Below are 44937 nucleotides of genomic sequence, written 5' to 3'. Positions count from 1 at the left end.
CCCCAGCCCAACGCAGGCCAGCACCATCGCGGCTACTCGCCCGAGGCGGCCGGAGCCCCGGACCGGCGACGGCGACGGCGGCGACGCGGTGCATCCCCCTCTGCCAGCACCTCGCTATTCATTTCATCAAGCGAAGACTCGAGCTGCCGCCCGGACTGCTGTTGCGCTTCGCGCCAGAACGCGATGTCTTCAGCATGCTCGGTCGAGGCGACGCCACGCAACATCAGGAAATCAAATGCCGCACGGAAGCGCGGATGGGTCAGCGTACGGAACACCCGCTTGCGCTGACGCGAGCTGAAGCGCGATTGCAGCAGCCAGATTTCCTGCATCGGCAGCGAGAACCGGCGCGGCAACGCGATGGTGGTGAGCTGGTGCAGCGTCACCCGGTCTGCCGCGCGGCGCTGCGCCTCCTCCATCGCCACACCCTGCTTCTGCAGCGCCATCAAGGAACGGCAGAACGCGGGCCACAGCAGCAACGCGAACAGGAATGCCGGCGACACAGGCTCGTCATTGGCCACCCGCTCGTCGGTATTGCGCAGCCCTTCGATCAGGATGCTGCGCAAGGCGCCGGTGCGGTTGCTCTTGAGCGCTGCGGCGCTTTCCGGGAACAGCACCGCCAGCAGGCCGTAGCGCTCCAGCCCCTCGAAACCGGCAACGCCATGCCCGGAAAGGAACAGTTTGAGCACTTCCTCGAACAGCCGCGCCGGTGCCGCCTCACCCAGCAGGTTGGCCAGACGCGGAATCGGCTCGGCCGTGGCCTCGTCGATCGTAAAATCCAGCTTGGCCGCCAGCCGTACCGCGCGCAGCATGCGCACCGGATCCTCGCGATAGCGCTGCTCCGGATCGCCGATCAGCTTCATCGTGCGCGCCTGCACATCCTCGAACCCGCCGGTGTAATCGCGCACCGAGAAATCCTCGATCGCGTAATACAGCGCATTGCAGGTGAAATCGCGGCGCAACGCATCGTCTTCGATCGTGCCGTAGACGTTGTCGCGCACCAGCATGCCGTTCTCGACCTCGCGATCACCACTGCCATCGTCGGTGTTGGCGCGAAACGTGGCCACCTCGATGATTTCGCGCCCGAACACCACATGGGCCAAGCGGAAACGGCGGCCGATCAGGCGGCAATTGCGGAAGAGCTGCTTGATCTGCTCGGGCGTGGCGTCGGTGGCCACGTCGAAATCCTTGGGACGACCGTCCACCAGAAGATCTCGGACCGCACCACCGACCAGATAGGCGGCGAAACCGGCCTCGCGCAGACGGTAGAGCACACGCAATGCATTGGGACTGATGTCCTTGCGCGAGATGGTGTGCTGGTCGCGGGGAATGGTGCGCAGCGTGAACGGCTTTGTAACTGTGGAATTGATGTTGGCGCTTCCAGTTGGGTTTGCGGGATTGCCGAGCGGCAACCAGATGCATATACTAGCGCGCTCGCCGGACGCGACCAATACGCTCCCTTCGTCTAGTGGTTAGGACGTGGCCCTCTCAAGGCTAAAACAGGGGTTCGAGTCCCCTAGGGAGCGCCACGCGCCCGGCAGATCCACGCAAAACCCCGCTTATGCGGGGTTTTGCGTTTACAGGCCCGACGATCACATCGCCGGTGATGGAGTGCCGCACCGGCATGGGCGATGCGGAGCGGAGAAGCACGCGCCCTCAGCGCACATCCGCGCGCCTCACCGTCCGACCGGCCATACGACACCCTCGCCTCTTCATCCCTTGGCGGACAGCCCCATCACACCGGGGCGCCGGCTGCCGGCGCGCGCCCGGCGGCGAATCGCAGACCACCACGTCGGCGGCCACGCGCATAAAAGAAAGCGCTCAAACGCTCCGAGAGTCCCCGCCCCAAATGAGAACAAGTGCGCCCCAGCACAGCATCGTGCACTAGAATATGGCGGCTAATCGCCGGACCCTGCCATGCCCTTCGTCGTTACTGAAAACTGCATCAAGTGCAAACACACAGACTGCGTTGAAGTCTGCCCCGTGGACTGTTTCCACGAGGGCCCGAACTTCCTGGTCATCGACCCGGATGAGTGCATCGACTGCACGCTGTGCGAACCCGAATGCCCGGTCAACGCCATTTTCCCGGAAGACGACGTGCCAGCCGGTCAGGAAGGCTTTGTCGCCCTGAACGCCGAACTGGCCAAGGCGTGGCCGGTGCTGACCGTGCGCAAGGATCCGCCGGCTGATGCCGCCGAATGGGATGGCAAGCCCGACAAACTCAAGCTGCTGGAACGCTGAGCATCGCCAGCGGCAGCACAATGAAAACGGGCGCCGATGGCGCCCGTTTTGCTTTCAACTTGGCAATACGGGTTCAACCGCCCAGCTGCGCCTTCAAGGTGGCGATCAACTTCAGCGCGGCCGCATCGGTGGCCGGCAAGCCACGCGGATCCACCGCCGAAACGTAGACGCCCGCATCGACGGCCACCACGCGCACCAGGAAGTTGCTGCCTTCGTAGGCCACGTCGTAGGAACCCAGCAGCTGCGCACGGCTGGCGATAGTCACGCCCTCGATCGCCGCAAGGGCATCGCCCACCTTGCCGAAAACGTCGTCGCGACCACCACTGACAGTGAAACCGCTCTGCGAGGCGGCCACCGTTGCCGCCGAAGCCGCGGCCGGCTTGGCTGCCGACGCCAATGCCGGAACTGGCGCCGCACCGGCGGTGTTGGGCAGGGTCAGATCGGGCGGCACTTCCAGCGGACGGGCTTCCGGCGCCAGGGCGTAGTCACCTCGCGCCCCGCGCTTGAAGCAGCCGGTGGCGGCAACGGTGGTGACAACGGCAAGCAGCGCCAAAGAAAGCACGCGGAAGGTGGAGGTTTGACGCATGGTGTATCTCCTGGTTCAGGCCACTGCAGTTCAGTGGCTGGATAGTTCTTCCAACGCACCGATATCGGCGGCCAGATGATCGGCGGCAGCGTGGTACGCGGCGGAAAGCGGCAACAGTGGCAGACGCAGGCCGTGGCCGATACCGGCGCGCTGCAACAGCGCCTTCACCGGAATCGGATTGGATTCGACACCACAGAAGTCATGGTACGGCTGCAAGCGGGCATCCCACGCCTCGGCGGCAGCGGCATCGCCGGCACGGGCCAGATCACACAGGACCGGTATGCGCCCGGCAACGCATTTGAGCCGACCGAAATCAGACCATCGGCGCCGGCGAGCATGGAACGCGCTGCGGTGGCGTCATCGCCACTGAGCAGGGTGAAGCTGTCGCTGCGAAGCTCCAGCAACGCCTTCAGGCGCGACACGTCACTGACGGCCTCCTTGATCGCGACGACATTGGGGTGCGCCGCCAGCTCCGCCACGGTTTCGGGCAATAGATCGCAGCCCGTGCGGCCGGGCACGTTGTACAGTACGACCGGCAATCCGCCCTGCTCAGCCACGGCCAGATAGTGCTGGCGCAGCCCTTCCTGGGTGGGGCGCACATAAGGCGGCGTCACCACCAGTGCGTGGGTAGCGCCGGCACGCGCGGCACGCCGGGTGATATCGATGGTCTTCGCGGTACCAGAAACCCCGGTCCCGGCCAGCACCGGCATCCTCCCACCGACAGCGGCCACGGCCGAGCGCAGCAGGGTTTCATACTCTTCGTCGGAGAGCGTGGATGCCTCACCGGTGGAGCCGGCCACCACCACACCGTGAACACCTGCCTGCAGCTGCATCGCCAGCAGGCGCTGCCAGCCTTCCGGGTCGAGTGCGCCGTCAGCCCGGAACGGGGTGGCAAGCGCGGTGATAAGTCCTGAAATTGACAAGGGAACCGGTGCTCTTTGTGGGGGTAAAGAGGCCTGCCGGCGGGCAGGTTCGTGACCGAAAGCATGTTACTTGCCGGTCGAAAGGGGGGGCAAGTATGCTGGAGGCCAGTAAACGGACCGCCGCCGGCACCGTTCAGCCTCTCACGCATTACCGGAACCACCTTGACCGACACCACTCCGCGGCCGTTGCCGACCGAAAACCACCTCCTGATCAACGCCTATACGACGCATCCGGAGTCTCCCCTGCTGTCCGTTACCCGGCGCATCGCCGACAGTGGCTGCAACCTGGTCGATGCCCGCCTGTCCACGGTCGGGCGTGATGTCTCGGTGACCACGCTGGCGACCGGCTCCTGGGACGCGGTCGCCAAACTCGAAGCCATGCTGACCCGGCTTGAGCGCGAAGAAAGCATGAAGCTGGTCTGGTACCGCACCGAGGCCAAGCAGGTCCAGTCCAATCTGCTGCCGTATATCGTCGAGGTCATCGCCGCCGACAAGCCGGGCATCCTGTTCCAGCTGGCCGATTTCTTCGACCGCCAGGGCATCACCATCGAGAACCTGCAGAGCACACGCTACCAGGCCATGCAGACCGGTGCGGAGATGTTCTCCGCGCAGATCACCATCGGCGTGCCGGCGAACATGCATATCGCCGCGCTGCGCGATGACTTCCTTGAGTTCTGCGACCACCTCAACCTGGACGCGATCATGGATCCGATGAAGTTCTGACCCATTCGCGCGCCCGTCACAGGTGCGCGGCGTTTCATGCAATTGCAATCGAATCACCCCAGGCTCCGGAAAGGATCTGATGAACATCGGCGATACCCTGGACAGCATCACCCTCGATCTTCCGCTGGCACTGTCCGGCGGCACGACCACCACTCTGCGCGAGCAGTGCGGCCACTGGCTGGTGCTGTACTTCTACCCGAAGGACAGTACCCCGGGCTGCACTACCGAAGGCCTTGATTTCAACGCCCTGCTGCCCCAGTTCAAGCAGGCCGGCGCCCGTGTATTCGGCGTCTCGCGCGACTCGGTGAAGTCACACGACAACTTCTGCGCCAAGCAGGGATTCGATTTCCCGCTGATCAGCGACAGCGATGAAGCGCTGTGCAGCGCCTTCGACGTGATCAGGATGAAGAACATGTACGGCAAGCAGGTGCGCGGGATCGAACGCAGCACCTTCCTGATCTCGCCCGACAGCACGCTGGTGCAGGAATGGCGCAAGGTCAAGGTCGCCGGCCATGCCGATGCCGTACTTGAAGCCCTGAAGGCCGCCCCGAGCAAGTGAGCCACCTGCCGTCCCCACCCGCCCCATCGCCCTGCCCCGCAGGTGCGATGGTGTGACCCTGCCCGCCACCAGGAATCGATGATGACCCGAGGCAAGCGCATCTACGTGCTGGACACCAACGTGCTGATGCACGATCCGACCGCGCTGTTCAAATTCGAGGAACATGATGTCTACCTGCCGATGCAGGTGATCGAGGAACTGGACAACAGCAAGAAGGGTACCACCGAGGCCAGCCGCAACGCCCGCCAGGTGAGCCGTTTCCTGGACGAGCTGATCGAGGCCGCCGGCATCGGCAGCGTGCAGGACGGGGTGCCACTGGACCGCCCAAAGAGCCTGCAGCTGCGCGGTGCGCAAAGTGCCGGCCGCCTGTACTTCCAGACCAGCCATTTCGACGCCGGCAAGAGCTTTGGCAAGGTCATCCCGGACAACGCCATCCTCGGCGCGATCCTCGTCTTGAGAGAGCAGCACCCGGATACGCCGGTGGTGTTCATCTCCAAGGACATCAACCTGCGCATCAAGGCCGCCATCGCCGGCATCGATTCGGAGGATTACGAGAACGACCGCGCGCTGGACGATTTCAGCCTGCTCTATACCGGCGCCACCCAGCTGCCGGAAGATTTCTGGAAGAAGCACAGCGACAACCTGCGCAGCTGGAGCGACAAGGGCCGTACCAGCTACGAGATCCTGGCCGCCGACGACGAGGACTGGCACCCCAACCAGTACGCCTACCTTCCGGGCGAGGATGAGGTCGAACTCAAGGTCACCCGGGTTGAAGGCGACGGTCGCATCATCCTCTCGCTGGTCAGTGATTTCCGCCACAGCGCGCATTCGGTATGGGGCATCAGCGCGCGCAACCGTGAGCAGAATTTCGCGCTCAACGCGTTGATGGACCCGGAGATCGATTTCGTGACCCTGCTCGGCACCGCCGGTACCGGCAAGACCCTGCTGGCGCTGGCGGCCGGCCTGGCGCAGACGCTGGACCAGCAACGCTACCGCGAGATCATCATGACCCGCGCCACGGTCAGCGTCGGCGAGGACATCGGCTTCCTGCCGGGCACCGAGGAAGAAAAGATGACGCCCTGGATGGGGGCGCTCACCGACAATCTGGAAGTGCTCACCCACAACCAGGACGGCGGCTCATGGGGCCGTGCGGCCACCAACGACCTGCTCGCCAGCCGCATCAAGATCCGCTCGTTGAACTTCATGCGCGGCCGCACTTTCCTGTCGCGCTACCTGATCTTGGACGAGGCGCAGAACCTCACGCCCAAACAGATGAAGACGCTGATCACCCGTGCCGGCCCCGGCACCAAGATCGTCTGCCTGGGCAATGTCGAACAGATCGATACACCGTATCTGACCGAAACCACCTCCGGCCTCACCTATGCGGTGGACCGCTTCAAGAACTGGCCGCACAGTGCGCACATCACCCTGCGTCGGGGCGAGCGTTCGCGCCTGGCCGATTATGCCTCGGAGGTCCTGTGAAACACCTGCACGTCCTGCTGTCGGCCTGCGCCGCTCTCGCACTGGCCGCATGTACTCCTTCCAACGTGAAACCGGGCGCTGTCGTGCCCACAGCGATCAAGGCCGGACAGTCCTGGGTGGTGACCCGGCCGGTGATCGCCGCGGAGGTGCTGGACACCTGCTCGCGTGACAGCCCCGCCAAACATGCCGGCGCCATTAGCGGTTACTGGGCCCCCAGCCGCGCCGATATCGAGACCCTGGAAAGCCAGCTCTCACGCCTGCAGCCGGAGGTTGCCGAACCGGCCCTGTCCAGCCGGCAATACGTGGGCTTCGAATCCGGCGGCAAGCGCCTGATCTACATCAACGCGTTCACCCTGCCGGACCACAGCAAGAGGGATCCGGCGCGCGAGGCCATACGCGCCTGCGATGGCGGCGACAGTTTCTGGGGCGCCGTCTACGATCCGCAGAGCGGCACCTTCTCCAGCGTCGAGCGCAACGGCCCGCCGCCGTCACCCTGAGGCGGCCACATGGGAATCCGCCTGCCGGTGTGGGTCTGGATCGGCGCTGTCGCGCTGTCCTGTGTGGCCGGCATGGTCAACGTGGCCGGCTTTCTGGGCTTTGAACACCAGGCTGTCAGCCACCTTACCGGCAGCACCAGCCAGCTGGGCATTGCGCTGGCACAAGGTCACTGGCGCCAGGTCGGGCACCTGTGGGGATTGCTGATCGCGTTCTCGCTGGGCGCCATGCTCAGTGGATTGATCATCCAGGACAGCACCCTGCAGATCGGGCGGCGCTACGGGGTTGCACTGGCACTTGAATCGGCACTGCTGCTGCTGGCCATTCCACTGTTCAAGCACCAACAGGTCTGGGGCGCCTGGGCAGCGGCAATGGCTTGCGGACTGCAAAATGCCATGGCCACCACGTTCAGCGGCGCGGTGGTACGCACCACCCATCTGAGCGGCATGTTCACCGATCTCGGCATCGGCCTGGGCCACCTGCTACGCGGACTGCCCCTGCCCATACGGCGCCTCACCCTGAGCGGCCTGATCATCAGCGGCTTCCTGAGTGGTGGCGTGATAGGTGCGTGGCTATTTGCGCGCTGGAAGTACGACGCCCTGCTTGCACCGGCCCTTCTGACCGGCGCTACCGGTATTGGCTATGTGCTGTATCGCCAATGGACGACACGCCAACGCGGCTGAGACATGTTTTCCGCAAACATTGCACAATCGTGCGCATGAGCCCTTCAACGCCGTTCTCCGCCCTGACCATCGCCGGCTCCGACTCCGGCGGCGGCGCAGGCATCCAGGCCGACCTCAAGGCCTTCGCCGCGCATCGCGTACACGGCCTCTCCGCCATCGCCGCACTCACCGCACAGAACACCCGCGGCGTTACCGCCGTGCATGTCCCGCCACTGGATTTCCTGCAGGCACAGATCGATGCCTGTTTCGACGACTTCGACATCCATGCAGTCAAACTGGGCATGCTGGCCAACGCCGAGGTCATCCATCTCGTTGCCGGCATACTGGAACAACGTCGCCCGCCACAGGTCGTGCTCGATCCGGTCATGATCGCCACCAGTGGTGCCAGGCTGCTGCAAGACAGCGCCTTGCAAGCCCTGCGCGAACGCCTGTTGCCATTGGCGACACTGATCACCCCCAATACGCCCGAAGCCGAGCTGCTGCTTGGCCGGCGCATCAACAACGCCGCCGACGCCGATGATGCGGCTGATGCACTGATCGGCATGGGCGCCAGCGCGGTCCTGCTCAAAGGTGGGCACCTGTTTGAAGGCAACCGCGTCATCGATCGCTACTTCGATGGCGTCACCCGCGAAGAATTCAGCCATGCGCGACTGCCGGTCGATGCCCATGGCACCGGCTGCACACTGGCCTCGTCCATCGCCGCGCAACTGTGCTGCGGCCTGTCGATGCCCAACGCCTGCGAAGCGGCAATCGACTACATCGCGCGCGGCCTGCAGGGCGGCTATCGGCCCGGCCACAGCGAAGTCATGGTGCTCGATCACTTCGGCGCCGCGCGCACGGCATGAACGCTACAGCGCGAGTGTCCATCACCAGCGCCGACGGACACCAGTTCGAGCTGCTGAGCCATGTACCCGAGCAGGCAACGGCCAGCCTGCTGTGGTTGCCTGCCCTCGGCATCGCCGCACGCCACTACCAGCCTTCGCCGACGCCCTGGCTGCCAAGGGCATTGCCGTATTTCTGCACGAATGGCGCGGCAATGGCAGCAGCAGCCTTCGCCCGAATCGCCATCATGACTGGGGCTATAAAGAACTGTTGCAGTACGATCTGCCGGCGGCCGAGGCCGCCATTTACGCCACAATCCCCGGCCGCCCATTCCGCCTGGGTGGACACAGCCTCGGCGGCCAACTGGGCTGCTGTTACGCCGGGCTGCGCACCGGAGATCTGGATGCACTGTGCTCATCGCCAGCGGCACACCGTGGTGGCGCAGCTTTCCCGCACCGCGCCGCTACCTGCTGCCATTGGCCTATCGGTTCCTGCCATGGTTGGCGCAGCGCCTGGGCGCACTGCCCGGCCGCCGGGTCGGCTTCGGCGGCACCGAGGCACGCGGTCTGATCCATGACTGGGCGCGCGTCGGCCTGAGCAACCACTACGCCGCGCGCGATCTGGCCAACGACCTGGAAGCGGGCATGCGCACCGTCTCGACCCCGGTCTCGGCGATCGTCTTCAATCGTGACTGGCTGGCTCCTGCCGGTTCGATGCAGCAGCTGCTGGCGAAGATGCCCGCATCCAAGCCCATGCTGCATGTGCTGTCATCACAGCAACTGGGCACCAGGGCAGATCACTTCCACTGGATGAAAACACCGCAACAGGTCGCCGCCACCCTGCTCCGTCACAATGATTAAGAAAATTTCACAAAAGCATTGACGCACACGCAGCATATCCGCATAATCTCGCTCCTGACGACGGGCCCGTAGCTCAGTTGGATAGAGTACCTGGCTACGAACCAGGCGGTCGGGAGTTCGAATCTCTCCGGGCCCACCACGTCAGAAATCGGAACCAGCTTCCGCAGCTTCAAACCAGAATAATGTAAAGCGCGCCCGTAGCTCAGTTGGATAGAGTACCTGGCTACGAACCAGGCGGTCGGGAGTTCGAATCTCTCCGGGCGCACCATTACATTATGAAAACAGCAGGCATAGCCTGCTGTTTTTGCATGCGCGCTATCCACCATTGCACAAGCGCAGATCAAACTGCTGCACGGAAGCCGCAGGATAATGCCCCGATCGCCTCTATGCAACCCAAGACAACGCGCGCATGACACGCCCCACAATCCCGCCCCACCGCAGACAGCACGGCGCGATGAATTCTTGCCGCACCCAGCAACCGTCTTCCGGCCCGGCGTAGTGACAGTGACCAGAACCCCACACCATTGTCCAAGCACAACAGGAAGCGGATCGGCATCCGACGCAGCGTGCCGAGCCGAGTGGACAGCGCTCTCTCCAAGGCCGCGCCGGCAGCAATGACTGTCACCCAAAAACGACTGCGCGCGGAACCTCCATAGTTATTGTGCAGGAGCTGCGTGAACTCGCCCTGATCGACACCAGCTCAAAGGGCGGCAGCACCGTGACTACCGACGCAATGGTCGAACGAGCGCAGATGGCGCTCACTGGACGCGATAGGCTCGGGCCAGAATATGCCAACGACGCTAAGCGCACGACGCATGAAGAGCGCAGAGACATGCTGGCAGCACTCAGTGCCGCCATGCAGGCCACCAGCACTGAAGTGGGGGGGCGTGAGCCGCTGGCAGCCCAACTCCACAACCCCTATCGATGTCGAGGTGGAGACGAAGATTGACGACGACAAGGGTGAGCGCAGTATGCAGACCCTGAAAGCCTAGCCGCACACACCAGAAGCCCGGGTTCTGTGGCCCGTTCCAGACGAGTCAGTGCACATCGACTACACGCAGACTCACTGGCACCACAAGCACCCCACCAGCCACGGCGCGGGAGTGTCCGATGCGCAACTGCAACTCCTACCAGCGCCCGCGACCAGAGCAGGCAACCCCAAGGCCGGCAGCCGTGGCCGCGACTCGATCTGCACTGTGTGCGTGAACGACCGGCGCCGGCTCCGCGCTCCCTGCCCGCCCTGCCACCTGACCCCGAGAAGGTCCAGATCAACAACGCTGCCGCGCTTTGGTTCGGGCCCGTGCGGCCGCAGCCGAGGCATGCGGCATGAGTGCAGACCAAGCAAAGCCCACCGCCCGTGCGTTCCTCGCCGACTGCCTTGCACGCCGGCATGGCCATGGCTTCTGGTTCTCGTTCCGCCATGCACAGAGCGCTCGCCGCCGGGCCGCGCAGTCGTCGGCAGCTCTGGCGCCCGAGGCGGGACAGCCGCCGCAGATGGAGCTGTTCCCATGAACCGGCAGCTCTTCACCAAGCCAGCCAAGCGCATGAAGCAGCCGCCCAAGGACCCACTGCGCGAGCAGCTGGCCACCGCGGCCAACGAGATCATCCGGCTGCGCGCCGAGAACGAACACATGAATCAACGAATGGAGAGCCCCCCGGGAGGCGCTGGAAGGAGAGAGTCATGGCTGAGGAAATCGCGCTACTGCCGCTGAAAGAGGTGAAGCTCTGCGCCGGCCTGAGCACCGCAACGGTCTATCGCATGATGGCGAAGGATGCATTCCCGAAGCCGCGCAAGATCGGCGCTAAGTAGCTCTGGTTCTCGCCGGAAATTGATGCCTCCATCCTGGCGATTGCCGCAGGCAATGCATGGTCCCCAAACATGGGGCAAAACATGGGGCAGGACCTTGCGGCATGAAAAAAGCCGCTGTAATCAGCGGCTTAGTTCAACACTTGGCGGAGTGAGAGGGATTCGAACCCTCGATAGAGCTTTTGACCCTATACTCCCTTAGCAGGGGAGCCCCTTCGGCCTCTCGGGCATCACTCCGTTCTTATTGCCCGGTTACTTATTCAGTAGCGGGGCGCGAAGAATAACGTTTATCGGGGTGAAAGGTAAACCCTTATTCCGAAGTTTCTTCACTTCCGGAAGCAGCGGGCTCGTCACCGCGCTGGATACGCTGGAAAATCTCCTCACGGTGCACCGCCACATCCTTCGGAGCGGTGATACCGATACGTACCTGGTTGCCCTTGACGCCGAGCACGGTCACGCTGACCGAGTCGCCGATCATCAAGGTTTCGCCTACACGGCGAGTCAGGATCAACATTTTTGCGAATCTCCATGGAACCGGATGGATTCCCACCGGCATTGGCGCGCTGCAGCGTGCGCCCCACGACAAAGGGAAAAGACTGCCCAATGTTAACTGCAGGGCGCGCGTACCTTCAAGGCAGAAAGCTTTTCACATTCAGGCCAAATGCGGCTTGGCCCAGGCCAACACACCATCAAGTGCTGCAACAAGCTGGGGACCATCCTCACCCCCGCCTTGAGCCATATCCGGGCGACCGCCGCCCTTACCTCCGATCTGACCCGCAACGTAGGACACCAGTTCACCGGCCTTGACCCTGCCCATTGCAGATCCGTTCACACCCGCGACCAGAGCGGCCTTCCCATCCTGCACGCCCGCCAGCAGGATCACCGCATCGCCCAGCTGCTGCTTGAGGCGGTCAACGGCTTCACGCAACGCCTTGGCGTCAAACCCCTCCAGCCGCGCCACCAGCACCTTCACACCGCCGACATCGACCGCTGCCGAACCCAGGTCAGCAGTCGCACCGGATGCCACCTTGGCCTTGAGCGATTCCAGCTCACGCTCCAGCTTCTTCTGGCGCTCGCCGAGCTGGCGGATTTTCTCGACAACATCCGCCTCGCTACCGCCGAGCAACTGCGCCGCCTGCTGCAATCGCGACTCTTCCTCGGCCACATAGTCCAGCGCACCCTGCCCGGTAACCGCCTCGATACGACGAACGCCAGAGGAAACACCGCCCTCGGAGGTGATCTTGAACAAGCCGATATCACCGGTGCGTGAAACATGGGTGCCACCGCAGAGCTCGGTGGAGTACTCACCCATCTTCAGCACCCGCACGTTTTCGCCGTATTTCTCGCCGAACAGCGCCATGGCACCGAAATCCAGCGCCTCCTGCATGCCCATGTGATGCACTTCAGCCGCGTTGTTGGCACGCACCTGCTCATTGACCTTGCGCTCAATCAGCGCAACGTCCTCAGCGCTGATCGGCTGGAAGTGCGAGAAGTCAAAACGCAGACGATCCGGCGCCACCAGCGAGCCCTTCTGCTGCACATGGGTGCCCAGCACCTCGCGCAGCGCGGCATGCAGCAGATGGGTGGCCGAGTGGTTGAGGATCGTGGCACTGCGACGCTGGCCATCGACCTGACCCGACAGCACCTGACCCACGCGCAGCGCGCCCTCGCCGATCTTGCCGACATGGCCGTGGAACTGGCCGGCGAACTTCTGCGTATCCGCTACCTCGACACGCACGCCGTCAGCGGACAGCAGACCGGTATCACCGACCTGGCCACCGGATTCGGCGTAGAACGGTGTCTGCGCCGTGAACACGATGACCTCGTCGCCCACCTGCGCGGACTGGACCGGAACGCCGTCCTTGAGGATGGCGACCACGCTCAAGCCATCGGCCTGCAAGCGCTCGTAACCGAGGAAGGCCGTCGGCTCAAGGCTGGCCACCAGCTCTGCCGACAGGGTTACGCCACCGCCGAACTTGCCGGCAGCCCGCGCGGTTTCGCGCTGGTGCTCCATCGAGCTTCGAAGCCCTCCATATCCACCGTCATACCGCGCTCGCGCGCGATGTCGGCGGTCAGGTCGACCGGAAAACCGTAGGTGTCATACAGACGGAAGGCATCCACGCCGGGGATCACGCCGTCGGTCACCTTGGCGGCCAAGTCGTCGAAAATCTTCATGCCCGAGTCCAGCGTCTCGGCGAAGCGCTCTTCCTCGGCCTGCAATGCACGCACAACCGTATCGGCCTGCGCCGGCAACTCGGGATAGGCCTCGCCCATCTGCTCGACCAGCGTCGGCACCAGCTTGCTGAAGAACGGCTGGCGTACCCCCAGCATCCAGCCATGGCGCAGCGCACGGCGGATGATCCGGCGCAGGACATAACCACGACCCTCGTTCGACGGCAGTACGCCATCGACGATCAGGAACGAACAGGCACGGATGTGATCGGCGATAACGCGCAGCGACTTGTTCTCCAGATCAGCCATACCGGTCAGCTCACTGGCCTTGCGGATCAGCGCCTGGAACAGGTCGATCTCGTAATTGGTATGCACGTGCTGCAGGATCGCCGCCAGGCGCTCAAGACCCATACCGGTGTCCACGCATGGCGCCGGCAGTGGCACCAGGGTGCCGTCCGGCTGGCGATCGAACTGCATGAAGACGTTGTTCCAGATCTCGATATAGCGGTCACCATCTTCATCTGGCGAGCCTGGCGGGCCACCGGCAATGTGCTCGCCGTGATCGTAGAAGATTTCGGTACAGGGGCCACACGGACCGGTATCGGCCATCTGCCAGAAATTGTCCGACGCGTACGGCGCTCCCTTGTTGTCGCCGATGCGCACGATGCGCTCCGGCGGCAGGCCGATCATCTTGTTCCACAGCTCGTACGACTCGTCGTCGGTGTGGTAGACGGTAACCAGCAGGCGTTCCGGCGCCAGCCCCCATACCTTGGTCAGCAACTCCCACGACCAGGCGATGGCCTCCTTCTTGAAGTAATCGCCGAAGGACCAGTTGCCGAGCATTTCAAAGAACGTGTGATGGCGGGCGGTATAGCCGACCGAATCAAGATCGTTGTGCTTGCCGCCAGCACGCAGGCACCGCTGGACGTCGGCTGCGCGCACATAGCTGCGCTTTTCAGCCCCCAGGAACACGTCCTTGAACTGCACCATGCCGGAGTTGGTGAACAGCAGGGTCGGGTCGTTGCCCGGCACCAGGGGTGCGGAGGGCACGATCGTGTGCCCCTTGGACTTGAAGAATTCCAGGAAGTCGGCGCGGATCTGGGAAGTGGTGAATTTGGCAGGATTATTCATTGGGGACTGGCAATAAGCGGGCTAGCGGGTCCCGATCGCCCCAAGGGCGCGGGAATTCGGGACAACCGAAACCCTGAAAGGGTATCAGGCCCAGCGCGCTCAGTCCTCAGCGTCGTATCGGGTCGCACTGCGGATGCAGCTGCCGTCAAACCCACGCCGCGCCAGCAGGTCCGCCGCCTTGCGTCGCTGAGCAAGCTCCTGCGGCCCATCCGGCCCGAACCGGCGGCACACCAGCTCACGCGCTCTCTCGGCCCAATCACCCTCGAATGTTGCCAGCGCAGCCTCGATCGCATCTGCATCCAAGCCATGCGTTCCCAGCTCCGCGCGGATATGCAGCGGTCCATAGCCGCCGTTTGAGCGATTGCGCACGACCGATTCGGCAAATCGCGCGTCATTCTGCCAACCTTCATCGGCCAGCCGCGACACCGCAACGTCCACAGCCTCGGCATCAAGCCCGCGCGCCTTCAGCTTGCGCGCAAGTTCTTTGCGCGAGTGCTCCCGCCGCACCAGCAAACCCAGTGCCCGCTGCAGCGGGGTCTGCTCCCGCCGCCTGCCCGGCTTGGCCGGGCCGTCATCCCTATCACTCATCTGATCTGCTGCCTTTCAGGGTGGCGCCATCCATGGCATCCCTGCTGGATTCAATACCGCAAGGGCGGGACGACGTCACTGACGATGCGCCGCCCGCCCTGCGGAAAATCAATCCTCGCCGTCGCTGTCACCTTCCTCGCGTGCAGCTTCCGCCGGCTGGAACTTCTCGCGCAGCTCTGCCTCAAGACGAGCCGCCACCTGCGGATTGTCACGCAGATAGCCGCGGGCGTTGTCCTTGCCCTGACCAATGCGTTCGTCGCCATAGCTGTACCAGGCGCCCGCCTTGTCCACCAGCTTGGCCTCCACGCCCATGTCGATCAGCTCGCCTTCACGGCTGATGCCTTCGCCATACAGGATCTCCGTGATGACTTGCTTGAAGGGGGGCGCCAGCTTGTTCTTCACAACCTTGATCTTGGTCTGGTTGCCGATGATCTCATCGCCCTTCTTGATCGCACCGATACGGCGGATATCCAGCCGCACCGAGGCATAGAATTTCAGCGCGTTGCCGCCGGTGGTCACCTCGGGACTCTGGCCCGGCATCATCACACCGATTTTCATGCGCAACTGGTTGATGAAGACCACCAGCGTGTTGGAGCGCTTGATGTTGCCGGTCAGCTTGCGCAGCGCCTGGCTCATCAGGCGGGCCTGCAGACCCGGCAGCTGGTCACCCATCTCGCCTTCGATTTCCGCCTTGGGGGTCAGCGCAGCCACCGAATCGATCACCACGATATCGACCGAACCCGAGCGCACCAGCATGTCGGCGATTTCCAGCGCCTGTTCACCCGTATCCGGCTGCGACAGCAGCAGATCGTCAACATTCACCCCCAGCTTGGCTGCATAGATCGGGTCCAGCGCATGCTCGGCGTCAATGAAGGCGGCCGTGCCGCCCAGCTTCTGGCATTCGGCAATTGCCTGCAGCGTCAGGGTGGTCTTGCCGGAGGATTCCGGACCATAGATCTCGACCACACGCCCCTTGGGCAAGCCACCGATCCCCAGTGCGATATCCAGCATCAACGAACCGGTCGGGATCGCCTCGACGGGCTCGACCACGCGATCCCCCATGCGCATCACCGAGCCCTTGCCGAACTGCTTCTCGATCTGGCTCAGTGCGGCGGAGAGCGCGCGCTTCTTGTTCTCGTCCATCGGGTTCGTCCTCGTCGTTGATTTCGTTGATTTAGCTGATTTCGTCATGGGTCCACTTTAGCGCTGCCACATCGCACAGGCTGAGATTGCGTGCGACAGGGCAAATTATCTGGCCGGCCAGCATACCGGCAGCAGCGGATACCGCCTTAGCCCGTAGGAAAAACACACCTTCATGGCGGCGAAAAACATCCGGCTTACCGGTTGGGCCGCAGCAGGCCGCAGTAAAGCCCCTCGATCGCGAAGTCCTGGTCAGGCTGCACTTCGATGGGCGCATAGTCCGGGTTGCGCGGCAGCAGCCGGATCCGGTCCTTGCCGATCTTGAGCAGCTTGACGGTGATCTCGTCATCGATCCGCGCCACCACGATCTGACCGGTTCGGGCGTCGCGGGTACGGTGTACGCCGATCAGGTCGCCATTGAAGATGCCTTCATCGACCATCGAATCGCCCTGCACTTTCAGCAGGTAATCCGGCGCAGGCGAGAAGAACACCCTGTCCAGCACCACAAAATCGTCCGAGCCGATGTCGGCGCCAATCGGGAGCCCCGCCGCGACCCGGCCAAGCACCGGCAGACGCAGCACCTGTTCCTGGGCCGCGCTCACCAGAGGCAACGCCGGATCTTCTGCAGCCGGGCGCACCAGCCGGATCCCCCGCGCCCGTCCCGGCACACGCTCGATGGCACCGGCAGCTTCCAGCGCCTCCAGGTGGTACTGCGCCGAGCGCACGCCCTTGAAGCCGAACGCCCGGGCGATCTCGGTCTGTGACGGCGGTACGCCCTCCGCCTCGATCCGCTGTGCGATCAAATCGAGGATGGCCTGCTGGGTATCGGTCAGATTCATGGTTAGTAGTATTGCTACTAACAAACACGCCCGTCAATACCCCCGGTCACCAACGGCTACCCCATGAAGCTACAGCGTCTCCAGCCCGATCAGCGCCGCGGCAACGGTCTGCCGGCGCACCGCGTCGCGGTCCCCATCGAAATGGAACAGCTCGGCGCGGGTATAGCCGCCACGGCGCTTCCAGCCGATCCAGACCGTTCCGACCGGTTTGTCCTCACTGCCGCCGCCGGGCCCGGCAATGCCGGTGACCGCGACCGCAATGCTGGCACCGGACCGCACCAGCGCGCCCGAGACCATTTCAATCACCGTTTCGCGACTGACCGCACCATGGACCTCCAATGTCTGCGGACTGACTCCCAGCAACGCCTGCTTGGCCTCGTAGCTGTAAGCCACCATCCGCTGTCGAACCAGTCCGAGGAGCCGGAGACGCCGGTCATCGCCTTGGCGATCCAGCCTCCGGTACAGCTTTCAGCAGTGACGACGTGATCGCGCACAGCACGCAGCCGCTCGCCCAGCCGGGCAGCGAGTTGATCGAGTTCGTGGTCGGTAAGAGCGGCCATGGAAATTCCTGGAGGGAGGCCGCTGCGTTGTAGCGCATTTCCACGCCACATGCATTGCTGATGGGTGGTAACGCCGGATAAGACAAAGGGTCGCTGAGCGACCCTTTGCCATTCATCTATCCCGTGGAAAGCGACTCACCATTCCGGCTCGGCCTCGGGCAACAACGCCCGGATCACCGCACCATCACGGCCACCGGCCAGCTTCTCGGCCTCGGCGATGGGGATATCCACCTCGACCAGCCACCCTTCTTCGTCGGCCTGCTCGCTGCGGACGACTTCCAGCTCATGCAGACGCGAACGCAAGCGTCCAGCGCTGGGCGGAATACGCACGGTGCCAGTCACATGCTGCAGACCCAGGCGTTTGCCGAGCACCGATTGCAGCAGCTCCAGGCCTCGCCCGTCACGCGCTGAAATCCACACCCGCTCGCGCCGCGACTCGTCCGGAACGCCGTCCTGTGCGTCATGACGCACCTCGGCCCCTTCGATGCGATCGATCTTGTTGAAGACCAGCAGCTGCGGCAGATCCCCGGCCCCTACCGCCTCAAGCACTTCATCGACCTGCGCGATCCGATCTTCCCGCAGTGGATCAGCCGCATCCACCAGATGCAGCAGGAAGTCGGCCTCACGTGCCTCGGACAACGTGGAGCGGAACGCGGCCACCAGATCATGCGGCAGGTCGCGGACGAAGCCCACGGTGTCGGCCAGCATCGCGCTGCCACCCGGGAGCGCGATGCGCCGCACCGTGGGATCCAGCGTGGCGAACAGCTGATCGGCGGCGTAGGCTTCGGCACCGGTCAAGGCATTGAACAAGGTCGACTTGCCGGCGTTGGTGTAGCCCACCAGTGCGATGCGTGGCAACTCGCTGCGCACGCGCGCACGACGCATCTGGGTGCGCTGCACTTCGACTTTTTCCAGGCGCTTCTGCAGCTGTTCCACGCGTTTTTGCAGCAGACGGCGGTCGGTTTCCAGCTGCGTTTCGCCCGGGCCGCGCAGGCCGATGGAACCACCACGCTGTCGCTCCAGGTGGGTCCAGCCGCGCACCAGACGCGTGGCCAGATGACGCAACTGGGCCAGCTCGACCTGCAGTTTGCCTTCATGGCTGTGCGCACGCTGGGCGAAGATATCCAGGATCAGGCCAGTACGGTCGATCACCCGGCGCTCCAGGAAGCGCTCCAGGTTGCGCTCCTGCACCGGGCTGAGCTGATGGTTGACCAGCACCAGATCCGCACCGGTGGCATCGGCCGCGGCCTTGACCTCATCCAGCTTGCCGCTGCCGATCAAGGTGGAGGGATTGGGGCGATCCATACGCGCGGTGATGGTCGCGGCGATACTGGCACCCGCCGAACGGGCCAGATCGGTGAACTCTTCCAGCACATCCTCTTCCAGCCGCCCACTGTGCGGTTGGATCAACAGTGCGTGCTCGCCCTTCTTGGAACGGTCAAACACGCGCCACGTCCTTCTTACTCGCTGTCGTTGTCGTCATCGCCTGCCTGACTGCCCTCACCGGATTGCACATAACCACCGCCCGGCCCCACACGCACGTTGCGCGCTGGAACCACGGTGGAAATGGCGTGCTTGTAGACCATCTGGCTGACGGTATTGCGCAGCAGCACCACGAACTGGTCAAACGATTCGATCGTGCCCTGCAGTTTGATGCCATTGACCAGGTACACCGACACCGGCACGCGCTCGCGGCGCAGTGCATTCAGAAACGGGTCCTGCAAAGACTGTCCTTTGGACATCGTCCACTCCTCGTTATTGTTTTTATGGTCCGGACCGAAAGCGCCCCCTGCCTGTCCGGAACGGTGATGGTACACCGGCCGGCGCCTTCTCACCTTCCCAGAAACAGTGAGACCGCGTTCCGCAAACCGGGCATATCGCTCGCCGGGTCATACCAGCGCGCATCCAGCTCACCACGCAACCAGGTCAGCTGGCGCTTGGCCAGCTGGCGCGTGGCGAAAATGGCCTTGTCGCGGAATTCCATCGCACTGCCCTGCCCCTCCAGGAACTGCCAGGCCTGCCGGTAACCCACCGCCCGTATTGCAGGAAGATCCAGGGGCGCGGCTACCCGCGCCATCTGCGGCAAGGCCCGCAAGCGCCGCACCTCGTCCAGAAAGCCCTGCTCCAGCATCAGGTCGAAGCGCCTTTCGATGCACTGGTGCAACACCGCGCGGTCGGCCGGAGCGAGTACCAGCTTGAGCACGCGCGCCGGCAGGCGGGCGATACCTGGCAGCGCCTGCCAATGACTGATCGGCTTGCCGGTGAGGCGGAACACCTCCAGCGCCCGCTGAATGCGCTGCGGGTCGGTCGCATGGATGCGCTTGGCGGCTAGCGGATCGACCTTCGCCAGTTGCGTATGCAGGGCCGGCCAGCCGACCACCGCCGCCTCGGCTGTGATCTGCGCGCGGATCGCCGGATCGGCCTGCGGCATCGGCGACAGGCCCTGCAGCAACGCACGGAAATACAGCCCGGTGCCGCCAGCCAGGATCGGCAAGCGGCCGCGGGCCGCGATAGCGCGCACCGCCGCCGCTGCGTCGCTGGCGAACTCCGCCGCCGAATAGGTTTCCCATGGATCGCGCAGATCCAGCAGGTGATGCGCAATGCCCGCGCGCTCCTCCAGGTCCGGCTTGGCCGCACCGATTTCCAGCCCGCGATACACCAGCGCCGAGTCGACGCTGACGATCTCTCCGTCGTAGGCCTTGGCCAGCGCGATCGCCGCAGCGGTCTTGCCCGACGCGGTCGGCCCCATCAGCGCGATCGCCAACGGTCGTTGATCGCTGCCCATCAATCCTCGTCCGGCCAGCGCGGCAGTGACGGCGTGTCGGCGCGCGGCGCCGGTATAGCATCGACCGCCGCCAGCACCTTGAGCGCGTCCACCGTGGCGGCCACGTCGTGCACGCGTACGATCTTCGCACCACGCTGCACGGCCAGAAGATGTGCCGCGACCGAACCGGCGACACGCTCGCACGCCACCGTGCGCCCGGTCACCTCACCGATGCACCGCTTGCGCGAAAACCCGGCCAGCAGTGGAACACCCAGCGCCAGCAGACGCTCCTGCGCGGCCAGCAGAGTGAAATTCTGCGCGGTGTCCTTGTTGAAACCGTAACCGGGATCGATCACCAACCGCTTGCGCGCGATCCCGGCCATCTCCGCGGCGAACACCCGCTCGGCGAGAAACCGCTGCACGTCGCCGGCGATCTCGTCATAGCAGTGCGTCGCGCCCGCATCGTAAGGGCCGCCAACCGCATGCATCAGCACCACGGCCGCACCCGAGTTCGCCAGCACCTCAAGCGCGCCCGGCTGCCGCAGCGCCTGCACGTCATTGACCATGCCGGCACCGGCCGCCAACGCAGCCCGCATCACGTCCGGTTTGAACGTGTCCACGCTGATCGGCACAGCCACGCGTGCCGCCAATGCTTCGATCACCGGCGCGACGCGGTCGATCTCCTCCTGCACCGACACCTGGGCCGCACCGGGACGCGTGGACTCGCCACCGACGTCGAGCAGGTCCGCCCCCTGCTCCACCAGCGCAAGGCCGTGGGCGATTGCCGCGGCCGCATCAAAATGCTGGCCACCGTCTGAAAACGAGTCCGGCGTGACGTTGACGATGCCCATCACCCGGGGCCGGTCCAGGCGCAACAGACGGCCGTTGCAATCCAGCTGGGGAGCCAGGTCGAACATCAGCGTTTGCTCCGCGCGCGCAGCTTGCTGCCAATAAAGCTCAGCACCACCCCCAGCACGACGCCGACAAAAATACCGGTCAGGTAGTTGCCGGTCTTCACTCCGAACGCGACACCGGCCACGGTGGCGATGATCATTTCCGGAAGATGCGTGGGAGGTGGGGGGGGCGTCGAAGGCGTGTTCATGCGGAAGTACCGGAAGACTGGATGGCGCCTATTCTCGCCCAGCGCCGCGATCGCCGCATACGGAAACGGGCCGGAAAACCGGCCCGTTTCGTTGCAGATCGCACTATCAATCAGTGCTGGCTGGCGGGATCGCTGGTGATCGGCGCAACCGGGCTCTGCGCGTCGCCGCCCTTGTCATCACCGGTCGGTCCGTTGCCGCCGCCCTTTTCCACCCATCCGGCGGGCGGCGAAGGCTTGCGGCCCTCCATGATCGCCTTGACCTGCTCGGCATCGATGGTTTCCCAGTCCAGCAGCGCGACGGTCATCGCCTCGACGATGTCGCGCTTTTCCTCCAGGATGCTGCGCGCTACCGCGTACTGCTGGTCCAGGATGCGACGGATCTCCGCGTCCACCTTCTGCTGGGTGGCCTCGGAAATGGTCTTGCTGTGCATGCCGTAGCCAGCTTCCTCGTCGGCGTAGACCATGGTGCCCATCACATCGGACATGCCGTACTTGGTGACCATGCCGCGCGCCAGTTTGGTGGCACGTTCGAAGTCATTGGACGCGCCGGTGGACATCTCGCCCACAAACAACTCCTCGGCGATACGGCCACCAAACAGGATCGCCAGCTCTTCCAGCATGCGATCGCGGTACTTGCTGATGTGGTCGTGCTCGGGCAACTGCCAGGTCACGCCCAATGCCCAGCCGCGCGGCATGATGGTGACCTTGTGCACCGGGTCGGCCTTGGGCAACGACATGGCGACAACGGCGTGGCCGGACTCGTGGTAAGCGGTGTTGCGACGCTCATCCTCGCGCATGACCATGCTGCGGCGCTCAGGACCCATGTAGATCTTGTCCTTGGCGTCCTCGAAGTCCTTCATGTCGACTTCCTGCTTGTTGCGACGAGCCGCAAACAGGGCGCCTTCATTGATCAGGTTGGCCAGATCGGCACCGGAAAAACCCGGAGTACCGCGTGCCAGCACTTCCGGACGCACGTCATCGGCGGCCGGCACCTTGCGCAGGTGCACGCGCAGGATCTGCTCGCGGCCCTTGATGTCCGGCAGGCCAACCATCACCTGGCGGTCGAAACGGCCCGGACGCAGCAGCGCCTTGTCCAGCACGTCCGGACGGTTGGTCGCGGCGATCACGATGACGCCTTCACCGCCCTCGAAGCCGTCCATTTCGACCAGCATCTGGTTCAGGGTCTGCTCGCGCTCGTCGTGGCCACCGCCCATACCCGAACCGCGGTGACGGCCCACGGCATCGATTTCGTCGATGAAGATGATGCACGGCGCGTGCTTCTTGGCCTGCTCGAACATGTCGCGCACGCGGCTGGCGCCGACGCCGACGAACATCTCGACAAAGTCGGAACCGGAGATGGCGAAAAACGGCACCTTGGCCTCGCCGGCGATCGCACGGGCCAGCAGCGTCTTGCCGGTACCCGGCGGGCCGACCATCAGCACACCGCGCGGAATCTTGCCGCCGAGCTTGGTGAAACGGGACGGATCGCGCAGGAACTCGACCAGTTCACCGACTTCCTCCTTGGCTTCGTCACAACCGGCGACATCGGCGAAGGTGACCTTGATCTGGTCCTCGCCCTGCAGCTTGGCGCGCGACTTGCCGAAGGACATCGCACCCTTGGCACCGCCACCACCGCCCTGCATCTGGCGCATCATGAAAATCCAGAAGCCGATCAACAGCAGCACCGGCAGGAACTGCAGCACCAGCCCCCAGAAACCCGGACCGGTGGCCGGCTCCTGGCGCACCACTTCGACATTCTTGGAATACAGCTGATCCAGCAGCTTGGGATCGGCCGGGGCGAACAGCTGGCCTTCCGAGCCATCGGCACGCTTGAAGCGCAGATGGTTGGTGGTCAGCGTCGTCTTGTCGGTGTACTCGACCGCCTTGATGCGGCCCGAGTCCACTTCCTGAAGGAACTGGGTGTAGTTGCGCGCGTCACCGGCGGTCACTGCACCACCGCGTGGCGCAAAGCTCTGGAACACCACCATCAGCACGACGGCGACAACCACCCATAGCAGGAGGTTCTTGGTCAGGTCGTTCATCCTCATCGGCTCCGGTGTCCCTCTAATTTCTGACGCAATGCGTATGGTTGAGCTTACTTGATCTGCGCCCGCTTGCCCTGCCCGAGGGCATAGACTTCCGGCGAACGCGCGCGGGAGGCCTCGGGCTTGCGGATCACGACCTTGTCGAAACGACGGCGCATTTCACGCACGTAGTCATCAAAGCCGACGCCCTGGAACAACTTGATCAGGAACGCCCCACCGGGCTTGAGGTGGTTGTCGGAAAAATCCAACGCCAACTCCGCCAGATACATCATCCGCGGCTGGTCGACCGCATCCATGCCACTCTTATTGGGGGCCATATCCGACAGCACAAGGTCTACCGGCTGATTCCCGAGCATGGCTTCAAACTGCGATAGGACGGCCTGCTCCCTGAAGTCACCGTGAAGGAACTCCACCCCCGCCAGCGGCGGCATCTCCAGGATATCCAGTGCCAGCACCCGGCCACTGTCGCCCATCTGTTTGCGTACCTGCTGCGACCAGCCGCCGGGCGCGGCGCCCAGATCGACCACGACCATGTTCGGTTTCAGCAGCCGGTCGCGCTTGAGCAGCTCCTCCAGCTTGTAGGCGGCGCGCGAACGCATGCCCTCCGCCTGCGCCTTCTTAACGAAAGGATCGGAAAAGTGTTCTTTCAACCAGCGTTGACTGCTTTTGCTGCGGGAAGCCATTGGAAATGGGGCCAGATGGGGTGGTCATGATACCCTGAACCCCCTTGATTACCTGTATTCCTGCATGTCTATCGTCCTGACCCCGGCCCAGACCCGATTTTTGCGCGGTGCCGCGCACGATCTGAAAGCACTGCTGCAGATCGGTGGAAAGGGGGTCACGCCAGCCTTCCTGGCAGAACTGGACGAAGTACTTGAGCGTCATGAACTGATCAAAGTGAAGGTCGGCGCGGAAGACCGCGAGGCCCGTGATGCCATGATTTCCGAGCTGGTCCAGGCCAGCGGCAGCGCGCTGGTGCAGCGCATCGGCCATGTCGCCGTGCTGTACCGTCCAAGCAAGGAACAGCGCCAGATCGTGCTGCCCCGCGGCTGATCGCCGAGGAGCCCTTCGATGCAACTGAGCCGGGAACTGCCTGATTACACCTACAGTTTGCGCGCAGCCGATGGCCGCCAGGCCAAGGTGAATGATCGCGTACTGACGCACAGCTTCATTCTTGCGCCGAACCAGCTGATCGAAGACTGGCCGGTCAGATCGCTTGCGGAGTTGACCGCCGGTCACCTGAACGCGGCCCTGGAGCTGAACCCGGCCCTGGTCATTCTCGGCACCGGCGAACAGCAGGTGTTCCCGCCGGCCGCGGTGCTGGCCGCCTGCTTGACGCGCGGCATCGGTATCGAGGTGATGAACAACGCCTCGGCCGCCCGCACCTTCAATGTTCTGGCCGCAGAGGACCGCAAGGTGGTTGCCGCCTTCATTCTCGAAAACGGCAGCTGATTTCCTCGGGGACACAAAGTAAAAGGCCCGGCGCATCGCACTGGGCCTTTTTTGTGCCGCCAACCGCCACCTATTTTTTCGGCAGATACAGCAGCGGATCCACCGGCTTGCCGTTGTAACGGATCTCGAAGTGCAGCATGTCGCGCGAGGTGCCGGTACGGCCCATCTCGCGATCTGATCGCCGGCCTTCACGCTCTGCCCTTCATTCACCAGTCGCTTGCGGTTGTGCCCATACGCCGAGAGCCACTGCTCGTTGTGCTTGATGATGATCAGCTCGCCGTAGCCCACCAGGCCGGCGCCGGAGTAGACGACCACCCCCGGACCTGCCGCACGCACCGCCTGCCCGCTGCTGCCGGCGATATCGATCCCCTGCTTGGTGGCCTCGCCGGCAACAAAACGGCCTACCAGCGCGCCATCTGCCGGCCATCGCCAGCCGATACCGCTATTGACCGGGGCCGCAACGGGCGTCGTCGGCGCTGGAGTGGGTCGCGTGGTGGTTGCGGTACCGCCCACCGGACGGCTGACAGCAGCCCCACCCGGATACAGACGCAACGACTGCCCCGGATAGATCGTGTACGGCTCCGACAAGCCGTTCCATGCCGCCAAGTCACGCGGCGTGATGTTATGGATGCGCGCCAATGCGAACAGGGTGTCGCCACGCCGGACAACCGCCGTCTGCCCCGGCTTGGGGACCGACTTCTGGGGTGTCGCATGGCCGGCGGAAGCACCGGCACCTGAAGGCCTGACCACCGTTGCCGTACCGCAGCCTGCCAATGCAACCACCAGCGCCAGCGCAGCGACGCGACCGAAACCCTTGCCCATCATTTTTGCACTCATGCGAATTTCGCTCTCCAGACCAGCCAGCCCACCAGGCCGGCAACCAGCACGGTTGCGATCCAGCCCAGCGGCTCAATCCAGCGCCGCAACGCCTGGGCCGCACGCGCCCCGCCAAAACGGATCACCGCAGCCAGAATATAAACGCGCTTGCCGCGACCGATCAGCATGCTCAATACATACTGCGGCAGCGGCACGCCGACGATACCCGAGGCCCATGTGAAAACTTTCATCGGGATCGGCATGAACCCACCCAGCACGAGGAAAGTGAACACCGCCCATGGCGATTCGGCCATTTTTTCCTGGATGGTGGCGATGCCCGATTCAATCGACGGCAGCATGCCCATCATCTCGAACAGCGGCTTCATCAGCTCGAACGCGTAATGGCCGAGCGCATAACCGACCATCGCACCGGCCATCGAGCCGATCAGGCTCAGCGTGGCAAAACGCCAGCCTTTGCGGGGCTGCGCCACGCACATCGGCATCAACATCACTTCCGGCATCACCGGAAAAATGATGGCTTCTATGAAGCTCAGCACGGTCAGGTAGGTGGGAGCACGCTCGTGGCTGGCCCAGACCAGCGCCCGGTCGTAAAGAGGCCCGAAAATCTTCATGGTTCGCTTGATCCTTAGCTTCAGTCCAGCATGCCCGACAGCAGCGGCACGAAGCTGACCAGCGCCAGTTCCTCCTGCTGGATGCTGCCATCGGCCAATCGTGTCAATTGCAGAAGTGCCTGCCCGCCCGGTCCTCCGACCGGCGCCACCAGCCGGCCGCCGACAGCAAGCTGTTCGATCAGCGCGTCCACCAGAGCCGGAGCCGCCGCGGTCACCACGATGGCGTCATAGGGAGCATGCTCCGGCCAACCGATGCGGCCATCGTCGTGTTTGCTGCGCACGTTCATGCCCAGCTTGCGGAAACGCTTGCGCGCCTGCCGCAGCAGATCGCCAATACGCTCCACCGTGTAGACCTCCAGCCCCAGCGCGGCGAGGATCGCGGCCTGGTAGCCGGAACCGGTCCCCACTTCCAGCACGGTCTTCGGCTCGACCGCCAGCACCGCCTCGGTCATCCGCGCCACCACCCATGGCTGGGAAATGGTCTGCCCATGTCCGATCGGCAAGGCCGTGTCTTCGTACGCCCGCGACGCCAGTGCCTCATCGATGAACAGATGGCGTGGCACCACCCGCACCGCATTGAGCGTTGGCTCGCTGGCAATCCCAGCCTCCCGCAGGCGATCCACCAGGCGGTCGCGCACGCGCTGCGAAGTCATGCCAATGCCCACCGCTTCTGGCTGCAACCGCAGGCGCGGCGTCATTCTTTCGACCCCAGTGTGGCCGACAGCCCCCCGACCCAGCTTGCAACCTTCTCCAACGCGGAGTAGCGGGTCAGGTCTACCTGGATCGGGGTTATCGAGATATGCCCGGTGCGTACCGCGTGGAAATCCGTGCCGGGGCCGGCATCCTGCTCGCTGCCGGCCGGACCTATCCAATACACCGTATTGCCGCGTGGATCAGTCGCCGGGACGCAGGGCTCCGCGCGGTGGCGGTTACCCAGACGGGTGACCTCGAAACCGCGGATATCCTCCCAGGCCAGATCCGGAACATTCACATTGAGGATGGTGTCCGCCGGCAACGGATCGGCAATCAGGCGCGCCACGATCTCCACCGCCGCGCGTGCCGCGGTACGGAAATTCTTTGCCTCGTGCTTGTGCGTTACCAGCGACACCGCCACCGAAGGCAGACCCAGACAACGTCCCTCCATCGCCGCCGAGACCGTGCCCGAATAGATCACGTCATCACCGAGGTTGGCTGCATTGTTGATGCCTGACACCACGATATCCGGCTCATACTCAAGCATTCCGGTCAGCGCCAGATGCACGCAGTCTGTGGGCGTGCCCGCCACCGCGCAGGTGTAGTGGTCGATACGACGCAACCGTACCGGCTGATCCAACGTCAGCGAGTTGCTGGCGCCGGAGCGATCACGATCCGGCGCAACCACCGTCACCTCGTGGCCAGCGTTGCGCAGTTCCTCGGCAAGCATCTTGATGCCGGGGGCGTCCACACCATCGTCATTTGATACTAGTACGCGCATTAAAGACCTGAGTCACCGAATCAACTGCGGTGTCAACACTACCTCACCGCTCCGACTGCCGCGCCGCTGCTATGCATCCTCGGATGCGCAGCTGCATGTTTTCCCAATGATACCGGAATGCACGCGCCCGCCTTCCCACCCAGACGCTTGCCTGCGACCCAGAGCACGTTACGCTGTGCAGATGTCGTACCCCGAAGATGAAGATGACAGCGCGCTGTTCCTCTCGGCCATAGGCGAGGTGAAACGGCTGCCACCGGTGGAGGCGCCGGCAACCGGCAAGCCACGCCCGAAGCCGCGCGCGCGCATGGCCGAACAGGATGAGGCGTTGGCACTGGGCGAGTTCGCCAGACTGCTGCGATCAGCCGCGCCACTGGAAGCTGGTGACGTGGCCAGCTATCGCCGCGAGAATCTGCCGGCGCGGATGTTCCAGCGCCTCAAGCGCGGCCAGTATTCCGTGCAGGACGAACTGGACCTGCATGGTGCAACCACATCCCAGGCCGAGGCTCTGCTGCGGGAGTTCCTGCTGGAAGCGCACGCCCACGAGTTTGGGTGCGTACGCATCATCCATGGCAAGGGCCTGCAATCCGACGGCGGCGCGCCGGCACTGAAAAACCTGGTCGATCGCATGCTGCGGCTGCGCAACGACGTGCTGGCGTTTCACTCCGCGCCGGCCACCCAAGGCGGTACCGGCGCGGTACTGGTGCTGTTGGCCAACCGCTGAGCGCGCCAGACCTCAGCTGTCGCTGTAAGCCTGGCTGGCATCGTTGACGGCACCAAGCTCGTGCAGCACCGCCGTGGCATAGCAGCCCGGTGGCAGTGCAAATGACATCTCCAGCACACCGTCCTGCAGCCATTGATGCTGCAGCAAGGCCGGACGTAACCGCAGCGGTCGCCGCTCCTGCTTCAGCCCCGCCGCCTCCAGACCCGCCCGCAACGCCACGGCCTGCTCATCGGCCAGGGCCGCGGACTCCAGCGCCAGCGCCTGGCCGGTGGAACGCAACTCGCCCAAGCCCCACAACGGGCCACTGGGATGGATATCGAAACGTGCCAGCCGCTCTGCCAGCACCTCGCTCATCGGTTCCGGGCCGAACACCGAGCGGCTGCCATCGAGCATCCACACCTCACCGTCCAGCGGCCGATCCCAGCTGTCCTGCTCCACACGCGCGGCCAGCACGCGATTGAACAGGGCCGAACGGGCCGCGGACAGCAGCATCGAGCGCTGGTCCTGACGCACCCGGCGTCCGCCAAACATCGCCAACGCCGCCGGCACATTGCCGCCATCCCGGCCAAAACGCTGCTCCCCGAACCAGTTCGGCAGGCCGCGCTCGGCAATCATCTGCAACCGCGCATCGATCGCCGCCACATCACCGCGCACCTCGCGCAACACCAGCTTGAAACGGTTGCCCGCCAACGCGCCGCGCTGCAGCTTGCGGTTGTGCCAGGTCGCGGAGAGCACATGGATCTCATCGGACTCCAGCATGGCGACATCCGGCGACACCCGCTTGGGCAGGTGCACGCTGAAACGCTGCGTGGTGACCGCATGACGATCTTTCTGCCCGGCGTAGCTGACGCCCATCTCCGGCACACCCGCCCACTGCGCCAGGCGCTTGGCCACGGCCACGGTATTGGCACCGCGCTTGCGGATCTCCAGCAGCAGGTGCTCCCCCTCGCCGGTTGGTTCGAATGCCGGCAATTCATCCACCTGGAAATCTTCCGGCACGGTGCGGATGTCCGCCGTCAGCAACGGCGCACCGAACGCCAGCGGCAGCGCGCTCACAGCGCCACCAGCAGCACGGCCGCTTGCGCGGCAATGCCTTCCCCACGGCCGGTGAATCCCAGCTTCTCGCTGGTGGTGGCCTTGATGCTGACCCGCTCCAACTCGATTCCCAGCAGCTGCGCAACCTTCTCGCGCATCGCCAGCGCATGCGGGCCGACCTTGGGCCGCTCACAGATCACGGTGATATCCGTATTCCCAACCTGCCAGCCGCGTTCACGCAGCAGCCCATTGCAATGGCTGACGAACCGGCTGCTGTCCGCCCCCTTCCAGCGGTCATCCGATGGCGGGAAATGCACACCGATATCGCCCAGCGCCACCGCACCGAGCATCGCATCACACAGCGCATGCAGGATCACATCGCCATCGCTGTGTGCCAGCACGCCACAGTGGTGCGGCACGCGCACCCCGCCGAGCATGATGTGGTCGCCCTCGCCGAAGGCATGGACGTCATAGCCCTGGCCGATACGGACCGGCGGGAAAGAAACAGAACTGTTCATGGGGATTCGCTACTTCTATGCAGAGCCAACGCTCGCAGCGCCGGCGGACAGTCAGCCATCGCGCCGCGACAGCTCGAATTCGAAACGGGCCAGATCCGCCGGCGTGGTGACCTTGAAATTGCTCTCGGCCCCTTCCACCAGCAACGGCCGGGCCCCCTGCCGCTCCATGGCCATGGCCTCGTCGGTCACCTCGATGCCGGCGGCAGTGGCGTCCATCAGCGCACGGGTCAGCTGGTGACGACGGAACAGCTGCGGAGTCAGCGCGCGCCACAGACGCTCGCGCGGCTCGGTACGATCAATGCCACCATCATCGCCGGAACGCTTGAGCGTATCGCGCACCGGTGCCGCCAGAATCGCACCGACCGGATCGGCACGCCCCACCTCCAGCAGGCGCCCGAGATCGGCCGCCGCCAGATTCGGACGCGCCGCATCGTGGACCAGCACGAAATCGTCGGCACGGACACTGTCAGGCAGCGCCTGCAGCCCCGCCAGCACCGACAATGCGCGGGTCTGGCCACCGGTGCAGGTCAGCACCGCCTTGTCGGCAAATGAAGTCCATCCCGGCCAGTCCGCGTCGTTCTCGGCGATCGCCACCATGACCCCGGCAACACCGGAATGGGACAGCAGCGATTCCAGCGTGTGCGCCAGCAGGGGCTGACCGCCGGCCTGCAGGTACTGCTTGGGAACGGGCCCACCAAATCGGGTACCGCGACCTGCAGCCGGCACCACCGCCCATACCTGGGTGACACTCATGGCAGATCCTCCGCTGCTGCGCCGGATTGCCCTGTCCACCGCCCACCGCCGCGCGCGCGATGACCGGAGCGTTCTCCACCACGCGATAGAACTTCTCACCCGGCTTGATCATGCCCAGCTCGCTGCGCGCGCGCTCCTCGATGGCAGCCTCGCCTTCCTTCAGATCCTTGACCTCGGCCGCCAACGCATCATTGCGCTGCTGCAGACCTTCGTTGTCACGCTTCTGGTTGGCGACCTGGGCTTCGAGCATCAGCACTTCACCCGAATTGCCCGGGCCGAACCAGAAACGGTACTGCAGCAATGCCAGCAGTACCGCGAGCACCAGCAGCAGCCAGCGCCAGTTGCGCATGGCTTAGCGCTTGAGCGAGACGAACGCGTTACGACCGGCGTAACGCGCGTTGCTGCCGAGGGCTTCCTCGATACGCAGCAACTGGTTGTACTTGGCCACGCGGTCGCTGCGGCACAGCGAGCCGGTCTTGATCTGGGTGGCAGTGGTGGCCACGGCGATATCGGCGATGGTGGTGTCTTCGGTTTCGCCCGAGCGGTGCGAGACGATCGCCGCGTAGCCGGCCTTGTCGGCCATGGCGATGGCTTCCAGGGTTTCGCTCAGCGTGCCGATCTGGTTGACCTTGATCAGGATCGCGTTGGCGGTGCCCGAGTCGATACCTTCCTGGAATATCTTCGGATTGGTCACGAACAGGTCGTCACCGACCAGCTGCACCTTCTTGCCGATGCGCTCGGTCAGCAGTTTCCAGCCGGCCCAGTCGTTCTCGGCCAGGCCGTCTTCGATGGTGATGATCGGGTACTGCGCGGCCCAGTCGGCCAGGAAGTCGACAAACTGCTCGGAGGTCAGACGCTTGTTCTCGCCGACCAGGTTGTACTTGCCGTTCTCGAAGAATTCGCTGGAAGCCACGTCCAGACCCAGCAGCACATCCTCACCGGCCGTGTAGCCGGCCTTGCCGATGGCTTCGAGGATGGTGTCCAGCGCTTCGACATTGCTGCGGAAATCCGGGGCGAAACCACCCTCGTCGCCGACCGCGGTGCTCAGGCCGTGGCTCTTGAGCACCGACTTGAGCGAATGGAAGATCTCGGTGCCGGCACGCAGCGATTCGGCGAACGAATCAAAGCCGACCGGCAGCACCATGAACTCCTGGAAATCGACGTTGTTGTCGGCGTGGGCACCGCCGTTGATGATGTTCATCATCGGCACCGGCAGCGACGGGGTCGCACCCGTCTTGCCCGCCAGGTACTGCCACAGTGCCTGCTTCTTCGACGCGGCAGCCGCGTGCGCGGCGGCCATCGAAACTCCGAGCAGCGCGTTGGCGCCCAGGCGGCCCTTGTTCTCGGTGCCGTCCAGATCGATCAGGCGACGGTCCAGGCCTTCCTGGTCGGCCGCATCGAAATCCTTCAGCGCCGTGGCGATGGCGCCATTGACGTTGGCCACCGCATCGCGCACGCCCTTGCCCAGGTAACGGGTCTTGTCACCATCGCGCAGCTCCACCGCCTCCTTGGTGCCCGTGGAGGCGCCCGACGGCACCATGGCACGGCCAAACGAACCGTCCTGCAGGGTGACTTCGGCTTCCAGCGTGGGGTTGCCACGGCTGTCGAGGATTTCACGGGCGTGGATCTTGGCGATATTGGTCATGATCGGGGGCGGGAGCTCGTCTGAAATGGATCGGGTATCGGAAGAAGAAACGCAAAAGCGACGGCAAGTTTAAACGAAGCAGACACCGGCGCGGGGCGTTGCTTTCCATTGAAAGCGGCGCCCCCCCTACCAGGCTGAACGGGAGTCCGGCTGCCGGTGCTGTTCTGACAGAGCCGCCGGACCGATTCCGCCGCAATGCAGATGGGCCGCGAAATCGCGGCCCATCTGCGTTGCGGCAAACGAAACGTGCGGTCACGAAGGTGGCCACACCCCCCCGTTGCCAGAGTGGATCAACCCGGCCCGCAAATACTTATGCCTGCGCCTCTTTGAGCAGTGTGCCGCCGGCCTTCTTCTCACGCGCGGCACGGATGAAGCCCACAAACAGCGGGTGACCATCGCGCGGAGTGGACAGGAATTCCGGATGCGCCTGACAGGCAAGGAACCACGGGTGCTTGTCGCGCGGCAGTTCCACCACTTCCACCAGCGTGTCATCCATCGACTTGCCCGAGATCACCAGCCCGGCATCTTCCAGCTGGGTGCGATAGCGGTTGTTGAACTCGTAGCGATGGCGATGGCGCTCGGCCACCACGTCCTTGCCATACAGCTCGTGTGCCAGCGTGCCCGGCTTCAACCGCTGCTCCTGCAGGCCCAGACGCATGGTGCCGCCCAGATCGGATTTCTCGTCACGCTTTTCAACCTCACCACTGGCCGTACGCCACTCGGTGATCAGACCGATCACCGGATTCGGCGACTGGCGGTCGTTTTCGGTGCTGTTGGCACCTTCCAACCCGGCCACATGCCGCGCGAAATCGACTACCGCCGCCTGCATGCCATAGCAGATACCGAAGTACGGCACCTGGTGCTCGCGGGCGTACTGGGAGGTGAGCACCTTGCCCTCGAATCCGCGATCACCAAAGCCGCCCGGCACCAGGATGCCGTCGACATTGTCCAGCGCGGACAGGCCGGCGCTCTCCAGCTCCTGCGCCTCCAGCCACTTGAGGTTGACACGGGTGCGCTGGCGCAGACCCCCATGCTTGAGCGCCTCGGCCACCGACTTGTAGGCGTCCTGGTGGTCGATGTACTTGCCGACCACCGCGATGGTCACCTCGTCCAACGGGTGCAGCGCCGCATCCAGCACCGCCTCCCACTCGGCCATATCCACCGGACCGGCCTTGTCACCCAGCTTGAGCTGGTTGACCACGATTTCGTCCAGGCCCTGCGCGTGCAGACCCATCGGTACGCGGTACAGCACCTCCACGTCCGGCACGCTGATCACCGCGCGCTCGGAAACGTTGGTGAACAGCGAAATCTTGCGGCGCTCGGAATCGGGAATCACCTGCTCGGAGCGGCACAGCAGCACATCCGGCTGGATACCGATCGAACGCAGTTCCTTGACCGAGTGCTGGGTCGGCTTGGTCTTCAACTCGCCGGCCGCGGCGATGAACGGCACCAGGGTCAGGTGCATGAACAGCGCCTTCTCCGGCCCACGCTCGGTCCGCACCTGGCGGATCGCCTCCAGGAATGGCAGCGATTCGATATCACCCACGGTACCGCCGATCTCCACCAGCGCCACGTCGAAACCCGCGGTGGCCTCGTCGATGCAACGGCGGATCTCGTCGGTGATGTGCGGGATCACCTGCACGGTGGCGCCGAGGTAATCCCCGCGACGCTCCTTGCGGATCACGTTCTCGTAGATGCGACCGGTGGTCACCGAGTTCTTGCGGCTCAGCCGGGTGCGCAGAAAACGCTCGTAATGCCCCAGATCCAGATCGGTCTCGGCACCGTCGTCGGTGACATAGACCTCACCATGCTGGAAGGGACTCATCGTGCCTGGATCGACGTTGATGTACGGATCCAGCTTCATCATCGTGACCTTCAGGCCACGCGCCTCGAGAATGGAGGCCAGCGACGCGGCCGCAATGCCCTTGCCAAGCGAGGACACTACACCGCCAGTAACAAAAATAAGGGGGGTCATGGCTCAAGCGCCTCCCGGAAAGCCCTAGTTTAAAGGTTGTCGCCTCAACACCCAAGCACGGGATGTGGCGAGATCAAAAAAAAGACGCCCCAACCTGCGCCGGGGCGTCCACGAATCGTTGAAAGCAGGCGTCAGCGACGGCGACGGCCTTCCTCTTCTTCCTCTTCCTCACGCGGTGCCGGCTGACTGGCCTGCGTTTTTTCCTGCGCGGCAGCTGCCGCACGGCGCTTGGCTTTCTGCTCGGCCTCGGTCTGCGCCTTGTCCGCCGATGCATTCTGGGCGGTTTCAGCCGTCTTGCCCTTGTCGGCGCTCTGCGCCATCACCAGCGGGGCAGCGACCACAGCCGCGGCAACTGCGGCCAGCACCAGCAATTTCGATGTTTTCATCCCGTTCCTCCTCAATTCGCGCGCCAGACAGGACAGCGCCTGGATTGGACCGTGCACAGGATACCCGGCCCCGCCTCGCCGCGCCCTGAATGCCCCGCGTGCAAAAATCGCCGCCAGACCGCACACTCCAGCGTCGTTTTGCGCCCTACCGAGATACATGAACGCCCGTTACAACGCCGCCGACATCGAAGTCCTTTCCGGCCTGGACCCGGTCAAACGCCGCCCCGGCATGTACACCGACACCGCGCGCCCGAACCATCTGGCGCAGGAAGTCATCGACAACTCGGTCGACGAGGCGCTGGCCGGCCACGCCAAAACGGTGGAAGTCATCCTGTTCAAGGACGGCAGCTGCGAGGTCAGCGATGACGGCCGCGGCATGCCGGTGGACATCCATCCGGAAGAGAAGATCCCCGGCGTCGAGCTGATCCTGACCCGGCTGCATGCCGGCGGCAAATTCAGCAACCGCAACTACACCTTCTCCGGCGGCCTGCACGGCGTCGGCGTGTCGGTGGTGAACGCGCTCTCCACCCTGGTGGAGATCCATATCCGCCGCGAAGGCAGCGAACACCGCATCACCTTCCGCGATGGTGACCGCGCCAGCCCGCTGGAAGTGGTCGGCAGCGTTGGCAAGAAGAACACAGGCACCCGTCTGCGCTTCTGGCCGGACCCGAAGTATTTCGACACCCCCAAATTCAACCTGCGGGCGCTGCGCCACCTGCTGCGCGCCAAGGCCGTCCTGTGCCCAGGGCTGACCGTCAAGCTGACCGACGAAGCCACCGGTGAAGTCGACACCTGGTATTACGAGGACGGCCTGCGTGACTACCTGAAAGCCGAACTGGGCGAGCGCGAAATGCTGCCGGCCGAACTGTTCACCGGCAACCTGAAGAAGGAAACCGAGGTGGTGGACTGGGCCGTGGCCTGGCTGCCGGAGGGCGAACTGGTCCAGGAAAGCTACGTCAACCTGATCCCCACCGCCCAGCACGGCACCCACGCCAACGGCCTGCGCACCGGCCTGACCGAGGCGCTGCGCGAGTTCTGCGACTTCCGCAATCTGCTGCCGCGCGGCGTCAAGCTGGCGCCGGAAGACGTGTGGGACCGGGTGTCGTTCGTGCTGTCGCTGAAGATGACCGACCCGCAGTTTTCCGGCCAGACCAAGGAACGCCTGTCCTCGCGCCAGGCCGCCGGTTTCGTCGAGGGTGCGGTGCATGACGCCTTCAGCCTGCTGCTGAACCAGAATGTGGAGCTGGGCGAGAAGATCGCGCAGATCGCCATCGAACGCGCCAGCGCGCGGCTGAAGACCGAAAAACTGGTCACCCGCAAGAAAGTCACCCAGGGCCCGGCCCTGCCCGGCAAGCTGGCCGACTGCATCAGCCAGGACCTGTCCCGCACCGAGCTGTTCCTGGTGGAAGGCGACTCGGCCGGCGGCAGCGCCAAGCAGGCCCGCGACAAGGATTTCCAGGCCATCCTGCCATTGCGCGGCAAGATCCTGAACACCTGGGAAGTGGCCTCGGGCAGCGTGCTGGCCTCCGAGGAAGTGCACAACCTGGCCGTGGCCATCGGCTGCGACCCGGGCAAGGAGGACCTGTCGGGCCTGCGCTACGGCAAGGTGGTGATCCTGGCCGACGCCGACTCCGACGGCCTGCACATTGCCACGCTGCTGACCGCCCTGTTCCTGAAACACTTCCCGGCTCTGGTCGATGCCGGCCACGTGTTCGTGGCGATGCCACCGCTGTTCCGCGTGGACGTGGGCAAGCAGGTGTTCTATGCACTGGACGAGGAAGAAAAGCGCTCGCTGCTGGACAAGATCCAGCGCGAGAAGCTCAAGGGCCAGGTCAACGTCACCCGCTTCAAGGGCCTGGGCGAGATGAACCCGCAGCAGCTGCGCGAGTCGACCATCTACCCCGATACCCGCCGCCTGGTGCAGCTGACGGTGGACGACAGTGAGCAGACCAGCTCTTTGATGGACATGCTGCTGGCCAAGAAACGCGCCTCGGATCGGAAGCAATGGCTGGAGAACAAGGGTGATCTGGCTTCACTGGAAGCCTGATTCCCGCAGCCTGATCCGTACCACCCGAAGCCCGCCCTCACCGGCGGGCTTTCTGCTCCCGCCCCATCCGATCCTCCAGCCATGCAAACAACCCGGAGCCGTCTCCGGCACATCCCCCCCCCCCTGCCTCGCCGATCTGCCGCCCAACAAATAAGCCCGCCATCACTGGCGGGCTTTTTGTTTGCCTTTTGCCACCTGACAACCGGCTGCCGTCAGTTCCAGCCCACCAGCTCGAACAGTTTCAGGATCAGGTAGGCGCAGCCACCGGCTGCCGGGATGGTCAGGATCCAGGCCCACAGGATGCGCTCGATCACGCCCAGGCGCAGCGACTTGGGGTTCTTGGCAAAGCCGACGCCCATGATCGCGGTGGAGATGCTGTGGGTGGTCGAGACCGGCATGCCGAAGTGCGCCGCCAGGGTCAGGACCGTGGCCGAGCTGGTCTCCGCGGCAAAGCCGTGGATCGGGTGCAGCTTGACCATCTTGTGACCCAGGGTCTTGATGATCTTCCAGCCTCCCGAGGCGGTACCGGCTGCCATCACCACCGCACAGGTCAGCACGATCCACATCGCGATGCCGTCCCCAGCCTGCGCATTGGGATGCATGAAGGCCAGCCAGGAAGGCAGGTCATCCAGCGCACCGGTCGCCTCGGCGCCGATCAGGGTCATGGCGATGATACCCATGGTCTTCTGCGCGTCATTGTGGCCGTGGGCAAAGCCCATGTAGGCCGCCGACACGATCTGCGCCTTGCCGAAGAACGCATTGACCCAGCGCGGACGCGCCAGCCGGCGCAACAGGCCACCCGCGCGCGCCATGGCGGCGATGATCGCCCACAGCAGGCACATCACCACGATACCCAGCAGGAAGCCGGCGATCGGCGAGGTGATCATCGGCACGAACACCTTCCACAACAGGCCCTTGTTCTGCGCCCAGTTGCCGACATTCTGCGACCAGATCAGCGCGTCCCAGTTGTTGTGGGCCGCCGCCAGACCGGCGCCGCACAGGCCACCGATCAACGCATGCGAGGAGGAGGACGGCAGGCCCTTCCACCAGGTGATCAGATTCCAGACGATGCCGCCCAGCAGCGCGCACAGGATCACCTGTGGCGTCACCGCGACCACGTCGGTATTGAGCAGGCCGTTGGCGATGGTCAGCGCCACCGCGGTGCCGGTCAGCGCGCCGATCAGGTTCATGAAGGCCGCCAGCATCACCGCCCAGCCGGGCGAGAGCACCTTGGTTGCCACCACGGTGGCAATGGAGTTGGCGGTGTCGTGGAAGCCGTTGATGAACTCGAAGACGAGCGCAGCCAGGATCACCACCAGTACTAGGGTGAGCATCGAGCGGCCCCGTCAGCTGTTCTTGAGCACGATCTGGTACGCCACCACACCGGCCTCGCGGCAACGGTCGATGGCTTTTTCCAGAATCTCGAAGAATTCCTTGAGCAGGAACATCTGCAGGTTGTCCAGACGTCCGGAGTAGATGTCGCGGTACAGCTCCAGCATCAGCCGGTCGGCCTCGTTCTCCAGCGCGCGCAGCTTTTCGTTCAACGCGGTCATCCGGTCCAGGTTCATGTGGCGCAGGTCGTTGACCATTTCCACCACCACGCCGGCGGCCTGCTCCAGCATCGCCGCGCGCGGCGCGAAGTCGATGTGCTCCAGATGCGCCACGGCCAGCGAATAGCGATCGGCGAACTTCTCGATCTGCTTGGGAATCTTGTACAGCGCCGAACCCAGTGCTTCGATGTCCTCGCGCTCGATCGGCGTCATGAAGCTGTCCACCAGCGCCTGACTGATCTTGTCCGAGGCGGCCCGTTCGCGCAGACGTGCGAGCTTGAAAGCGTCCAGAGCAGGCTCGCGATCCGCTTCGCGCATCATTGAATGCAGCGCCTTCGCGCTGTCGGAAGCGGCCTGTGCGGCCTCGTCAAGATTAGGTATAGAACTGCTTGCCGGAACCGAAAATGGTCTGCAACGAAAACATGGGGAGCCTATTCGCCGTCGCGGGAGGGACGGCACCAGCGCGAATTATGACTGCTAGAAGGCATCTCGGGTATTCCTTGCGGTTGTCCGCAGCGCCCGCGAGGCCGCGGTTAGCGCCCGCCAGCCGCGTTTTGCTAAGATGCGCGGGCGCCTTCCGGGCGCACCTTATGGACGACGACCCTCATCCCCCGCCGCGAATCCCGGTACACCACACCTGTGGTGACTTGGACGCCGCCTGCCTGACACACCCTCCCCTGCAACCAACCCGGGGAGATTCCCGTGCTTGAGTTTTTCATCGTAATCGCACTGATCCTGCTGAACGGCTTCTTTGCCATGTCCGAAATGTCGGTCATGACCTCGCGCAAAAGTCGCCTCAAGCAGATGGCCGGCTCCAGCAAACGCGCCGCACGTGCACTGGAACTGTCTGAAAAACCTGAAAATTTCCTGTCGACCGTACAGATCGGGATCACCCTGATCGGCATCCTGACCGGTGTCTATGGCGGCGACGCCATCGGCGGCGCCATCGCCGCGCAGCTGCAATCGCTGTTCCCGGCACTGTCGGCCAACTTCGCCCTGTTCGGCTCGACCCAGCCCTATGCCGACTTCCTCGGCAAGACCCTGGCGGTGGCCTGATCACCTATCTGACGCTGATTTTCGGCGAACTGGTCCCCAAGCGCGTCGCCCTGACCCGCTCGGAGGACATTGCCGGGGTCGTGGCGGTGCCGATGAGCTGGCTGGCACGCATCGCCGCGCCGGGCGTATGGCTGCTCTCGCGCTCCACCCATCTGGTGCTGCGCCTGCTGGGCCTGGGCCAGACCGAATCGGCCTCGGTGACGGAAGAGGAGATCCGCATGCTGGTGGCCGAAAGCCACGAGCAGGGCGTGATCGACGCCGACGAGCGCAACATGATGAACCGGGTGATGCGCCTGGGCGACCGCACCGCCGACAGCCTGATGACCCCCCGCAACCGCATCGCCTGGCTGGACACCACCGCGCCGGCCGAAAAGAACCTGCACACCATGCGTGAGCACGCGTTCTCGCGCTACCCGGTGTACCGCGACAACGACCAGGACATCGTCGGCATTCTGGAGGTGAAGACCCTGGTCACCCGGCTGGAGGGCTCCGAGCACTCGCTGTTCCAGAATCTGCGCGAGACCTTGTATGTGTCCGAGTCCACCCATGCGATGAAACTGCTGGAAATCTTCCGCGAGGAGCAGCAGTCGATGGCCCTGGTGGTGGATGAATACGGTGAGATCCAAGGGCTGGTGACCATCAGCGACCTGATGGGCGCCGTGGTCGGCCGCCTGCAGGCGCCGGAAAATACCGATGAGGACGCCCTGGTGGTCACCCGTGAAGACGGCTCGCAGCTGGTGGACGGCTCGCTGCCGATCGATGACCTGCGCGAACTGATGGAAGGCGCCGCGCTGCCTGACGCGGAGGAAGGCGACTACTACACGCTGGCCGGCATGTGCATGCACTATTTCGGCCGTATCCCCCACGCCGGCGAGTACTTCGACTGGGCGGGCTGGCGCATCGAAATCGTCGACCTGGACGGCGCGCGCATCGACAAGCTGCTGCTGCGCAAACTGGCCGAGGAAGATGCCGATGAACTCACCGGCTGACCCCGCCGCGGACGGCACCGGCAGCGACGGCTACCGCAACGAAGGCATCCGCACCCTGCTGGCCCTGTTCGAGCATGGCGATCCGGCCGAACATCTGCCGCTGCGGCATATCCTGCAGAACCTGCAGCAAAGCGCCTTCGGCGTTTTCCTGTTCATCGCGATCCTGCCGTCGTTCATTCCGATCCCGGGCGTCGGTGGTGCGGTCAGCGGCCCGCTGGTGGTGCTGATCGGCGTGCAACTGCTGGGCGGACTGTCGCGACCCTGGGTGCCCGGCTTCATTGCCCGCCGAGGCCCCAAGCGCGCGACCATGCACAGGTTCCTGGGCAAGATCGGCCGCCCGTTGCGGCGGCTGGACCGGATGCTCAGACCGCGTATGGCGCCATTGCTCCGGCCATTGCCGGCACGGATGTTCACTGGCCTGCTGCTGATCCTGGTCGGCCTGCTGCTGTCGCTGCCGATTCCGTTCACCAACTACCTGTTCGGCTTCCAGCTGCTGCTGTTTGCACTGGCCCTGATCGAGCGCGATGGCGCGCTGATGCTGTTCAACTGGGTGGCAGCCGTTGCCGCCGGCATGTTTTTCGGACTCGGCTCCGGGCAACTGGTCAGCCATACCGGCCAGCTGCTGCAGCGCTGGACCGGCGGCTGACGGAAATTGCGCAGCGCGGAGGGGCGGTAACCAGGCCGCCCCGGTCAACGCGCTTGTCGCGCCTGCCAGGCCTGCATGGCCAGCTCGAAGGAGCGCAAGCGGGCCTGATGGTCAAAGATGTTGGCGGTGATCAGCAGCTCATCCGGGCGATGCCGCCCGGCAAAGTCCGCCAGCCTTCGGCAACCTGTGCAGGATCGCCCAGCACCGTGCAAGCCAGAGCGCGCTCGACGCCGGCCTTCTCCTGCGGCGCCCAGAAGGATTCGATATCGGCCACCGGCGGCGGGATCTGTCCGGGCTGGCCGCGACGCAGATTGACGAAACTCTGCTGCTGGGTGGTGAACAGGCGCCGCGACTCGGCCTCGGAGTCACTGGCCACCACGTTCAGCGCCAGGATGGCGTAGGGAGCAGCCAGCCGCGCGGAAGCCCGGAAATCGCGCCGGTACAGCGCCAGCGCCTCATCCATCGCATCGGGTGCGAAGTGCGAGGCGAACGCGAACGGCAACCCCATCGCCGCCGCCAGCCGTGCACTGAACAGGCTGGAGCCCAGCAACCAAACCGGCACTTCGACCCCCGCTCCCGGCACCGCCTGCACGGACTGGCCGCGCTGCGCAGGCTCGAAATAATGGAGCAGCTCGGCAACATCCTGCGGGAACTGGTCGGCACTGTCGAAATAGCGGCGCAGCGCGCGCGCCGTGGCGTGATCGGTGCCGGGCGCACGCCCCAGCCCCAGATCGATGCGCCCCGGGTACAGCGAGGCCAGCGTGCCGAACTGCTCGGCCACCTGCAGCGGCGAGTGGTTGGGCAGCATGATCCCGCCGGCGCCCACACGGATGGTGGAGGTCCCGCCGGCCACATGCCCGATCAACACCGAAGTCGCCGCGCTGGCGATACCCGGCATGTTGTGGTGTTCGGCCAGCCAGTAGCGCCGGTAACCCCAACGCTCGGCGTGCTGGGCCAGATCCAGCATGTTGCCGAAGGCCTGCTGCGGCGTGGCGCCTTCACATACCGGTGCCAGATCGAGAATCGACAGAGGAATCATCGGGAGTTTCCATTGGGGACCACCTCCAGTTGGGGCCGATGACACTGCATTGCCAGCTGCCCCGACACCTCACCGCCACAACACTGCTTTCCGGGCACGACATCCGGACACCCTCAGGCGGCCTGTTCAGCCTCGCGGTCGACCAGCGGCTGCAACTGCGGATCCAGTGCCACGCGCTCGTCGAATACGAAGCAGCGGCCGTCGTAGCCCTCCCCGCCCACTTCCTCGAAATAGCCCAGAATGCCGCCTTCCAGCTGCAGCACATTGTCCATGCCGTCGTTGCGCATCCACAGCGCGGCCTTCTCGCAGCGGATACCGCCGGTGCAGAAACTGACCACGGTGGCATCGGCCAGGCCTTCGCGGTGCGGCTCGAGTGCGGCCGGCAGATCGGTGAATTTGTCGATCGGCAGGGTCAGGGCACCGGCAAAGGTGCCGTGCGCGAACTCCTGGACATTGCGGGTATCGAGCATCACCACGCGCTTGCCGGCATCGTCATGGCCCTGCCGCAACCAGCGCTGCACCGTGGCCGGGGCCACGCTGGGCGCACGCGGATAGTCCAGCGGCTGGCCGTCGTCGCGGCGGAAGCTGATGATTTCGGATTTGACCTTGGCCTTGAGCCGGGCGAACGGCTGCATCTGGCTGTAGCTGTACTTGACACGCATAGCGGCAAAGCGCGCATCGGTTTTCAGCTGCGCGTAGAACGCATCGATACCGTCACGGCTGCCGGCCAGGAACAGGTTGATGCCCTCCTCGGCAACCAGGATGGTGCCGCGCAGCTCCTGGGTCTGGGCGCACTCGAGCAGCGTTGCCGCCAGCGTGTCGGCATCGGGAAGCGGGACGAAATGGTAGGCGGCGGTATTGACGATCATGGACATATTCTAGAACGGTCGGTTGCCAGAGCCCGGGAAAAGGCCCATCGGCGGAACGGTGGGAAAAATGGAGACGGTGGAAAGCCGGCTCAGCCGCGCAACAGCATGAAGGGCAGCAGCACCAGCGCCGCAGCGGCGACCATGCCCAGCAACACCACCACCACATACAGCGGACGCTGCCGCAACAGCGAGCCGAAGGTCTCGGCACTGCCATCACGCAAAGCCGCCTCGCGTTCGGCACGGACCCGCTGGCCGCGCTCGGCCTGATAGGTCGCCATCAACGCCTTGGCGCGCGGATGGTCGTCGTTGTCACGCAACCAGATCCCGCCGTGCGAGATGCCCCAAGGACTGGGTTCGGTGCGATACCAGGCGATCGCGTTGCGATCGAGCAGTTCCCCGACCTCGCGACTTTCGTCTTCACCGACATTGCGTAGATTGAGCAGCAGTTTAGCCATGGCACCATGATACCCGGCGACGATGCGCTACCCTTGCACGCCCTGTCTGCCGGAGGTCGCCGTGCGCCGTCTATTCATCCCGACTCTGCTGTCCCTGCTCGCGGCCGGGTGCACCCCGCCGGGACCTCCGCCCGGAGGCACCATCGCCACCTTCGAGCGCATCGACACCCAGCCGGGTACCGGCGCTGAAGCCGTTCCCGGCACCAAAGTCACCGTCCACTACACCGGCTGGCTGTATGACGAGCGCGCCGCTGACAAGCACGGTGAAAAATTCGACAGCTCGCTCGACCGTGGCGAGCCCTTCACCTTCAACCTCGGTGAAAAGCAGGTCATCCGTGGCTGGGATGAAGGCTTTGCCGGCATGAAGGTCGGCGGCAAGCGCACCTTGATGATTCCGGCCGAATACGGCTACGGCAATCGCCGCACCGGACCGATCCCGGCCGGCTCCTCCCTGGTTTTCGATGTTGAACTGCTTGATGTCCAGCCCCGCTAAACACACCGTCGCCGTCATCGGCGGCGGCCCTGCCGGCCTGTTCGCCGCCGAACGCTTGTGCGCGGCCGGGCTGGAGGTGCACCTGTACGAGGCCAAAGGTTCGCCGGGACGAAAATTCCTGATCGCCGGCAAAGGCGGGCTCAACCTGACCCATTCCGAACCGCGGCCACAGTTCGACGGCCGCTATCGCGAACGCCAGGATGTCGTCGCCCGCTGGCTCGACGGCTTTGATGCCGAAGCGCTGCGCCACTGGGCGCAAGGCTTGGGCGTGGACACCTATGTCGGCAGTTCCGGACGCGTGTTCCCGGTTGATCGCAAAGCCGCGCCCCTGCTGCGCGGCTGGGTACGCCGTCTGAAAGAGCAAGGCGTGCGCTTCCACGTGCAGCACCGCTGGTCAGGCTGGAATGAGGACGGGACGCTGCGCTTCGAAACCGGCAATGGCACGGTCGATGTGCACAGCGATGCCACCGTGCTCGCCCTGGGCGGTGGCAGCTGGCCGCAGCTCGGCTCCGATGGTCGCTGGACGGAAATTCTGTCGGGTCGTGGCGTGGATATCACACCGCTGCAGCCGGCCAACTGTGGCTTCGACGTGGCCTGGTCCGAACATTTCCGGCAGCGCCACGCCGGCAGCCCGCTCAAACCGGTGATCGCACACTGGATCGATCTGCAAGGCCATGCGCAGCACCTGCAGGGCGAATGCGTCGCCAGCGAATACGGCCTTGAGGGCAGCCTGATCTATGCACTGGCGGCGGACCTGCGCGAAACCCTCCATCGCAACGGCAGCGCACAGCTGCAGCTGGATCTGGTACCAGGCCGCGAGCTGGACCGCCTGCGCGCCGACCTGGGACGGCCGCGCAAGGGCCGCAG

General features: G+C 64.5%; 44 protein-coding genes, 4 tRNA genes and 8 pseudogenes. 23 read left to right on the top strand and 33 right to left on the bottom strand.

The annotated features are described in order from the left end of the window. Window positions 1-32: 32 nt before the first annotated feature. Window positions 33-1409, bottom strand: coding sequence for a polynucleotide adenylyltransferase PcnB (pcnB, locus tag JCM9942_RS00685; RefSeq protein WP_054656827.1), 1377 nt, complete (start codon window positions 1407-1409; stop codon window positions 33-35). Between the two features lie 42 nt (window positions 1410-1451). Here pcnB and JCM9942_RS00680 point away from each other — a divergent pair. Together JCM9942_RS00680 and fdxA are read left to right on the top strand one after the other, a co-directional pair. After that, window positions 1452-1526 (top strand) — tRNA-Glu (locus tag JCM9942_RS00680). A 388-nt stretch (window positions 1527-1914) separates the two neighbouring features. Next, the gene (gene fdxA, locus JCM9942_RS00675) at window positions 1915-2238 is read left to right on the top strand and encodes a ferredoxin FdxA (RefSeq protein ID WP_054656826.1); all 324 of its coding nucleotides are present in this window, start codon (window positions 1915-1917) and stop codon (window positions 2236-2238) included. 73 nt (window positions 2239-2311) lie between these two features. Here fdxA and JCM9942_RS00670 read toward each other — a convergent pair whose 3' ends face one another. Both JCM9942_RS00670 and dapA read right to left on the bottom strand, forming a co-directional pair. Further along, window positions 2312-2824 (bottom strand): hypothetical protein, encoded by a 513-nt coding sequence (locus JCM9942_RS00670; protein WP_054656825.1) that lies wholly within the window; start codon window positions 2822-2824, stop codon window positions 2312-2314. A gap of 30 nt (window positions 2825-2854) precedes the next feature. Then, window positions 2855-3747: pseudogene (gene dapA, locus JCM9942_RS00665) on the bottom strand (4-hydroxy-tetrahydrodipicolinate synthase). Between the two features lie 162 nt (window positions 3748-3909). On the opposite strand from dapA, the gene JCM9942_RS00660 reads away from it, so the two are divergent. From JCM9942_RS00660 to JCM9942_RS18705, 13 genes are all read left to right on the top strand, one after another. Next, the gene (locus JCM9942_RS00660) at window positions 3910-4470 is read left to right on the top strand and encodes a glycine cleavage system transcriptional repressor (protein WP_054656824.1); all 561 of its coding nucleotides are present in this window, start codon (window positions 3910-3912) and stop codon (window positions 4468-4470) included. Window positions 4471-4549: 79 nt separating this feature from the next. After that, the gene (locus JCM9942_RS00655; protein WP_054656823.1) at window positions 4550-5029 is read left to right on the top strand and encodes a peroxiredoxin; all 480 of its coding nucleotides are present in this window, start codon (window positions 4550-4552) and stop codon (window positions 5027-5029) included. Window positions 5030-5110: 81 nt separating this feature from the next. Continuing rightward, window positions 5111-6511: a PhoH family protein gene (locus tag JCM9942_RS00650; protein WP_054656822.1), complete on the top strand. Its 1401-nt coding sequence runs from the start codon at window positions 5111-5113 to the stop codon at window positions 6509-6511. Between the two features lie 5 nt (window positions 6512-6516). Beyond that, window positions 6517-7008, top strand: a complete 492-nt coding sequence (locus JCM9942_RS00645) for a hypothetical protein (RefSeq protein ID WP_083468354.1) — start codon at window positions 6517-6519, stop codon at window positions 7006-7008. Window positions 7009-7017: 9 nt separating this feature from the next. Continuing rightward, the gene (locus JCM9942_RS00640) at window positions 7018-7689 is read left to right on the top strand and encodes a YoaK family protein (protein ID WP_054656820.1); all 672 of its coding nucleotides are present in this window, start codon (window positions 7018-7020) and stop codon (window positions 7687-7689) included. A gap of 35 nt (window positions 7690-7724) precedes the next feature. Continuing rightward, window positions 7725-8534: a bifunctional hydroxymethylpyrimidine kinase/phosphomethylpyrimidine kinase gene (gene thiD / locus JCM9942_RS00635; protein WP_054656819.1), complete on the top strand. Its 810-nt coding sequence runs from the start codon at window positions 7725-7727 to the stop codon at window positions 8532-8534. Between the two features lie 91 nt (window positions 8535-8625). Further along, complete coding sequence (locus tag JCM9942_RS20570; protein ID WP_157722733.1) at window positions 8626-9081, top strand: alpha/beta fold hydrolase; 456 nt, start codon at window positions 8626-8628, stop codon at window positions 9079-9081. After that, complete coding sequence (locus tag JCM9942_RS17970; RefSeq protein WP_157722732.1) at window positions 8988-9371, top strand: hypothetical protein; 384 nt, start codon at window positions 8988-8990, stop codon at window positions 9369-9371. Before JCM9942_RS20570 ends, JCM9942_RS17970 begins: the two co-directional genes overlap by 94 nt. 62 nt (window positions 9372-9433) lie before the next feature. Beyond that, a tRNA-Arg gene (locus JCM9942_RS00625) sits at window positions 9434-9510 on the top strand. A 52-nt stretch (window positions 9511-9562) separates the two neighbouring features. Continuing rightward, window positions 9563-9639, top strand: a tRNA-Arg gene (locus tag JCM9942_RS00620). A 393-nt stretch (window positions 9640-10032) separates the two neighbouring features. Beyond that, entirely contained in the window at window positions 10033-10320 is a 288-nt protein-coding gene (locus tag JCM9942_RS18715; protein WP_145974363.1) for a hypothetical protein, read from the top strand. A gap of 559 nt (window positions 10321-10879) precedes the next feature. Then, window positions 10880-11083: a hypothetical protein gene (locus JCM9942_RS18710; RefSeq protein WP_157722731.1), complete on the top strand. Its 204-nt coding sequence runs from the start codon at window positions 10880-10882 to the stop codon at window positions 11081-11083. Further along, window positions 11053-11181, top strand: coding sequence for a helix-turn-helix transcriptional regulator (locus JCM9942_RS18705; RefSeq protein WP_157722730.1), 129 nt, complete (start codon window positions 11053-11055; stop codon window positions 11179-11181). The genes JCM9942_RS18710 and JCM9942_RS18705 overlap by 31 nt, the downstream gene beginning before the upstream one ends. A gap of 141 nt (window positions 11182-11322) precedes the next feature. Here the strand turns inward: JCM9942_RS18705 and JCM9942_RS00615 are convergent. The 14 genes and pseudogenes from JCM9942_RS00615 to rlmE form a co-directional block, all read right to left on the bottom strand. After that, window positions 11323-11415: transfer RNA gene (locus JCM9942_RS00615), tRNA-Ser, on the bottom strand. Between the two features lie 73 nt (window positions 11416-11488). Then, on the bottom strand, window positions 11489-11692 hold the full coding sequence (gene csrA / locus JCM9942_RS00610; protein WP_054656818.1) for a carbon storage regulator CsrA: 204 nt from the start codon (window positions 11690-11692) through the stop codon (window positions 11489-11491). Between the two features lie 138 nt (window positions 11693-11830). Then, window positions 11831-14481 (bottom strand): annotated as a pseudogene (alaS, locus tag JCM9942_RS00605) (alanine--tRNA ligase). A 99-nt stretch (window positions 14482-14580) separates the two neighbouring features. Continuing rightward, the gene (gene recX / locus JCM9942_RS00600; protein ID WP_054656817.1) at window positions 14581-15069 is read right to left on the bottom strand and encodes a recombination regulator RecX; all 489 of its coding nucleotides are present in this window, start codon (window positions 15067-15069) and stop codon (window positions 14581-14583) included. Between the two features lie 108 nt (window positions 15070-15177). After that, window positions 15178-16212: a recombinase RecA gene (gene recA / locus JCM9942_RS00595; RefSeq protein WP_054656816.1), complete on the bottom strand. Its 1035-nt coding sequence runs from the start codon at window positions 16210-16212 to the stop codon at window positions 15178-15180. Window positions 16213-16406: 194 nt separating this feature from the next. Beyond that, a complete protein-coding gene (gene lexA, locus JCM9942_RS00590) occupies window positions 16407-17048 on the bottom strand; it encodes a transcriptional repressor LexA (protein ID WP_054656815.1) in 642 nt (213 codons plus the stop codon). 69 nt (window positions 17049-17117) lie between these two features. After that, window positions 17118-17608: pseudogene (locus JCM9942_RS00585) on the bottom strand (CinA family protein). A gap of 135 nt (window positions 17609-17743) precedes the next feature. Next, window positions 17744-19054 carry a ribosome rescue GTPase HflX gene (gene hflX / locus JCM9942_RS00580; RefSeq protein WP_054656814.1) on the bottom strand — a complete coding sequence of 437 codons (1311 nt, stop codon included), beginning with the start codon at window positions 19052-19054 and terminating at the stop codon, window positions 17744-17746. Between the two features lie 14 nt (window positions 19055-19068). Next, complete coding sequence (gene hfq, locus JCM9942_RS00575; protein ID WP_054656813.1) at window positions 19069-19350, bottom strand: RNA chaperone Hfq; 282 nt, start codon at window positions 19348-19350, stop codon at window positions 19069-19071. Between the two features lie 89 nt (window positions 19351-19439). Next, complete coding sequence (gene miaA, locus JCM9942_RS00570; RefSeq protein WP_054656812.1) at window positions 19440-20393, bottom strand: tRNA (adenosine(37)-N6)-dimethylallyltransferase MiaA; 954 nt, start codon at window positions 20391-20393, stop codon at window positions 19440-19442. Then, a complete protein-coding gene (folP, locus tag JCM9942_RS00565; RefSeq protein ID WP_054656811.1) occupies window positions 20393-21289 on the bottom strand; it encodes a dihydropteroate synthase in 897 nt (298 codons plus the stop codon). The genes miaA and folP overlap by 1 nt, the downstream gene beginning before the upstream one ends. Beyond that, window positions 21289-21426: a hypothetical protein gene (locus JCM9942_RS18700; protein ID WP_241772759.1), complete on the bottom strand. Its 138-nt coding sequence runs from the start codon at window positions 21424-21426 to the stop codon at window positions 21289-21291. The genes folP and JCM9942_RS18700 overlap by 1 nt, the downstream gene beginning before the upstream one ends. Before the next feature lie 158 nt (window positions 21427-21584). Then, window positions 21585-23516: an ATP-dependent zinc metalloprotease FtsH gene (gene ftsH, locus JCM9942_RS00560; protein ID WP_054656810.1), complete on the bottom strand. Its 1932-nt coding sequence runs from the start codon at window positions 23514-23516 to the stop codon at window positions 21585-21587. A gap of 53 nt (window positions 23517-23569) precedes the next feature. After that, entirely contained in the window at window positions 23570-24202 is a 633-nt protein-coding gene (gene rlmE, locus JCM9942_RS00555) for a 23S rRNA (uridine(2552)-2'-O)-methyltransferase RlmE (protein ID WP_054656809.1), read from the bottom strand. Window positions 24203-24266: 64 nt separating this feature from the next. Here rlmE and yhbY point away from each other — a divergent pair, with 64 nt between their 5' ends. Both yhbY and JCM9942_RS00545 read left to right on the top strand, forming a co-directional pair. After that, window positions 24267-24572, top strand: a complete 306-nt coding sequence (gene yhbY / locus JCM9942_RS00550) for a ribosome assembly RNA-binding protein YhbY (RefSeq protein ID WP_054656808.1) — start codon at window positions 24267-24269, stop codon at window positions 24570-24572. 18 nt (window positions 24573-24590) lie between these two features. After that, window positions 24591-24971 (top strand): Mth938-like domain-containing protein, encoded by a 381-nt coding sequence (locus tag JCM9942_RS00545; protein WP_054656807.1) that lies wholly within the window; start codon window positions 24591-24593, stop codon window positions 24969-24971. Between the two features lie 70 nt (window positions 24972-25041). Here the strand turns inward: JCM9942_RS00545 and JCM9942_RS00540 are convergent. The 4 genes and pseudogenes from JCM9942_RS00540 to surE all read right to left on the bottom strand — a co-directional run bounded on the left by JCM9942_RS00540 (window position 25042) and on the right by surE (window position 27893). Next, window positions 25042-25808: pseudogene (locus JCM9942_RS00540) on the bottom strand (peptidoglycan DD-metalloendopeptidase family protein). Beyond that, a complete protein-coding gene (locus JCM9942_RS00535) occupies window positions 25805-26419 on the bottom strand; it encodes a YqaA family protein (protein ID WP_054656806.1) in 615 nt (204 codons plus the stop codon). Before JCM9942_RS00535 ends, JCM9942_RS00540 begins: the two are co-directional and overlap by 4 nt. 20 nt (window positions 26420-26439) lie before the next feature. Next, window positions 26440-27117, bottom strand: coding sequence for a protein-L-isoaspartate(D-aspartate) O-methyltransferase (locus JCM9942_RS00530; RefSeq protein WP_054656805.1), 678 nt, complete (start codon window positions 27115-27117; stop codon window positions 26440-26442). Continuing rightward, on the bottom strand, window positions 27114-27893 hold the full coding sequence (gene surE, locus JCM9942_RS00525) for a 5'/3'-nucleotidase SurE (RefSeq protein ID WP_054656804.1): 780 nt from the start codon (window positions 27891-27893) through the stop codon (window positions 27114-27116). The genes JCM9942_RS00530 and surE overlap by 4 nt, the downstream gene beginning before the upstream one ends. A gap of 181 nt (window positions 27894-28074) precedes the next feature. Between surE and JCM9942_RS00520 the strand changes: the two genes are divergently transcribed. Beyond that, window positions 28075-28614, top strand: a complete 540-nt coding sequence (locus tag JCM9942_RS00520; protein WP_054656831.1) for a Smr/MutS family protein — start codon at window positions 28075-28077, stop codon at window positions 28612-28614. 12 nt (window positions 28615-28626) lie between these two features. Here the strand turns inward: JCM9942_RS00520 and truD are convergent, their stop codons facing one another. From truD to JCM9942_RS00490, 7 genes and pseudogenes are all read right to left on the bottom strand, one after another. Beyond that, entirely contained in the window at window positions 28627-29670 is a 1044-nt protein-coding gene (gene truD / locus JCM9942_RS00515) for a tRNA pseudouridine(13) synthase TruD (protein ID WP_054656803.1), read from the bottom strand. Continuing rightward, entirely contained in the window at window positions 29667-30167 is a 501-nt protein-coding gene (gene ispF, locus JCM9942_RS00510; protein ID WP_054656802.1) for a 2-C-methyl-D-erythritol 2,4-cyclodiphosphate synthase, read from the bottom strand. The genes truD and ispF overlap by 4 nt, the downstream gene beginning before the upstream one ends. Window positions 30168-30218: 51 nt before the next feature. After that, on the bottom strand, window positions 30219-30920 hold the full coding sequence (ispD, locus tag JCM9942_RS00505; RefSeq protein WP_054656801.1) for a 2-C-methyl-D-erythritol 4-phosphate cytidylyltransferase: 702 nt from the start codon (window positions 30918-30920) through the stop codon (window positions 30219-30221). Window positions 30921-30933: 13 nt separating this feature from the next. Further along, window positions 30934-31269 (bottom strand): annotated as a pseudogene (gene ftsB / locus JCM9942_RS17960) (cell division protein FtsB); the annotation flags it as partial. Window positions 31270-31272: 3 nt separating this feature from the next. Next, window positions 31273-32565 (bottom strand): phosphopyruvate hydratase, encoded by a 1293-nt coding sequence (gene eno / locus JCM9942_RS00500; protein WP_054656800.1) that lies wholly within the window; start codon window positions 32563-32565, stop codon window positions 31273-31275. 310 nt (window positions 32566-32875) lie between these two features. After that, the gene (pyrG, locus tag JCM9942_RS00495; protein ID WP_054656799.1) at window positions 32876-34540 is read right to left on the bottom strand and encodes a CTP synthase; all 1665 of its coding nucleotides are present in this window, start codon (window positions 34538-34540) and stop codon (window positions 32876-32878) included. A 131-nt stretch (window positions 34541-34671) separates the two neighbouring features. Continuing rightward, window positions 34672-34926, bottom strand: coding sequence for a hypothetical protein (locus tag JCM9942_RS00490; protein ID WP_054656798.1), 255 nt, complete (start codon window positions 34924-34926; stop codon window positions 34672-34674). Window positions 34927-35083: 157 nt separating this feature from the next. Here JCM9942_RS00490 and parE point away from each other — a divergent pair, with 157 nt between their 5' ends. Continuing rightward, on the top strand, window positions 35084-36973 hold the full coding sequence (gene parE / locus JCM9942_RS00485; protein WP_054656797.1) for a DNA topoisomerase IV subunit B: 1890 nt from the start codon (window positions 35084-35086) through the stop codon (window positions 36971-36973). Between the two features lie 212 nt (window positions 36974-37185). On the opposite strand, the gene JCM9942_RS00480 is transcribed toward parE, so the two are convergent. Both JCM9942_RS00480 and JCM9942_RS00475 read right to left on the bottom strand, forming a co-directional pair. Then, window positions 37186-38307, bottom strand: a complete 1122-nt coding sequence (locus JCM9942_RS00480; RefSeq protein ID WP_054656796.1) for an inorganic phosphate transporter — start codon at window positions 38305-38307, stop codon at window positions 37186-37188. 12 nt (window positions 38308-38319) lie between these two features. Then, a pseudogene (locus JCM9942_RS00475) lies at window positions 38320-38947 on the bottom strand (DUF47 domain-containing protein). A gap of 278 nt (window positions 38948-39225) precedes the next feature. On the opposite strand from JCM9942_RS00475, the pseudogene JCM9942_RS00470 reads away from it, so the two are divergent. Further along, window positions 39226-40568, top strand: a pseudogene (locus JCM9942_RS00470) (hemolysin family protein). Next, entirely contained in the window at window positions 40552-41214 is a 663-nt protein-coding gene (locus JCM9942_RS00465; RefSeq protein ID WP_054656795.1) for an exopolysaccharide biosynthesis protein, read from the top strand. Before JCM9942_RS00470 ends, JCM9942_RS00465 begins: the two are co-directional and overlap by 17 nt. Before the next feature lie 44 nt (window positions 41215-41258). On the opposite strand, the pseudogene JCM9942_RS00460 reads toward JCM9942_RS00465, so the two are convergent. The 3 genes and pseudogenes from JCM9942_RS00460 to JCM9942_RS00450 all read right to left on the bottom strand — a co-directional run bounded on the left by JCM9942_RS00460 (window position 41259) and on the right by JCM9942_RS00450 (window position 43577). Then, window positions 41259-42253, bottom strand: a pseudogene (locus JCM9942_RS00460) (LLM class flavin-dependent oxidoreductase). A gap of 113 nt (window positions 42254-42366) precedes the next feature. Further along, complete coding sequence (locus JCM9942_RS00455) at window positions 42367-43122, bottom strand: sulfurtransferase (protein WP_054656830.1); 756 nt, start codon at window positions 43120-43122, stop codon at window positions 42367-42369. Window positions 43123-43211: 89 nt separating this feature from the next. Further along, complete coding sequence (locus JCM9942_RS00450) at window positions 43212-43577, bottom strand: DUF6164 family protein (protein WP_054656794.1); 366 nt, start codon at window positions 43575-43577, stop codon at window positions 43212-43214. Window positions 43578-43638: 61 nt separating this feature from the next. Between JCM9942_RS00450 and JCM9942_RS00445 the strand changes: the two genes are divergently transcribed. Then, window positions 43639-44070 (top strand): FKBP-type peptidyl-prolyl cis-trans isomerase, encoded by a 432-nt coding sequence (locus JCM9942_RS00445; protein WP_057506542.1) that lies wholly within the window; start codon window positions 43639-43641, stop codon window positions 44068-44070. Next, window positions 44054-44937, top strand: an 884-nt coding sequence (locus JCM9942_RS00440) for a TIGR03862 family flavoprotein (RefSeq protein ID WP_089153118.1), incomplete at its 3' end; no start/stop codon positions are given. The genes JCM9942_RS00445 and JCM9942_RS00440, both read left to right, overlap by 17 nt.

It is taken from the genome of Stenotrophomonas pictorum JCM 9942, assembly GCF_001310775.1.
GTDB lineage: Bacteria > Pseudomonadota > Gammaproteobacteria > Xanthomonadales > Xanthomonadaceae > Stenotrophomonas > Stenotrophomonas pictorum.
The sequence above is the reverse complement of the archived record's forward strand: the minus strand, read 5'-3'. Positions and strand labels throughout refer to the sequence as shown.

Coding starts and splice junctions, on each gene's coding strand:
- JCM9942_RS00480 (WP_054656796.1), bottom strand. CDS start 38,307: ATGCTCACCCTAGTACTGGTGGTGATCCTGGCTGCGCTCGTCTTCGAG.
- fdxA (WP_054656826.1), top strand. CDS start 1,915: ATGCCCTTCGTCGTTACTGAAAACTGCATCAAGTGCAAACACACAGAC.
- parE (WP_054656797.1), top strand. CDS start 35,084: ATGAACGCCCGTTACAACGCCGCCGACATCGAAGTCCTTTCCGGCCTG.
- recA (WP_054656816.1), bottom strand. CDS start 16,212: ATGGACGAGAACAAGAAGCGCGCGCTCTCCGCCGCACTGAGCCAGATC.
- ftsH (WP_054656810.1), bottom strand. CDS start 23,516: ATGAACGACCTGACCAAGAACCTCCTGCTATGGGTGGTTGTCGCCGTC.
- recX (WP_054656817.1), bottom strand. CDS start 15,069: ATGAGTGATAGGGATGACGGCCCGGCCAAGCCGGGCAGGCGGCGGGAG.
- JCM9942_RS00650 (WP_054656822.1), top strand. CDS start 5,111: ATGACCCGAGGCAAGCGCATCTACGTGCTGGACACCAACGTGCTGATG.
- surE (WP_054656804.1), bottom strand. CDS start 27,893: ATGCGCGTACTAGTATCAAATGACGATGGTGTGGACGCCCCCGGCATC.
- miaA (WP_054656812.1), bottom strand. CDS start 20,393: ATGGGCAGCGATCAACGACCGTTGGCGATCGCGCTGATGGGGCCGACC.
- JCM9942_RS18710 (WP_157722731.1), top strand. CDS start 10,880: ATGAACCGGCAGCTCTTCACCAAGCCAGCCAAGCGCATGAAGCAGCCG.
- JCM9942_RS00530 (WP_054656805.1), bottom strand. CDS start 27,117: ATGACGCCGCGCCTGCGGTTGCAGCCAGAAGCGGTGGGCATTGGCATG.
- JCM9942_RS00465 (WP_054656795.1), top strand. CDS start 40,552: ATGAACTCACCGGCTGACCCCGCCGCGGACGGCACCGGCAGCGACGGC.
- ispD (WP_054656801.1), bottom strand. CDS start 30,920: ATGAGTGTCACCCAGGTATGGGCGGTGGTGCCGGCTGCAGGTCGCGGT.
- folP (WP_054656811.1), bottom strand. CDS start 21,289: ATGTTCGACCTGGCTCCCCAGCTGGATTGCAACGGCCGTCTGTTGCGC.
- rlmE (WP_054656809.1), bottom strand. CDS start 24,202: ATGGCTTCCCGCAGCAAAAGCAGTCAACGCTGGTTGAAAGAACACTTT.
- JCM9942_RS18705 (WP_157722730.1), top strand. CDS start 11,053: ATGGCTGAGGAAATCGCGCTACTGCCGCTGAAAGAGGTGAAGCTCTGC.
- JCM9942_RS00655 (WP_054656823.1), top strand. CDS start 4,550: ATGAACATCGGCGATACCCTGGACAGCATCACCCTCGATCTTCCGCTG.
- JCM9942_RS00455 (WP_054656830.1), bottom strand. CDS start 43,122: ATGATCGTCAATACCGCCGCCTACCATTTCGTCCCGCTTCCCGATGCC.
- JCM9942_RS00535 (WP_054656806.1), bottom strand. CDS start 26,419: ATGAAGATTTTCGGGCCTCTTTACGACCGGGCGCTGGTCTGGGCCAGC.
- lexA (WP_054656815.1), bottom strand. CDS start 17,048: ATGAATCTGACCGATACCCAGCAGGCCATCCTCGATTTGATCGCACAG.
- JCM9942_RS00490 (WP_054656798.1), bottom strand. CDS start 34,926: ATGAAAACATCGAAATTGCTGGTGCTGGCCGCAGTTGCCGCGGCTGTG.
- yhbY (WP_054656808.1), top strand. CDS start 24,267: ATGTCTATCGTCCTGACCCCGGCCCAGACCCGATTTTTGCGCGGTGCC.
- JCM9942_RS00520 (WP_054656831.1), top strand. CDS start 28,075: ATGTCGTACCCCGAAGATGAAGATGACAGCGCGCTGTTCCTCTCGGCC.
- eno (WP_054656800.1), bottom strand. CDS start 32,565: ATGACCAATATCGCCAAGATCCACGCCCGTGAAATCCTCGACAGCCGT.
- thiD (WP_054656819.1), top strand. CDS start 7,725: ATGAGCCCTTCAACGCCGTTCTCCGCCCTGACCATCGCCGGCTCCGAC.
- JCM9942_RS00450 (WP_054656794.1), bottom strand. CDS start 43,577: ATGGCTAAACTGCTGCTCAATCTACGCAATGTCGGTGAAGACGAAAGT.
- JCM9942_RS00670 (WP_054656825.1), bottom strand. CDS start 2,824: ATGCGTCAAACCTCCACCTTCCGCGTGCTTTCTTTGGCGCTGCTTGCC.
- ispF (WP_054656802.1), bottom strand. CDS start 30,167: ATGAACAGTTCTGTTTCTTTCCCGCCGGTCCGTATCGGCCAGGGCTAT.
- JCM9942_RS18700 (WP_241772759.1), bottom strand. CDS start 21,426: ATGATCATCGCCACCGTGGCCGGTGTCGCGTTCGGAGTGAAGACCGGC.
- hfq (WP_054656813.1), bottom strand. CDS start 19,350: ATGTCCAAAGGACAGTCTTTGCAGGACCCGTTTCTGAATGCACTGCGC.
- pyrG (WP_054656799.1), bottom strand. CDS start 34,540: ATGACCCCCCTTATTTTTGTTACTGGCGGTGTAGTGTCCTCGCTTGGC.
- JCM9942_RS00640 (WP_054656820.1), top strand. CDS start 7,018: ATGGGAATCCGCCTGCCGGTGTGGGTCTGGATCGGCGCTGTCGCGCTG.
- csrA (WP_054656818.1), bottom strand. CDS start 11,692: ATGTTGATCCTGACTCGCCGTGTAGGCGAAACCTTGATGATCGGCGAC.
- JCM9942_RS00545 (WP_054656807.1), top strand. CDS start 24,591: ATGCAACTGAGCCGGGAACTGCCTGATTACACCTACAGTTTGCGCGCA.